Below are 57,671 nucleotides of genomic sequence, written 5' to 3' on the forward strand. Positions count from 1 at the left end.
AAAAGAAAATCAAAGTCTTGAAGATATATTTCTTGAGCTCACTGGTGGAGACGAATTTGAAGAAATCATTGATGAACTGTGAGGTGTGATTGATGTCTGATATATTATATATACTAAAATATTCATTAAAAAGTAAAATAAGACCAAGAAAAAATAAAAAAGGAGAATACAAGAAACAAGGAGTTACTGGAACATTATTGAGTTATCTTCTTCCACCGATAATATTTGGAATAATAATAGCACCTTTATTTTATATAACATTTAAAGATTTAAATATACCTTTGTCTACACTGGGAATAAATATAGATTATACATTTACGGATTTGATTTATTCTATGACTTTTATGAGTTTAAGCCTTTTATTTATAATTAATTTTGCTCCAGCTATAATTATTAATTTATTTGGAAGTGAATTTACTTCTGTATTATTAACCATGCCAATAAAAAGAACAAGTATATTTTATTCTTATGCAATAGATAGTTTATTAATGGCAGGAATGCCAATAGGACTTTTTATTCCCATGGTAATTACTTATTCGATGATATCAAAAGTAAACATCTTTATGGCCATTATTTCTATGATATTTTATATATTATTATTGTTATCTATATCTTTTTTAATAGGTATATTTATGTCAAAAATAATGGGAAAAACAACTGCAAATAGAGTATATATGATGACATATTTTTTAGGAATATTTTTATTTGTTTTTGCAAGTAATTTTTTTAGTCCTCAAAAATTTAATACAGAGAATATTCAACAAATAGCTCAAAATTTTGAAAATGCTGGCAACTTTTTTTTAAATAATTTATGGCCTCATAAATTATTTATTGATTCAATGTACGGTAATATAATACCTTTTGGAATTATTGTTTTTCTTAGCATTATATTGATATATATAAATTATAAAATTATAAATAGTTCAGAATTAATATCAAAGTCTAAAAAATCAAAAAAACAACAAAATATAAAAATAAAGAATATAAAAAACCCATTTTTAAGAAAAGATACAAAATTTTTAATGAGAGATTCACAATCATTATTTTTAATATTATATCCTATAATACTTCCAATAATATTCTTTTTTACGGGGCAGCAAATATTTGAAATAATAACAATGGTTTTTATCTTTATAGCTTCATATTATGCGGCTTTTTTAAATGTTTCTTTATTAGTTGAAGAAGGGAAAATATGGCCTTTGCCAAAATTATATCCTATTGATACTCAAAAATTAATAGAATTTAAAGCAAGAGTTCCAATAATAATATTTTCATTAGAATATATATTAGTAACGATAATGTCTTTTTTTGTATTAAAAATATCTTTGATATATTTATTTTTAATAATTCCAGTTATAATTCTTATATATTATTCTACAATACTTGGAACGAGACTTTATGTTGAGAATCCTAAAAGAGATATGAAAAATAAAAATGTTTTAACTGGAAGAGAAGTATTAAAAATAGAGACTATAACCATGACATTATCAGCAGGAATTTTCATACCTATATTCATGTATAAACTATATACTATGAATCCTTTTTGGATATTTAAAAATATGCCAGATATATTAAATAAATTTCTTTTAATAGGAATACCAATAATTATAATGATTATAAACGTATTTATGATAATTTCAGAAAAAAGGAAAATAAAAACAAATATGATAAATTGGGAGTAAAATAAATTGCAGAATTAGTCTGCAATTTATTTTTATATTCTAAAAAAATGATATAAATGTTATAATAAAAAAGAGGTGATAAAATGAAAAAACTATTAAAAAATGCAAAAATTTTAAAAAGTGCCGATGGATCAATTGAAAATAAAGATATAGTTATAAACGAAGATAAAATTGAAAATATATATTTAAATGGTGAAATAGAAGATGAAAAAAATTTTGAAGTTTTTGATTTAGAAAATAAATTAATAGTTCCTGGTTTTATAAATTCACATTCTCATACTATTATGAGTTATTTTAAAGGAAATGCAGATGATATGAGTTTTAAAGAATGGTTATTTGAAAATATGTTACCAAGAGAAGAACTGTTGACACCAGAAATGGCATATTATGGATCATATATTTCTCAATTAGAAATGATAAAAAATGGAATAACATCCTTTGCAGATATGTATATGTTTACAGATCAAATAGCTCAAGCTGCATTAAAGACTGGAATGAGGGCTTTTATAAGTAGAGGTCTTTCATATGATAATGAAAAAGGTTGGCAAAAGAGAATAGACGAAAATATAGAAACTTATAAAAAATATAATAATTATTTTGGAAGAATAAAAATAGGTTTTGGGCCACATGCTCCTTATACTGTTAACCATGAAAAACTCAAAGAAGTTTCTCAATTAGCAAAAAAATATAAAACTCATATACAAATACATTTACTCGAATCAGAATGGGAAAGAAAAGAATATAACCTTAAAAAAATAGAAGAAACAGGATTATTTGATAATCCTACTATCGCTGCACATTGTGTTTATATTGATGATGATGATATGCATGTTTTATCAAGAAATAATGTAACAGTTTCTCATAATCCATCATCTAATTTAAAACTTGGAAATGGTATATGTCCATTAACAAAATTATTTGAAAAAAATATAAATATTACTCTTGGAACAGATGGATCGGCAAGTAATAATTCTCTTGATATTATGAAAGAAGGTTATATAGCTTCACTTTTACAAAAAAGCAAATATGGACCTGAAAAAATTAAAATTAATCAAATATTAAGAATGATGTGGGAGAATTCAGCATATGCTTTTGAAGAAAAAATTGGAAGAATAGAAAGTGGTTATAAAGCTGACATAGCCGTATTAGATTTAAAGAATATAGAATTTCAACCTTTAGAAGATAAAAAAATAAAATCTCATCTTATATATTCAGCCAATAATTCTAATATATGGGGGACTATGATCAATGGTGAATGGAAATATTATAATAAAAAATTGATAAATATAAAATTAGAGGAGGAAAAAATATATGAAAATTTTGCTAAATGGCATAAAAAACTCGAAAAAGACTTTATTAATAATAATATTAGTAATGACTAATATCATCATGTTTTCAGAAAAATTTGAAGATTTAATAAAATTTTCACCATCTAAATATCAAACTAAATCAAGAGAAATAACAAAAGGTGGAAAAGTTCTTGAAACAAATATAGATGATGAACAGGATCATTTGAAAATTGAACTTTATTATAATAAAGAAATATATACAATACATATTGTTAAATTTAATACACTAACTAATTTAACGAAATTCTGGTATGATTTTGTAGAAGACTATGATGACGACGGTATAAACACTGTTATTTCAGCCGTACCATTATTATATGGAAAATATAATTCTTTATATAAAGAAGATATTTTAATGTCCTGGTTTGTTGGTGTTGATAAAATATTTTATACAGTTTATGGACCTACAAAATCAGTAGTAGATGATTTAAAATATAGAATTAATAATTTTAAATGAAATTAGGTGTAAAAATATGAAGTTATACAACAGATTAAGCCGATATTTAAAGGAAAAATATGGTGAGAGAGTTCAAAGATTACCTATTAATGGAGGTTTTACATGTCCAAATAAAACAGGTGAAAAAGGTAGAGGCGGTTGTATATATTGTGATTCTTCTGGATCAGGTTTTGCATCTTTAGTTCCAGAAAAAAGTATAGAAGAACAAATAAAAGCTATGATCAAAAGATATGATGGTAGAGCAAACAAATATATGGCTTATTTTCAATCTAATACTAATACTTATGCTTCTATTAAAGTATTGAAAAAAAAGTATGATCAAGCTTTTATAGATGACAGAATAATAATACTTGATATATCAACAAGACCAGATTGTGTGGATGAAGAAAAATTAGACTTGATAGCTTCATACAAGCAAAAAGTAGATGTAATGATAGAATACGGAGTAGAAAGTTCTAATGAAAAAACTCTTAAATTAATGAATAGAGGACATAATTTAAATGATGTTTATAAAGCAACAAATATGGCAAAAGAAAGAAAAATAGAAGTCATACATCATTATATAATGGATTTTCCCAAAGATAGTGTTGAAGATATAAAAAACATGGCAAAAATATGTAATGAATTAAAAATAGATGGTGTTAAATTACATTCTTTATATATAACAGAAAATACAAAATTAGCAGAAATGTATAAAAATGGAGATATAACTCCTTTAACTATTGAAGAATATGTTAATAGAGTTATAATATTTTTGGAAGAATTAAATCCAGAAATTGTAATTCATAGATTAGTATCAGAACCACCTATTGTTGGAACAATACATGGAAATTGGGGATTATCAAAATCAAAAGTTTTGAGTATCATAGAGAATGAAATGAAAAAAAGAGATTCATATCAAGGTAAAAATTTTAAATAAAATATTATAAATTAAGTAAAACGGATGATCGCAGATGAATAAATCATTTGAGGAAAGTCCAGACTCTAAGGGCAGGGTGCCAGTTTAAATACTGGAAGGAGAAATCCTTGGAATAGGGCCATAGAAAAGAAACCACCTTTTTTTATAAAAGGTAAGGATGGAAAGGCGAGGTAAGAGCTCACCAGTGTCAGGGTAACCTGATAGCTCGGTAACCCCCACCTTGAGCAAGATCAAACAGAAAAGTTAAAGTTGCCCGCTAAGTATTTAATTATACTGCTTTTCAGGTAGATCGCTTAGATAGATGATCATCTATTACAGAATCTGGCTTATAGTTTTACTTGAAAAAACTCCCTACGGGGAGTTTTTTAATTAAAAAACAAATGTTCGATTAAAATTTTTGAACCTATAAATATTAAAATAAATCCACCAAAAACTTCCATAATTTTTCCAAATTTTTTACCAAAAAAACAACCACATTTAATTCCAAATAAGGATAATAATGAAGTTATTATTCCTGTTGAAATTGATGTGATTATTATAGATTTTTTTAATACTGCAAAAGCAACACCAATTGCCATAGCATCTATACTTGTTGCTATTGAAAGAAGAAATATATTTTTGCCTTTAGTTGGATCTTTGAGGTTTTTATTAAAAGAATCTTTATTAAAAGATTCAACTATCATATTTACTCCCAAGTATATGAGCAAAGAAAAAGCAATCCAATGATCAAAAGCTTGAATATATTTGCTAAATAGACTCGCTAAAAGATATCCTGCAATAGGCATAATAAATTGAAAAAAACCAAACATAAAACTAACTTTTAAAGCTTGTTTTTTTGTGACATTCAAAATTGAAATGCCTAAACTAATAGAAACAGCAAAAGCATCCATTGCAAGTGCGGTTGGAATGAAAAAAAAGTCCATTAAAAAATCTCCTCCTATCTAATAAAAAAAGACTTTTGACAGGTAAAAACCTGTCAAAAGTCTCGCAATATATTAAAAAATATATGATAAAACCAGGCAATTAAGCCATTATGTTGATTTTATCTCCTTAAAAGGCAGCTACTCCCTTTCAACAAATGTATTATAACATTAAAAATCATAAAAATTAACAGATAATTTTTATCTGAATAAAAAAGACTCCTTTAAGGAGTCTTTTAATAACTTAACTTTAATTTTCTACTTTTAATTTCATCTTTTAGTGTATTTATAAAATCTTCAACTTTTATATTATCTACATTATTATTTTCTCTTGTTCTTATATTTATAAAATCACTTGAAAGTTCTTTTTCTCCAAAAACAATCATATATGGTATTTTTTTCATTTGTTCTTCTCTTATTTTATATCCAACAGTTGAATCAGATATATTAAGGCTAACCCTTATACCATGTTTTTTTAATTCTTTGGCAAATTTTGTAGCACCATCATTATATTTTTCTGATACAGAAATTATTGAAACTTGTTCAGGAGACATCCATGTAGGAAATGCACCGGCAAAACTTTCGATTAAAATACCAAAAAATCTTTCAATAGAACCAAATATAGCTCTATGCAACATAACAGGTCTAATCTCTTCATTGTCTGGATTTACATAAGTCATATTAAATCTTTCAGGCATTTGAAAATCTAATTGTAAAGTAGCACATTGCCATTTTCTTCCTAAAGAATCTGTGACATAAAAATCTATTTTAGGACCATAAAAAGCACCATCGCCTTCATTTATTTGAAATTTAGTATTAGATTTTTCAAGTGCTGTTCTAAGTGCGCTAATAGCTAAATCCCAAGTTTCAACATCACCCATATGATCTTCTGGCATGGTAGACAATTTAGCTTCATATTCAAATCCAAAAACAGAATATAATTCATCGATTAAATCCATAACACCTATTAATTCATCTTGAATTTGATCTTTAGTACAAAAGATATGAGCATCATCTTGAGTAAAAACTCTAACTCTAAAAAGTCCGTGTAAAACTCCACTTCTTTCATATCTATGAACTTTACCAAATTCAAACATTCTAATAGGAAGATCTCTATAGCTTTTTATATCTTTATTATAAATAACTATATGTCCTGGACAATTCATTGGTTTAACGGCCATTTCAGTATCTTCTTTTTCTGTAAAAAACATATTATCTTGATAATGATCCCAATGACCTGATTGATGCCAAAGATTTACATTCATTATTTGAGGAGTTTCAACTTCAAAATATCCATATTTTTCATGTATTTCTCTTGAAACTTGTTTCATTTCATTTAAAGCTATAGTTCCTCTTTCTAAGAAAAAAGGCATACCTGGTGCAACATCTGTATCTATTGTAAATAGACCTAATTGAGGTCCAAGTTTTCTATGATCTCTTTTTTTTGCTTCTTCAAGTAAATGTAAATGCTCATCCAATTCATTTTTTTTAGTAAATGCTGTTGCATAAATTCTCTGTAACATTTTATTATTTTCATCACCTTTCCAGTAAGCACCAGAAACCGATAAAAGTTTAAAATGTTTTATAAATTTTGTAGAAGGCATATGAGGGCCTCTACATAGATCTATAAAATCTCCTTGTTTATATATAGAAACATTTTCATCATTTATAGAATCTATTAATTCAAGTTTATAAGGCTGATCTTTAAAAAGTTCCTTTGCGGAGTCTTTTGAAACGATACTTCTTTTTATGGGAATATCTTCTTTAACTATTTTTTTCATTTCACTTTCAATTTTTTCAAAATCGTCTTCACTTATCTTTTCTTCAAGATCAAAGTCATAATAAAAACCATTTTCAATAGTAGGTCCAATGGCAACTTTTACATTATCATATATTCTCATAACAGCTTGTGCCATTATGTGAGCAACAGTATGTCTGTATATTTTTGGGGCATCATCATCTTTGAGCGTTATTATACTGACTTCAGAATCTTCTTCAATAGCAGTATCCAAATCTTTTAATTCACCATTTATTTTTGCACCAATAGAATTTCTAAAAAGACCTTCAGAAATCGATTTAGCTATTTCAGAAGCTTTTATTCCGATTTCAAACTCTTTAATGCTTCCATCTGGCAGTTTTATTTTAACCATATTAATCACCTCTATACTGATCTTCAGAAATTTTTTTGTTTAAAAAAATAAAAATATCCATTATAAAAAAATGATAAAAAATATTTTTATAGGGTATATATAATTCGTTTTCCAATAAAAAATTTTTCAATAAAATAGAGTTTATATAAATAAAAATTATAACAAATAATAAAAAATAAAAAATATTTATATAAATAAAACTTGCAACAAAAAGTAAAGCAATACTTATTACTGAATAAATTATTAAAAATATATTAGATTTAATATCATCATCTTTTTTTAAATTTTTTTCAAAAGAATAAATACCAAACAGAAAAATAAATTGAGTTAAGGTAAAAAGTATAATGCTTAAAATAGAAAAATTGCCACTTAAAGTACTATCAACGAACCCAGACAATAAAGCTAAAATAAAAAATGAGCTAAATAATAAATTTATTCCTTTCATACAACACCCCCATAAATTAAATAGAAAGATTTTCTAATTTAATCATTAAATCATGTTCTATAAGTTTGTCAAGTATTTCATCTATTTCTCCATCCATTATACTTTCAATTCTATAAGTAGTATAATTAATTCTATGATCAGTTACTCTATTTTGAGGAAAATTATAAGTTCTTATTTTTTCAGATCTATCGCCTGTACCTATTTGATGACGTCTTTCAGAAGAAATTTCTTTCTGTTGTTCTTCTAACTGTTTTTCAAATAATTTTGCTCTTAAAATATTCATAGCGGCTTCTTTATTTTGATGTTGAGATCTTTCACTTTGATATTGAACAACTATACCTGTTGGTTCATGTGTAATTCTAACTGCAGAATCAGTTTTATTAACATGTTGACCACCAGCACCTCCAGCTCTATAAGTATCTATTCTCAAATCATTATCATTTATATTCACATCTATACTCGTAACTTCTGGTAATACAGCTACTGTTGCCGTAGAAGTGTGAACTCTTCCAGAAGATTCTGTTTGTGGAACTCTTTGTACTCTATGAACGCCACTCTCATATTTTAGTTTCCCATATACACTTTTTCCTTTGATTTTTATTATGGCATATTTGAGTCCACCAATTCCATTATCATTTACATCCATAGTCTCATATTTCCAATTATTTCTTTCGGCATATCTTATATACAATCTCATCAACTCAGAAGCAAATAAACCTGCTTCATCTCCACCAGCACCAGCTCTAAGTTCCATTAAAATATTTCTTTCATCATATTTATCAGAAGGTACTAATAATTTAATGAGTTCTTTTTCTAAAGAATCTTTATTATATTGTAAATCTTGACTCATAGAATTATACTCTTCTTCATCGAGCTCATGAGAATTGTACATTTCAGATAAAGCAGATATATCTTCATTAACAGTTTCAAGATCATTATAAAGTTCTTTTAGCTGATTTAGTCTTGTATGTTCCATACCATATTTTTGTAAACTCTCTGGATCAGTTATTATATCTGGATCAGCGAGTTTAATTTCAAGTTCTTTAAGTTTTTCTAAAATACTATTTTTGAAGCTTAATAAGTCCAAAACACTCCCTCCAGTCTGTTTTTTATAATTATATCATATTAATTTTTAATAAAATATATTCTTTTGAAAGAATATTGTAAATATAAAAAATAAAAGGCGCTGAAGTCTATTCAGCGCCTTGATAATTATCAAATAATTTTACAATGACAGACATACAGCGTCATTGTAAGGGCGCTGAAATCTGGTAGTGGTATTAAATTTTTTTATAAACATTTTATACATAAAAACCACCTCATCATCATAATATATAGATTATAACATTCATTAATTAACATGTCAAATAGAATTCAATCCAGCACTATTCAAAAAATTCCAAGGTTTATTGAAATTGGGTTGAAAGAAAAAATCAATAAAAGCTAAGTCATCAACTTTCATTTTATTTTGTATAAAAACTGATATTGTATTAATCGATTGAGTTAAATCTTCTTTAGAAATTATTTGAGCTCCAAGAATAATTTTAGATTTTTTATCATATATCAACTTTAACAGAAGTTTAGAATAAGTTGGCATAAATTCAGGTCTGTTATTTTCTTTTATTATGGTAGTTTCAATATCAATACCTTTTATTTTTGCCATACTTTCATTTAATCCAGTTGAAGCAATTTTATTATCATAAATTTTAATACCAGAAGTACCTTGTGTTCCTTTGTAAATTATTTTATCTTCAAAAAGATTAAAAGCAACTAAAGTACCCATTCTTACAGCATTTGTTGCTAATGGAATATATTCATAAGTATTTGTAGGATTATATTTAACAGCACAAGCATCTCCTGCTGCATAAACATCTTTAACATTTGTATGCATATATTCATCTACTATTATAGCTCCATTTTCCATCATTTTTAATTTATTTTTAAAAAGGTTTGTATTAGGTTTAAACCCTATACATAAAATGACCATATCTGAGTCATAAGAATTTTTGTCTGTTATCACTTTTTTTACAGAGCCTTTATCATCCTCTTCAAATTTCATAACAGTTTCATCGAGCCTAAGATTTATACCCTTATTTATCATAGATTCTTCAGCTATACCTGTAATTTCTTCATCTAGGTATTTATTTAATATTCTTTTTTGAGTATCTATTAAAGTCACTTTTTTACCAAGTTTTTCAAAAGCTTCTGCAAGTTCAACTCCTATATATCCAGCTCCAATAACTGTAATATTTTCTGAATTTTTTGATTTATTTATGATTTCATTAGAATGATTAAAATTTTTTGATAGAAGAATATTTTTTGAATCAATACCCTCTATATCGGGTATTATTGGCCATGAGCCTGTTGAAATCAAAAGTTTATCATATGAATCTTCGAAAATTTCATTTGTTTTGAGATTTTTAACTTTTAAAACTTTTTTATCAAAATCTACATTTAATATTTCATGAAGCATTTTTGTATTAACTCCCATACTCTTTAATTCATCTGGAGAAGAATAAAAAAGACCTTGTGGATCTTCAACTGTTTTCTCAATATATAGAGCTATACCACAAGATAAAAAAGATATATTATCATTTTTTTCATATACAGTTATATCAATATCAGAATAAAGTTCCTTAGACTTTTTTATAGCCGCCGTTCCTGAATGAGTACATCCAATTACCACTAATTTCATAAAAACGCCTCCTTAAAATATAAGTGAAAAATATAACTTTTTAAATCATATAAAAGCCGATTAAAATTATCTCAATTAAATTTTACATTTTTAAATAAAAAAAGTCAATGTAATATTTTGTAAAGTTATAAAAAATTACATAAATTAAAAATACATTTAATAAAATAACTAAAATATAATATAAAAAGTATTCTAAAAAAATTGTATATATAGTATAATTAAAAGACTATATTATAAGCATTATGAGACTTTAAATGTTCTCATAAATTTTACATTATATTACTATCTTTTAAAAAAAAAACCAGTAAAATATATTGGCCGAGGTGATATAAATTGCTTAATGAAAATTTAAGTGATAAAAATTTGATAATTAATACTGAGAGATTTGAAAAAAAAATAGAAAAAAGTGTTATAATTAATGATTGGAAAACAATTCAATTATTAAATGAAGAATCAGAGATATTGTCTCCAATAAAAGTTGATTTTAAAGTAGAAAAGGTTAGCAATGGTTTCATAGCTAATGGGAGAATTAATACTGAGTTAAAATTGAGTTGTTCAAGATGTTTGAATGAATTTAAGTATAATATTGAATCTGATTTTGAAGCCTATTATATAAGCAAAGATTTTGAAAAGAGTTTGTCTAAGATAGAACATTTAAATTCATTAGATAATACTATATATTATGATGGAATTAATATAGATTTGACAGAAAGAATTATAGAGGCTATAATATTAAAGGTTCCGGAATTACCTTTGTGTAAAGAAGATTGTAAGGGATTATGCCCAAATTGTGGAATAGATTTAAATGAAAATCCAGACCATAATTGTGAAGAAGAATATGTAGATCCAAGATTTGCAAGTTTATTAAATTTATTAAAAGAAGATAAAGATTCAAAATAATAAATAATTTGATATATTTAGAGGAGGTATAAACCTATGGCTACACCTAAACAAAAACCATCAAGAACAAGAACTCACAGAAGAAAAGCAAAATTTTATTCAGCAATAAAAGTAAATGTAGTTACTTGTCCTAAATGTGGAGAACCTAAACTCCCTCATAGAGTATGTTTGAACTGTGGTACTTACGGTGACAAACAGATACTTGAAATAGGAGAATAATTCAATGTCAAAAATCCGTATTGGATTAGACTTATATGGCGGCGATAATGCGCCCGAATCTACGATTCAGGGCGCAATTTTTGCATTTGAAAATAAATTTTTGGAAGATGCAGAACTTGTTATAGTTGGAGAAACAACTGAAGAGGATAAGAAAAAACTACAAAAATATAATGTGAGTTATCTTGAAGGTAAGAATTTAGTAGATAATACTACTAAACCAACACAAATTTTAAAATTAAAAGAATCATCTATATATATTGGATGTCAGAATATGAAAAATTCCAATTTAAATGCCTTTGTTAGTGCTGGTAATACTGGAGCACTTTTAACTGCTGGAACTTTTGTAGCTGGAAGATTAAAAGGAATAAAGAGACCTGCCCTTGCATTGGCTTTACCAGGTAAAAATGGAAAACCAAGAATATTAGTAGATGCTGGTGCTAATGCGGAAGTAAAAGCAGAGCATTACTTTGATTTTGCAAGAGAAGGGATTGCATATGCAAAATTTTTGGGTATTGAAAATCCAAGAGTTGGAATAATAAATATTGGTACTGAAGAAGAAAAAGGGCCACAATTGGTGAAGGAAGCAGCTGAAGTTTTAAAAGAAAATAATATAAATTATATAGGTTTTGTTGAAGCCAGAGAAATTTTTGATGACAGATTCGATGTGCTTTTAACAGATGGTTTTACTGGAAATAACATATTAAAAACTATTGAAGGTACTGCATATTATATATTGAATGAATTAAAATCATCTATAAAGTCTGGAGGATTATTTACAAAACTTGGGGCTTTAATGATGAAAGGTTCTTTATATTCTTTGAAAGGTAAAATTGATTATAGACAGTATGGAGGAACATTTTTTCTTGGAGTGAATGGACATTTAGTTAAAGCTCATGGTTCGTCGGATTCAGAAGCTATAGCAAATGCATTATATGTTGCTTACAAAGCTTCAAAAGAAGATTTATTGTCTAATATACTTATTTGATTTCCAGGGGGTTTATAAATGTGTGGAATAGTTGGATTTATTGGAAAAAATGTTAAAATAAAACATTTAATAAACGGACTTGAAAAACTTGAATATAGGGGATATGATTCAGCTGGGTTATCTTTTATAGAAGATAATAATATAAGTATTTATAAAAAAGAAGGTAAGATAAAAAATTTAAAAGAGTATGTAGAATCTATTTTGGAAAAAGATATTCAAAATGGTATAGCTCATACCAGATGGGCTACTCATGGAGGAGTTTCTGATGAAAATTCTCATCCTCATACAGATCAAAAAAAAGATATAGCTATCGTACATAATGGTATAATAGAAAATTTTCAAATATTAAAAAAAGAATTAATAGAAAAAGGACATGAATTTTTTTCACAAACTGATACTGAAGTTATAGCACATTTGATATCTGAAAATTATTCCGGAAATTTATTTGAAGCTGTTTATGAAACTAAAAGAAGACTTGAAGGAACTTATGCTTTAGCTGTCATACATCGACTTGAACCTAATAAAATAATAGTTGCCAGAAAAGGATCTCCATTAGTTCTTGCTAATTCAAAAGACTTTACAATGCTTGCTTCTGATATAACTCCTTTAATTAAATACACTAAATATGTAAATTTTCTTGAGGATGATGAAATTGCTGAATTAAATTCAGAAGGTTATACCATATATGATGATAATAAAAAGATAATAAAAAGAAATGAAATCCATATAACGTGGGATGAAACTTTAGCAGAAAAATCAGGATATGATCATTTTATGGAAAAAGAAATAAATGAACAACCTCAATCCATAAAATCTGCTTTAAGTGGAAGAATAAAAAATAATGTACCAAATCTCGTAGAACTTGAAAATATAAAAAACTTTATAAAAAATGATCTAAAAAAAATATATATAGTTGCTTGTGGGACGAGTTATCATGCTGGACTTTCTATGGTTTATCTATTAAATGCATATTCAGATTTAGATATAAATATAGAAGTTGCTTCTGAGTTTAGATATATGAATCCTCATGTAGATAAAAATACACTTGTTATTGCTGTTAGTCAATCTGGCGAAACAATAGATACACTCGAAGGTATAAGAATAGCTAAAGAAAAAGGTGCGCATATACTTTCTATGAGTAATGTTGTTGGATCAACAATTCCAAGAGAATCTAATTCGGTTGTTTATATGAATACTGGTCCAGAAATTGGTGTTGCTGCAACTAAAACTTATACAGCACAAATAGCTATACTTTATTTGATTTCAGCACAGATACTTTTTTATAGAGAACAATATAGTACTGAGATAAAGAATATTGTGAGTAAACTTGAAAAAATAGATGAAATTTTTGAAGAGGTTCTCACTACTAAGGAACATATAAAAGAAATATCAAGACAATATGTTAATTATAAGAATATGATGTATGTTGGAAGAGGATTTGGATATACAGCGGCACTCGAAGGAGCTTTAAAATTAAAAGAAATTAGTTATATAAATGCAACAGCTTATCAAGCTGGAGAATTAAAGCATGGACCTATAGCACTTTTAGATGAAGCTTTTCCTGTGTTTGCTATTATACCATTTAATGGATTAAAAGAAAAGATGATAAGTAATATAATGGAAATAAAAGCAAGAAAAGCAAGAGTTATAGCTTTAACATCCAGTGAAGATGAAAGGATAAAAGAGATAGTAGATGATTATATATTAGTTCCTAATATAGAAGAAGCTTTACTTCCTTTGGCAGTTGCGCCTATAACTCAATTATTTTCTTATAATATCTCTATATTGAGACATCTTGATCCTGATAAGCCAAGAAATTTAGCAAAAAGCGTAACCGTTGAATAATACAGGAGGTGTATTATTTGTTAAAAGAAGAAGTTAAGAAAAATGTTGATGAAATCAAAGAAATTATGGAAAAATATGACGCCGAGGATATAAAAATATTTGATATGGAAAAATCATCATTATTGGTGGATTATTTTGTTATTGTTACAGGAAATTCAGATACACATATGAATGCGTTAAGAGACTATGTGGTAAAATACTTAAAGGAAAATGAAATAAAATTAACTTATCATGATAAAACAAGAGGATCAGATTGGTTAGTTGTTGATACAGGTAATATAATAGTTCATATATTTTCCAGAGATGGAAGAGAATTTTATGACTTAGATTCTTTATGGTCAAAATATTTATTAAAATAAATCACTCACAGAAATATTATTCTTACCTCGGTGCCATCTTAAACTATATGTTGGCCGGTAAGTTTTGATTTCTGGCGGGAAAACCAAATCGGAGGTGTTTTTTTAATGTCAGTAGTAAGCATGAAACAATTATTAGAAGCTGGTGCTCATTTTGGGCATAGAACAAGAAGATGGAATCCAAAAATGGATCCATATATATTCACAGAAAGAAAAGGAATACACATCATAGACCTTCAAAAAACATTGCAGTCTATTGAAGAAGCTTATAATTTTTTAAGAGACAAATCAACAGAAGGTGCAGAAGTTTTATTTGTTGGTACAAAGAAACAAGCACAACAAATAGTTGCTGATGAAGCAAAAAGATGTGGCGGATATTATGTAAACAACAGATGGTTGGGAGGATTATTAACAAACTTCAAAACTATTAAAAAAAGAATTACAAGACTTGAAGAATTAACAGAATATGTTGAAACAGAAGAATTTGCAAAATTACCTAAAAAAGAACAATCAAGAACGAAAAGAGTTCTTGATAAATTAGAAAAGAACCTTGGTGGATTAAGAGGTTTAAATAAAGCTCCAGATGTTATTTTCTTTGTAGATCCAAGAAAAGAAGAAATAGGTATTCAAGAAGCAAATAAATTAGGAATTCCAACAATTTCAATGGTTGATACAAATTGTGATCCTGACTTAATAGATTTTGTTATACCTGCCAATGATGATGCTATAAGAGCTATAATGTTGATCGCTTCAAAAATGGCTGATGCTGTTATAGAAGGAAGAGAAGGTAGAGTTGATACTTTACCAGAAGGAAATAAAGGATCAACAAGCGAAGAAGAAAATGAAATAATAGAAAAATTAGATGCAGAAGATAAATATTCAGATATAGCAAATGAATTGGAAGATGAAGAAGAAGAAAACTAATAATTAAAACTCCAAATTAACTCCGACCTGTAAATTCGGTCGGAGTTTTTTTGAAAAAATAAATTATATTGGGAGGAATATTTGTGAAGTTTTATATTAAAACATTTGGATGTCAGATGAATGTTAATGAATCTGAGATTATGAGTGGTCTCCTAACTCGAGAAGGTTATGAATGGACTGAAAATCCAGAAAATGCCAATCTTATAATCTTAAATACTTGTGCTGTTCGTGAAAAAGCAGAGAATAAAATGCATGGAGCCATAGGTGAATATGGTAGGTTTAAGAATAAAAATAAAGATTTAATACTTGCTGTTGGTGGATGTTCATCAGAAAAAGAAAGAGATGAAATATTAAAAAGACATAAAAAAGTCAATTTTATATTTGGAACAAGAAATGTAGTAGATATAGTTAATATGGTAAATAGAGCAAAAAGAGGAGAAAAATTTTCTGATTTTTCTGATAAATTATCAGATATGAGTCATGACTTACCAAAGATGCCAAACAGTTTACATCATGCTTGGGTTACAATCCAATATGGATGTAATAAATATTGTTCATATTGTATAGTTCCTTATACAAGAGGATTTGAGAAAAGTAGAGATTTTGAAGATATAATAAATGAAGTTAAAGATTATGCTAAAAAAGGATATAGAGAAATAACTTTCCTTGGTCAAAATGTTGATTCATATGGAAAAGACTTTGGAGATGGAAAACCAAAACTTGATAAATTAATAAAAGAAGCTGCAAAAGTTGAAGGAATAGAGAGAATATGGTTTATGACTTCTTATCCTTCTGATATTACAGATGAGCTTATTGATACAATAGCAAAAGAACCGAAAGCAGCTAATTATTTTCATTTACCCGTTCAAGCTGGTAGTAATAATATGCTTGAAGCGATGAATAGAAAATATACTAAAGAACAATTTTATAAACTTGTTCATAGAGTCAGAAGTAAGGTTAAAGGAGTTACTTTAAGTACAGATATTATAGTAGGATTTCCTGGAGAGACTCATGAAGATTATCTTGAAACTTTACAGTTGATTAAGGATATAAGGTTTGAAAAGGTAAATATTGCTGAATATTCTCCAAGAGAAGGAACAATAGCAGCAAAATTTAAAGAAGATAATGTTAGTAAAGAAGAAAAAAATAAAAGATTGATGGAAATTGTTGAGATTGAAAAAAATATAGGTAGAGAAGAAAATGAAAAATATGCTGAAAAAATTATTAGAGTTATTCAAGAAGGTAAAACTAAACATGGCATGCATTTTGGAAGAACTATTAATAATAAAGTAGTTATGTTTGACTCTATCGATGAATATAATGGAAAATATGTTGATGTTAAAATTAGAAGAGTTTCAGCAGGACCACTTTATGGTCAAAAAATAGCAGATGAAACTCAAGTCGATTTTAAAAAAGAAGATCCGACATTAAAAATTTTTGATTGATATGAAAGAACATAAATTTAATTTTTATTTGGACAATAGAATCTTAGAAGTTCAATTGTTCTCAACTAAAAGAAAAACTATTCAAATAAAAATTGAAAATCAGAAAAAAATAAAAGTAAATGCTCCTTATACATTAAAAATAGAAGAAATAATATATATATTAAATAAAAAATCTAATTGGATAAAAAATAAAATAATTTTTTTTGAAAAGAAAGGTTATGTAGAATTAAATAAAAAGTTTGAAGAAGGAGAAAGATTTTTATTTTTGGGTGATGAGTATATTTTAAAATTTTTAAATGGAAAAGGAGTAATAAATAAAAGTATATATTTAGAAAAGAATTTTTTAATATATACTTATAGGAAAAATGATCCAGATTCTATAAAGAATAATTTGAAAATTTGGTATAAAAAAGAAAGTTTAAATATCATAAATAAAAGAATTAATCATTATAAGAAATATTTTGATTATAATCCAAGAGATATAAAAGTAAAGGAACAAAACAAAAGATGGGGTAGTTGTACTTATAAAGATGATTTATTGTTTAATTGGAAAATTATTATGATGAAAATTGATGTAATAGATTATATAGTCATACATGAAATGTGTCATATGAAGTATAAGAATCACTCAAAAGATTTTTGGATTTTAGTTTCTAATATAATACCAGATTATAAGGAAAAAGAAAAATGGCTTAAAGAGAATTCATATAAAATTGTATTTTAAAAAAACACAGATATCATTTTGATATCTGTGTTTTATCTTTCTATACTATTAAAAGATTTAAGTATCTGGTCAACTAAAGGTTTTAACTCTTTTTTTGTAGCTGTTTTGGCATATTCGGCGTTTAACATTTCTCTAAACCATTTTTCTGTAGTAGATTTTTTTATTAAAGTATTATCAGAAAAGAGTTCGGAATTATACATTGAATTCAAAACATTTGAAAATAAGCTACTAACTATTTCTTCTGAAGCTTCTTTCATAGTTGTATTAGAACTATTAATACTTGTATTATAAACAGGACCAATCATAATTACATCACCACTAAATCTGCATATATGAAGTTTCCAGCAGAGAGATTTTGAATTATAGCTATTAAATCTTGAGGAACAGCACCAGCAGCTTTTAAAGCAGATATTACATTATCAATCGTTGCTGGACTTCCATTTACTTGACCATTTTTAATAGATAGCACAAAGTTTCCATAACTCGTTGTTGTATCGGCAACTTTTACATTTCCTCCAAATATTATAGAACCTGTTTTTTCATTGATAATAATTTTAGCTTTATTATCCGGCTGAACTTCTACATCTTCTATCATTGCAAGAAAAGAAATAAGGTCATCTTCGAATACGGCTGGAACATTTATTTTTATCGATGAAGCATCTATTGCTTTTGAAATTTTATTTGAAAAAGTAACATTTATAGCTCTAGAAACTCTAGATGCTGTTGAAAGATCAGGGTTTTTAAGATTTATTGTCACTGTATCTTCATTCACTAATTGTGTTGGAATTTCATTTTCCACTATAGCTCCTTGCGGGATAGAACCAGAAATTTTATATTTTTTTTGTTGATTTGAGCTTGTTTTTACATCTGTTCCTCCTGTAATAACACTACCCTGAGCTACAGCATATACCCTTTTATCAGCACCTTGAAGAGGAGTTTGTATTAAATATCCATTTTCTATAGATTTTGCATCTCCAACTGCCGTTACTGTAACATCTAATTTCATTCCAGGTTTATAAAAGGCCGGTATATTGGCAAATACCATTACAACAGCTGTATTTTTTGAATTTAATTTTGAATCTGTTTCAAGACCAAGATTAGCCATCATATTGGATAGCATTTCAGAAGAAATATTTCCTGAATCTCCAGATCCATTTAAACCAGTAACAAGACCTATACCAAATAGTTGATTATCTCTTGCACCCCTAAATTCTGATATATCTTTTATTCTAACCGCAGAAAATGAAATGGCGAATGAAAAAATTATTATTGAAACTATGAGGAGTTTTTTACTCATCTTTTACACCTCCATTAAAAGAATATATTTGCAATTCCAGATAAAAGTGAAGAAGTCCAAGAAGGTTCATTTGGATCTTGTTGGAATATTACATCACCATCATACCATATTTTAGAATTAGCAATTTTAGATGATTCTATAAGACCACTTTTACTTATAGAACTGTTATCTACATATCCTTCAACTATTATTTTTTTTCTTTGTTTTCCAACTTTTATTTCTTTTTCTCCTCTAATTTTATAAAGATTTCCATTTTTTTCACTTATTATTCCTGAAATATATACCTTAACAGAAGCTTGAGAAGATGATGAATTTTGTTTATTATTTACTTTTACATCAGCTGTATCTGTTGTATTTAAAGGTAAAAAATTTTTCAAATCAACTCCACCTATACTTTTAAAAACAGAACCTAAAGAGTCAACAGTAGCACCTTTATAGTCTGCCATATCATCAGAAAGAGAAAAAGTTGGGTTTTCTGAAACAGATATTGTTATTATATCACCAATATCATATTCCTTTTGATAGGAGTAGATAGGTGCATTATTTTCATTCCATAATGAAGTTGCAAATATAAAGGAACAAGTAAGTAATATAGAAATTATAATATAAAATTTCTTCAAGGAGTATCACCTCCATTCCCAATATATAAAATGGGACCTTCTTTTAATATTCCTGTTATTTTTTTATTTGTAACTGTATTCACAACAGTTAAAGACTCACCTATAAAACCATCATTTAAAGCTTTTCCCCAAGAATTCACAGATATACCAGAAAAATTTACTACTATTGTTACTATATCATTTCTTTTTATATCGGGAATTCTTTTTAAATAAATAGGATTCAATATTTCATCTTTTTTTACGTATTTATTTGTTATATATTTTTCAAATTCAAAATTTTCAGATGTTAAGATTTTATGGTTTAAAGTTAATATATTTGTAGTAGCTTCATAAGTATTATTTTTCATTATTTTTTCGTTTCTGTTCAAATCATCCTTATAGAATAATACTTTTTTGAAATCAGCGACTGTTAGGATATAATTTCTGAATAAATTAGCACCATCTTTAGTCTTTATATTTGCATAAATATAAAGTTTATCTTTATTTAAGAAATTACGTGTTATTTCAATACTTTCAACATTTAATTTTTCTTTTATATCAGGAAGTTCTACTAAACTCAAATTTGGAAAGTTATCATAAAAATAATTTTTTAAATATTTTTCTAGATCAAAAAAGTCTTCAACTTTATTTTTTTTATCGATTCTTATGATTATCACAGTTTCAGACTCAAATTTCAATTCAAAATCATTGTAATAACTTTTTAATATTCCATACATAGTTTTTTCGAGATTATTTGAATTAAATATAGTTTTTTCTGAATTTAAATATCCTATTACTCGATTTATATTTAATTCTGGTATTAAATCATTCAAAGATAAAATTTCATCATCTGAATAAACTTCTTTTGGAATATAAAAAGTTTTTAAAGAATAGACTTGAGATATTGAAAATAACATCAGTAATAACATTAAAACTAATTTTTTCATAAAAAAATCCTATTATCTTTTAAGATTTGATACAGTTCTTAACATCTCATCTGAGGTTGTTATTGTTTTTGAATTTATGTCATAAGCTCTTTGAGCTACTATCATGTTAACCATTTCTTTTACAACATCTACATTTGATTTTTCAAGATAACCTTGTTGTAATGGTCCAAATCCGTCTTGATTAGGAATTCCTTCAACTGGATCACCAGATGCTGGAGTTTGTGTATATAGATTATTTCCAATAGGTTTTAATCCAGCTGGATTAACAAATCTTACAAGTGTCATATTACCAAGATTTTGTATTGTATCATCTGCAAATTTAACACTTACTATACCATCAGGAGAAATAGAAATTTCTTGAGAATTTGCAGGTATAACTATATTTGGAACTACTAAAAGGCCATTAGATGTTGTTAATCTTCCTTCACCATCTCTTTTTAAAGAACCATCTCTTGTATAAGCTATTCTTCCATCTTGAAGTTGAACTTGTAAAAATCCATCCCCCATTATAGCTATATCTGTAGATCCACCTGTTTCTTCAGGATTTCCAATAGAAAATATTCTATTTGTTGCAGATAAAGTTGTTCCATGACCAACATATAGACCGGTTGGTAATGAAGAATCTTGAGCTGTAGGAGTTCCTGCTTCTCTTACAGCTTGATACAATAAGTCTTGAAATTCAGCTCTTTGTCTTTTAAAGCCAGTTGTTTCAACATTTGATAAGTTATTTGAAATTATGTCTAATTTTCTTTGTTCTGCATTCATTCCGGTTGCAGCACTGTATAAAGATACTAGCATCTCATGACCCCCTCATTATCTTGATGAGATTTCTATTAATTTTGTATTCAATGAATCATTGGTAGTTACTGCTCTTTGAAGTATATCAAATTGTCTATTTGCATTTATTAAATTTACCATTTCTTCAAGAGTATTAACATTAGATTTTTCTATAAACCCTTGTTTTATTTTGGAACTTTGTAAGTTAATTTCATCGCCTGAAAAATAATTATTTCCAACTTTGTAAATATTTTCTAATTCAGTATTATAAAAAGCAACATTGTTTTCTTGTATATTTCCATTTTCATCTACTTGAAATGAATCTTGAATAATTATAGGTTGATTGAATTCATCTAAAATATAATCTCCAGAATTATTTACAAGAAAGCCATCATTGTTTACTTTAAATTCTCCATTTCTGGTATAAAAATAATTATCACCAGAAAGTACTTTGAAAAAACCATTACCTTCAATTGCAAAATCAAGATTATTTGATGTTTCTTCTAAAACACCTTGAGTTATTATTGGATAAACTTTGTCTAAAACAACTCCTGAATAGACGTTTCCAATTAATTCGCCTTTTTTATTTTCTTTTGAATAAGCATGTATTTCTTTTTCAAGAATACTTTTGAAAGTATTTATATCTTTTTTATAACCAGTTGTATTAGCATTGGCAAGATTATTGGATATTTTATTTACTTCGGCAAAAGAGTTTAACATACCCATTGCTGAATTATAAATTCCCCTCATAAAAATCCTCCTCAGTTTATTCTACATGGACACTACTTAATAGTTCTATATCTTCTAATAAAATTCCTGTACCTTTTGCACAAGTTAAGTGAGGATCTTCTGTAACTATTGTGTTAACACCGGTCTTTTCTTTGAGTAATTTATCAAGTCCACGTATTCTTGAAACTCCACCAACTAATATTATGCCATTGTTCATTACATCAGCTGCAAGTTCAGGGGGGGTTTTTTCTAAAACATTTTTTGCTTTTATTATTATTTCATTTAAAACAGGTTTTATAGCTTCAAAAATATCATCTGAATTTATTTTTATAGATGAAGGAAGACCAGTTTTTATATCCTGCCCTTTAACTTCTATTTCTATTGTTTCTTCATCTTTATAAGCTTTTGCTATTTCTTTTTTTATTCTTTCGGCAGTAGAAGTTCCTATAGAAAATCTATAACTTTTTTTGATATATTTAACTATTTCATCATCCATCGCTTCTCCGGCTACTTTTATCGATTCACTTTCCACTGTTCCGCCTAAACTAATTACTGCAATATCCGTTGTGCCTCCGCCTATGTCTATTACCATATGTCCATTAGGTTTTGTTATATCTATTTCACTTCCTATTGCAGCTGCTAAAGGTTCAGAAACTAAAAATACTTGAGAAGCTCCAACTCTTTCAGCAGCTTCTTTTACGGCTCTTCTTTCAACATCAGTAGTTAATGCTGGTATACCAATTATCAATTTTGGTTTTGAAAATGATAACCCTTTTTTCGCATTTTTTAAAAAATATCTCAAAACTTCTTCTATAACTTCAGGATTTGTTATTACTCCATCTTGAACAGGTCTTATAATCTTTATTTGTTCTGGGGTTTTTCCTATCATTTCCTTAGCTTGAGTACCTATAGCTATTATTTTTTTCTTTTTTGCATCTATAGCAACAACAGATGGTTCTTCTATTATTATTCCTACTCCTCTTTGATAAACAACAAAAGTAGCAGTTCCAAGGTCTATTCCAAGATCATGTTTAGCCATTTTGTTACCTCCATTATAAATTAATTATAGACTTAGCTTTTAATTCATTAAGCAATTCTATATTTGAGTTTTTTACTATTGTATTGTATTCAACCTTTATATCTTCTAATTTATTTGTGCTTTTAAACCCTTTATTGAAATAATACCAAAATATCCAAGGATCATTTATGAAAAGATCGCATTCAGTTGATAAATTTTCGATTGCAATATCATATATCAATATGTTTTGATCTTTGAGTTCTATTTTATATACTTCTTTATTTATTAATTCTATTCCTGAATTTGGATTAGATAAATAAGTTGAAAGAATTAAAGAACTTGAATTTTGATCTTTTTTATTTTTTACTTTTTTACTATTCACTTTTCCTTTTACTTGATTAAATAATATCTTTGATGTAAGTCTTTCATCTACTAAGAAGACTTTACATTTTAAGATATCTTTGATTTTTAAAGCTTCATTTATAACATTGTACGTTTGGGTAGAGTATCTACCAGACATAGATAAAGGCATACCAAAAACTAAAGTATCTGAAGAGTTTATTTTTTCATTTTGTAAATAATTTAATAAATTTTCTTTTTCTACAGTATCTTTAGGAACTGATATTCTTAAAATTTCATTTGCACTTGATATACCACATCTTTTGTCTCCATGATCTATTCCATAAATTTTCATCTTTTTAATAGCTCCCATATAATATCTTTATTTAGTTTTTTAATTTCAAATATAATACCATTTTCTTCCAAAATATTTTTTATTATTTTTTCATCTTTACTGCTTGCGGTTAAAACTGGTGCACAAACTTCAAGAACTGTTTTTGGAGCAGGAAATATTTTAGAAAATATATTATTATTTTTTAAAAGATCCTTGACATAAATTATTTCATAATTTTTTATTAAAATCACCATATTTATATCGAGAGTAGTTCTTAATTCTGTCATTTTAAACTCCTTTAAACTTAAAATCTGTTATATTTGTTTTGAAAAGTTCCATAAATTTTTTACTATCAATATCTTCAAAAAAATGTATACTATCTTTTATAAGCCAACCATCTAATATACTTTCTTTATTTTTCACTGAGTTATGAAGTAATTTTAAGTTAAAATCTTCAAAAATTTCATATTTGTTTGATAAGTTAATAATTAATCCTGTATCAGTTAATTCATCTAAGACAACTTTACCAAATTCAATATCACCTTTAAACATTTTATTTATTATTTCATTTTCTTTTTGTGAAGGATTATTTTTTATAAAATCATATGTTTGTTTTAATACATTACTCGATGGATACATACGTGCAAAATCATATGATAATCTTGCTCTAAACTTTTCATCATAAGCAAGAACAAACTTTATAACTCCTTTTTTTGATGACCAAGAAGCTACGATATCTATTAATTCAAGTCTTGTTTTTGGAACATCTAATATTATAAATATAGGATTCTTGCCTTTTAATTCCATCGATAATCCATTATTTGAATATGAAGATATTAGTATGTTTGAATTATTTTTTTTGAAATTTTCTTTTACTAATAATTTATATGTAAATTCCATCGAATTGTTAAAAACTTTTATAGAGTCTTCTAAAATATTGAATTGATCTGATATTATTTTAGAAAGTTTTGTTTGTTTTGTTTCATCATTTAGCATTATTACTTTATTTATATTTTCATTTATATAATCATTTAATATTTCAGATAATTTTTTCTTTTCTCTTATAATTTCATAGTTTGATGGGCTTACATTTGATACCAAAACTTTAAATCCAGCTCTTTTAAAATATTCTTTTAAGCTTGTATGAAATAATGTTCCAAAAGAAGATATATTATTTTTTTTGAAAATTATATATTTTCTGAATTCTGTATATTCTTTTATGTTTTTTATAGCTGGATGTGCCATAGAATAAAATGGTTCATCAATTATAATTTCAAATATATCAGAACTAAACATTTTTAAATTATGAAAAAATGCTGGTACTGTTATAAATATAATTTTTTGATTTAATATAGTTTTATTATTTATTCTTGATTTTTTATTAAAATACATATTAGATGAAGATATATAAGATGAAATTATATTATAAGTATGTTTTAAAACTATATTAGAAGCACCTATTATAACAACTTTTTTATTATTGTTAATAGAATCAAATATTTTTTTTAACATTGCGGCATATTTAATTCTACTTGGCAAAAACATGGCAATTTTGTTTTCTGAAATATTATCTTTTATAACATCTATTTTTGATACTTTATAAGTTTCTTCTTTTAAGATGCTATTTATGTCTAAAGAACTTATATCTTTATTTAACTGCTCATTGCTTTTTAAATTTAAATCTTTCAAATAAAATTTTAAAAATTTATGTTTTAAATTATATGAATTTTCTTGTCTAAAATTACCAACTATATCTAAATATATGCTTGTTGGATTATTATATCTCGCTTCTTTTAAATTTGGAGCTAATCCATATCCAATTATGTCCATTATTAAATCTTTTTTATTTCTTATTTTACCTGCAAAACTTTCTACTGCATTACCAAAGAATTTCATGTTTTCCGCTTTAACATTTTTCATTAAGAATACAGGCTCTGGATTTTTATAACCATATGGTTCTAATTTTTCTATTTCATCGAAGAATGTAGGCCAAATTTTTTCTATTTCCATATCTATTGAAACTTCTGAAATAGGCTTTTTTTCTCCATATAAATCAAAATATGATTCATTTACCTTAGTTCTTAATAAATCTAAATTATCATTTGGGACGGAAAATCCAGCTGCTAATTCATGGCCTCCAAATTCTTGAAATAAATCTTCTTTAGAAGAATTTTTAAACAAATCCATTAAGTTAATTCCTTGAGGACTTCTTGCCGAACCTTTTCCAAAAGTTTCTTCTTTTGAAATCATCAGTACGGGTTTATTGAATTGAGAAGAAAGTTTTGAAGCAACTATGCCAAGAACACCAAGATGCCAGTTATCTCCACTCAATACTATTACTTTATCTTTTTTATATTCTGGGTTTACATCCATTTGACTTAAAGCAAAGAGATAAATCTCTTTTTCTTTTGCTTGTCTTTTACTGTTGAGTTTTATTAAAGCACTTACATTTTTTTGTATTTCTGAATCATTTTTTGATGTCAAAAGTTTAAACGCTGTAAAAGCATCGGCCATTCTTCCGGCAGCATTAATTTTAGGTGCAACTTTATAAGCTATTATATGTGATTTTATTTCTGAAGGAACTATTTTCAATTCTTTTAGAAGAGCTTCTACGCCTTTTAAAGGATTTTTTCTTATTTTATCTAAACCTCTTTTTACAAAATATCTGTTTTCTGATAAAAGAGGTACTATGTCAGCAATAGTTCCTATAGCTACTAAGTCTATATAATTATATGGATCAAAAGAAGGATTTATTTCTTTAGATAAAGCCAATAAAACTTTAAAAGCAACTCCAACTCCAGCAAGTCCCTTAAAAGGATAATTATTATCTTTTCTCTTTGGGTTTACAACGGCATCAGCTGGTGGAAGGTTTTCTTGCTGTTCATGATGATCTGTTACTATTACTTTCATCCCAAGTTTTTTTGCAAAGCTTATTTCTTCAATTGAAGTTATTCCACAATCTACGGTTATTATGTTTTTGAATCCATTTTTATTAAAATCAGATATTGCATCCATATTCAGACTATAACCTTCATCCATTCTCGAAGGAATATAAGCATCAACATTAAAACCAAGATCTTTCAAACCCATATATAATGTTGCAGCTGCAGTTACTCCATCAACATCATAATCTCCAAATACGACGATTTTTTCTTCTTTTTGTTTTATTTCTTTGAGTAAAGATACAGCTTTATCCATATCTTTTAAGTAAAAAGGATCTATTACTTGATTTTTAGAGGGATTTAAAAATTCAACAGCTTCATTTTTATCTTTTAGACCCCTACTTACTAGAAGTTTTCCAAGGAATTCAGAAATTCCTATATCATTAGAAAGACCACGGGCAATTTTTATATTTGCCTCATAGTCAGGGTCATTGGGGTCCCAAAAGACTCTCCAATTATTATTCATTTTTTGTTCCCCTTTCTTATTTATTTTTATTTCTTCTTTTCTTATATTATACAAAAATTATCTGTAAATAACAATAAGAAATGATGTAGGACAAATTTAAAATACTGTTAATTCATTATTTTTTGTTTTTTTATTATAGTTATGATTTAAAGTGTTAAATATACATGGTATAATTTAAATGAAAAAATTAATAAGCTTGGGGGTTCTTAAATAATGAAAAAAATAGCTATAATAACTACTGGTGGAACTATTGCAATGAGACATGATCCAATTCTCGGAGTTATTCCATCTGATGAACTAAACAAATCTTTGAATGATATTCCTTATTTGAGAGATATGGCAGAAACAGAACTTTTTGAATTTTCAAATATACCAAGTCCACACATGACTCCTGATAAAATGTTTGATCTTTCTAAATTTGTGAGAAAAATATTGAATAGGAAAGATATAGATGGTATAGTTATAACCCATGGAACGGATACACTTGAAGAAACGGCATATTTTTTAGATTTATTGCTTGATACTGTAAAACCTGTAGTTATGACAGCGGCGATGAGAGATTGGAATGAACCAGCTACAGATGGACCAAGAAATTTAATAGCTTCAGTAAGAGTAGCTTGTGCATTACATTCAATAGAAGAAGGAGTTTTAGTTTGTTTAAATGATGAGATACATGCTGCGAGAGAAGTTACAAAAACTTATACAAGTAATGTAGCGACTTTTGATTCACTTGGATATGGTCCACTTGGTATGGTTGATGAAGATACTGTTATTTTTTTTAGAAGATCTTTATTAAGAATGCATATAAATACCGATAAAATAGAAGATAAAGTGGCTTTAATAAAAACTTATACTGGAGATGATGGAAGAATAATAAAAGAACTTCCAGATCTTGGATATAAAGGTGTTGTTATCGAGGGATTTGGAAGAGGAAATGTTCCAGAACCCGTAGCTGATGCTATTGAAGAATTAATAAATAAAAAAATACCAGTGGTATTAGTATCGAGATGCTTTAAAGGGAGAGTTCTTGGAGTGTATGGATATAAGGGAGGAGGAGCAGACCTCAAAAATAGAGGAATTATAATGGGTCAAGAAGTTTCTGGTCCTAAAGCAAGAATAAAATTGATGGTAGTTCTTGGAAAAACTAATGATATGGAGATTATAAGATCTTATTTTGAATATCAAAATAAATGAGGTGGAATTTTGTGACTAAAAACCAAAAAGCGGCTATATTTAATTCAATATATTTAATAATATTTTTTTCTATAGCAGCGCTTTCTATGCAGGTTTTTTCTATTCTGGTTTTTTCTCTTGGGGTTATATTTGTTGTAGAATTATTTTCTAAATTTTTTATGAAATTTTTAAAAATGCCTAAAAAATTTGCAATTTTAATATCTATATTAATAATATTTATAAGTCTTATATTTTTATTGGTTTTTTTAATACCTACCGTGATTGGTGAGGTTTCTAATTTTATAAATTTTTTAAATGGAATCTTTGAAAAGCAAGAATGGAGAGAATTATTCCCAGAAAAATTTGATGATATAGAAAAAAATGTAACTGAATTTTTGATAACTTTGAGACCTAAAATAATATCCTTCATAAACGATGCTTTAATACAAATGCCTAATTTAGGTGGGAAAATAGGTTCTTTTATCTTTTACTTAGTTTTAATAACTATATATGGAAGTTTTTACTTTGATTCTTTTAAATTAAAAGCAGGAAATTTATTTCCTAAATCTATAAGAAACACATCTATATCATTTCTAAAAGATTTATATGTTAACTTAAAAAGTTTTGTTATCTCTACTTTATTTGCGGCTCTTTTTGTTGGGATTGGAGCTTTTATAATAATGAATATATTAGGAGTTAAATATTCTTTATTGATGAGTTTTTGGGCGGCATTAACAAATTTTATTCCCATCGTTGGAGTTATTTTTGAGTTTATTCCTTTAATATTAGTTGGTATATCAAGTGGATTGACTAAAATGCTAATATTGCTTTTAATAATGATCATATTACATACATCTGCTTTTATATTCTTCTTGTATGTCATGAAAGGTAGTGCCAGAATAAATCCAGTGGCAGTAATAATTTCAATTTTGATATTTGGATATATATTTGGATTTGTAGGTCCTATAATAGCTGTTCCAATAGGAATATCGATTAAAGTTTTTTGGAAACATTTTGTATCTCCTACTTTTGAAAGGAGCTGAAATATTTTTGAAAAGATATATAATAATATTAATGATTTTGCTATCATTTTTAACTTCTTTTGCTATTAGTGTAGAAGATATACTAAATTTATCTAAGAATGAAAATACTTTAGAACTTTCATGGGATGAATTTTTAAAATATTTAAGTGAGTTTGGATATAGTGAAGAAATAGAAAATGCAGGAAGAATAATATCTGCAAAACGTTTTTTATATGAAAAATATTCAAAATATAATTTTGTTAAAAGTATAATTACAGAAGATTTTAGAGCATTTGCAACTAATTTGAGTTTAATACCTCCAAATTTCAATTTTTCTGAAGATGATATTGAAAAATTAATAATAGTTTTTCCAAACATGGTTGAAAGGGTTGAAGATTATTTGATAAATCCAGATGAATCTAAAAATTATGTCAAATATCTATATAGAATTGAAAAATTTGAAAAAAGAATAAATATAACCCAGTATGATATATATATTAATTATTTAATAAAAAAATCTATAAATAATTCTACATTTTTAGATGAAAGTCAAAAAGCATTCATAGTAAAGTATGTTCCTGTTGTGTATTTGAAAAAAATTGATGATATAATTTCAAATGAATCTTTTTCTATTGAAGAAAAGGATTATATAGGGGCATATAAATTATTGGGATTTATGAAAGATATTAATTCTATAAATGAAAAAAATCTTGAAACTTATATACTCTTAAATTCTTATTTTGATATAAAACAAAAACTTACATCTTTAAATAATAGTGTTTATTTTGTAGAAAAAACAGATTTAAATGATTTTATAGAAGATTCTTTGAGTTATATATATAAATCTCAAGGTTTAAATATAAAACACGATTTGATAGATGATTTAATTTTAAATTTATTAAAAACTTTAAATATAAAAGTTGGAAATTTAAAAGAAAAAATGGTATTAGATTTTTCAAGAGATAAATTGAATATAAATGCTGAAATAAATAAAGAAATAGATATTTTATATGATCAAATTGAAAGTATAAATAAAATGAAAATTTTAGATATTGATAAAAAAACAAATTCTAGCACTGAGACGATAAAAAATTTAGAACAAAATAAAAATGAATCATCAGACAAAGATAAAAAATATAATTATTTATTCATAATAATTCCAATATTAATTATTTTTATACTTTTTGTAATGATAATAGAGGTATTTCCAAATATACGTATAGCAGAATTCTTTGTTAAAATGGGATTACCCATTTTCTCTTTTAGGATAATTAATAAACTTCTTTTAAAAGAGCCAAACAATTTTAAATATTATATATTTCTTGCTAAAGTTTATGAAAAAATGGATAAATATAATGAATCTATAAGTACTTATAAACATGCTATGAAAATTAAAGAAAGAGGAGATTTTAATGAATAATTCTTTGATAATATCATCATCTTCGAAAGAAGTTTATATTGGTCTCAAAAATGAAAATGATATTTTGATAAAAACAGCAACTGGTAGAAATTCTGGATCTCAAATAATAATAAAAATAGATCAACTTTTAAAAGAAAATAAACTCAAATTAAAAGATATAAAAAATTATTTTATAGATATAGGCCCTGGTTCTTTTACAGGGATTAGAATATCAATTGTTACCTTGCAAGGTTTATTAATGCCTTTTGAAGATTTTTCAATTAGAAAATTTTATTTTACTGATATTGTTAATCTCTGTTTAAAAGATAAAAAAGTTGTTAAAAGAGCTGTATTGAAAAGGGCGAGAGAAGATGCTGCTTATATAGCTTTATATGAAAATGAAATGCGCATAAATGAACCTGAAATGGTTAATTTTTCAGATTTTAAAAGTTATTTGAATGGATATACTCTTTTAGGTGAAGAGGCTTTGTATTTTAAGAATAAATATGATTTAAAAAATGATCATAGAGAAATATTTTTTGATAAGGATGTTTTTATTGATATAGAAAAAATCTCTAAAAGTGTTGATATTAACAATCTAAAACCTTTATATCTTCAAAAACCTTTAGCTGTGGAAAATTTTGAAAAGATTACAGGTAAAACATTAGATAAAAAAAATTGGGATTAAATAAATTTTCAAAGGAGTTTAAACATGTCAAAAAAAATTTCATTAATAGGTATTTTTACTGCTTTAGCTTTTATATTATCATTTTTAAAATTTCCATCACCAGTTGGAAGTATAGCACTTGATTCTATGCCAGGATTTTTGTTGAGTATTATAAATCCTTTATACGGAGGAATTGCATCTTTACTGGGACATTTTTTTACATCATGGAATTCTGGTTTTTATTTTCAACTTTATCATATACCTCTTGCTTTAGCAATGTTTGCGATAACTTATATTTTTGGTAAATTATATCAAAAAAATAAGATTATATCTATTTTAATAGGTGTAATTTTAAATGGTATTGTATCTCCTTTTATAGTTGTAAAAATTATTACTTTTAAAGGAGTTTTGGGAATAATGCCTATGTTGATAGTAGCAAGTATTGTGAATATTTTATTAGCAGTTATTATATACTCAATGCTAAAAAAATATAATATAATAAAAAAATAAAAAACTTCATCGAAGTTTTTTATTTTTTATTTTTTATTTTGATTCTTTTCTTTTTTTTAAGATTTGTGTTTATTGTATCTAAAGATAAATGAGTTATATAACCTATGAATAAACTAAAACTATAAAAAAATTTTATTAATATGTAATATTTAGTATTTAGTAAAAATAGTATTACAGATAATAGAACAGCTGTTAAAATAGAATGCCATGCACCTCTATGTTTAGTAGTATTATTGAAAATTATGCCAAACAAAGTTCCAACAGATATTCCTACAAAAATTATCAAAAGATAATAAAAAGGTCCTTTAAATGGGATATAATGCTTAAAAATATAGTCATATTCAAAAAAATAATATACAGAAACAAGTATTAATAATATTCTGAAAAATCTATTTATTAAAGATTTTTGATGATCTACATCTGGAAAATCACTCCCAAGTATAAAAAGAGCATAAGATATTGTTATTTCAGAAGCTGAAAAAGAATAAAAATTTTTAGTAAATAAATAACTTATTATATTGAATACAAAGAAAAAAATAGGAAATCCTATTATTCCTGAGATTATATGAGTTCTAAAATTTGGCATTTAATCACCTTATTATATATTTTTTGTAAAAGAAAGTGGGGATTTTCCCCACTAATGTTATAATTCATTTTCGGCCGAAGCTATTTCAAAGGTTAATGATTTTAAAGATATTACAAAGTCTACATCTTCTACAGATATATTTTCTGGAACAGATAAAGATGTAGGAGTGAAATTTAGAATACCTTTAATTCCTGCTTCAAGAAGTATATCTACAACTTCTTGAGCTGCATTTACAGGAACGGAAAGAACTGCTATTTCCACATTATATGTTTTTATTATTTTTTCGATATCCTGTATTCTTTCTATTTTTACACCAGGGACTATCATATTACCAATCTTTTTTTCATCATTATCAAAAGCGGTAACAACTTTGAACCCATTTTTTTCTAAACCTGAATAATTAGCTATAGCATAACCAAGATTACCTGCACCAACTATTGCAACATTCCAGTTTTTCTTCAATCCAAGGATTTCTTTTAATTTAAAAGAAAGTTTGTCAACATTATAACCTACTCCTCTTTTTCCAAATTCACCGAAATAAGATAGATCTTTCCTAACTTGAGAAGCCTTTATTCCCAATAAATCGGCCATTTCTTTGGAAGAGGTTTTTTCGATACCATTTTCTTTCAATTTATTAAGACATCTATAATAGATTGCCAGTCTCCTTACCGTTGGTTTTGGTATTTTAGGAGCTCTCATTTTCTCACCCCTTCACAACAATATTAACTAATTTTTTCGGTACATATATGACTTTTACAATACTTTTACCTTCTATATGTTTTAATATTTTTTCATCTTCTAAAGCTAATTTTTTAATTATTTCAGAATCTTCTTCTACTGATACATTTAATTGAGATCTTAATTTACCATTTACTTGAATAACTATTGTTAATTCATCTACTTTCAATGCTTCTTCGTCTACAGTTGGCCAATTAGAATCAATTACTAATGATTCATGATTTAAAAGATGCCATAACTCTTCAGATATATGAGGTGCAATTGGTGATAACATCAAAGCAAAATTATCAGCAATTTCTCTTAAAAGCATGTAATTTAAATTATTTTCATTATTTTTTAAATAATTATTTAATTCATTAGAAAGTTCCATCATAGCACTTATAGCGGTATTAAATTGAAAATTACCTTCTATATCGTTAGTGGCTTTTTTAATTATTTGATGTAATTTTCTTCTCAATGCTTTTTCTTCTTTGTTTTTTAAATTTAATTTAGATTTATCAAATTTTATATCTTTTACTTCATCAATAAATTTCATATATGAGTTCCAAACTTTATTTAAAAATCTATAAACACCTTCCACACCAGAATCATTCCATTCCGTATCTTTTTCTGGTGGTCCCATAAATAATATATAAGTTCTCAACGAATCAGTTCCAAACTTATTTATAATATCTTCTGGAGATACTACATTTCCTTTTGATTTAGACATTTTAGCTCCATCTTTATAGATCATTCCTTGAGTATAAAGATTTTTAAAAGGTTCTTCAAAATTTATTAAATTCATATCATGAAGTACTTTGGTTATAAATCTTGAATATAAAAGATGAAGTATAGCATGTTCTACTCCGCCTATATATTGATCTACAGGTAACCAATTGTTTACATCTTCTGAGTCAAATATCATATCATTTTTATGTGGGTTTACATATCTCAAATAATACCATGATGAATCAACAAAGGTATCCATAGTATCAACTTCTCTATGAGCTGTTCCACCACATATTGGACATTTAGTTTCTTTGAAATCGTTATTATCAACAAGAGGGCTCTTTCCAGTTGTTTCGAATTTTACATCTCTTGGTAATTTTACTGGTAGATCTTTTTCTGGTACAGGAACTGTACCACATTTATCACAATAAATTATAGGAATAGGTGCGCCCCAATATCTTTGCCTTGATATTAACCAATCTCTTAATTTATATTGTGTTTTTTGTTTTCCAATTTTTTCTTCTTCAAGCCAATTTAAAATTTCTTTTAAAGCTATTCTATTTTTCTTACCATTAAAATTTTCTGAATTTATCATAACTCCGTCTTCTGTAAAAGCCTTTTCAGATATATCAGCATTTTCACCATCTATTACTTGTCTGATATTTAAATCGAAAACCTTTGCAAATTCATAATCTCTTTGATCATGAGCTGGAACAGCCATGATAGCACCAGTTCCATATTCATAAAGAATATAATTTGCAACATATATTGGGATCTTTTCATTGTTTACAGGATTAATAGCATAACTTCCAGTGAAAGCCCCATCTTTCTTTGCTCCTTCTGCTGTTCTTTTAAATCTATCTTCTAATCCAACCTTTTTTAGAAAATCAGATACATCTTTTTTATTTTCATCAGTAGTCAAAATGTCAACTAATGGAGATTCTGGAGCTAAAGCCATAAAAGTTACTCCCCATAATGTATCAGGTCTTGTAGTAAAAACATTTATAGTTTCATCTTTACCTTCAATTTTAAATTCAACTTCAGCACCAACACTTTTACCTATCCAATTTTTTTGCATTATTTTAACATTTTCAGGCCATTCATCAAGTTTGTCTATATCATTTAAAAGTCTTTCTGCATAATCAGTTATTTTGAAATACCATTGTTCTAAATGTTTTATTTCAACTTCATGACCACATCTTTCACAAGAGCCATTTACAACTTGTTCATTTGCAAGAACTGTTTTACAATCATCACACCAATTAACTGCTGCTTTTTTCTTATAAACAAGTCCTTTTTCATACATTTTTATAAATATCCATTGAGTCCATTTATAGTATTCTTCTGAAGAAGTCATTATTTCTCTACTCCAATCATAAGAAATACCCATTTTTTTTATTTGATTTCTTATTATATCTATATTTTTTAAAGTCCATTTTTCCGGATGTATGTTACCTTGTTTTATTGCCGCATTTTCAGCAGGTAAACCAAAAGAATCATATCCAAATGGATGTAAAACATTATAACCTGTCATTTTTCTATATCTTGCTACAACATCTCCAATAGTATAATTTTTAACATGTCCTACATGGAGAGTTCCTGAGGGATATGGAAACATTATTAGATTATAGAATTTTGGTTTTTCTGAATTCTGAGGAGTTTGAAAAGCTTTTTTTTCTTCCCAAACTTTTTGCCATTTTTTTTCAAATTCAACAGGATTATACTCTCTTTCCATTTATATAACCTCCATTTATTTTTATATTGTTAATTATACCACATATAAGCACTTTTTCACAATTACTAATTACCTGTTATTGTGGGTATATATAAGTTAAGATCTTTAGATATGTTTTGAATATTTATATCTGGATGTTTTAAAAGTCTTGATTGTCCAGGTTCTTGTATTAAAAAAAATACTTTTGATGGGTCTCCGCTTTTAAATGAGCTATTATAAGGGATTATATAGGTATAATCTGTTTTTATATTTGGAGATTTAAAAAAATAAAATTTATAAGGGTTTAAACCTGGTGTTAAATTACCTTGAAACAAATATTTTCCATTATTATCTTTGAAAGAACTCCAAACATCTTTTGAACCTATTATATATATTTGAATATATCCAGTTCTATCTTCTGATTGCAATTGAGTCAATATTTTATCTAAATCATCCATTTGTTTTTTTAAAAGACTATTAGAAACTATATATTTTTCTACTAAACCATTGGGTTTAAAATAAGAGTTCATTTGATTTATATCTTTTTCTAATTGAGAATTTTTTTGATTTAATTCATTTGATAATCTGTTTATTTGTTTTTGAGAGTAATTTTTAAAATTAACCATTCTTATTTCCGTAATTATAGACAAGATTAATGCTAAAACACTTATAAAAATAAGAATTATTTTTGATTTCATTCTTCACCTCCAATAAAAAACATCAAATTTTGATACAAATCTTTTTTTGTTTGCAAAATTTTTTTTAATTTTTGTATAGTATTATCAACTTTTTTTTGTTTTACAATTAATTTTTTTGAAATTTCTTTATAAGAAAAACCATCAAACCATAAATTTACTATATCTGTTTCATCTTCATTTAATTCTATTAAAGCACTGTCTATTACATAATTTAATAAGAGATTTTTAGTTTGATTCTCTGGATCTTTTAAATAATATTCAAATCCTTCATTAAAATCATCATAAGTATTTTCTATGCTTATAGCTTCTGTAAGCACTTTGTTTTTTTGTCTATTTAAATAAGTAACAAAAGATTTAACTTCAGAGGATATATTTAAATAAGCAAAAGTTGAAAATTTAGAATTTGAATTTTCATCATAATTAAATACAGCTTGCATTAATCCTACAAAACCAATTTGTACAAAATCTTCAAAATCAGCCCATGCGCCATAATACTTAGAAACAACAGATTTAATCATTGGTTCGAATTTTTCCAAAATTATCCCCATCGCTTCTTTATCTCCTACTTGAGATAATTTCACAAGACGATTAGTATTCAATCTTCTGAGAATATAAATATTTCTATTCATGATTTTCAAGCCCCTAATAATAATTTAATTTAAATTAATAATATTTTATCATTTTTTTATTATAAAATTAAATATTAAAACATAAATATAAGAAAAAATCCCCTATAAAAGGGGATTATGGAGCGGAAAACGGGATTTGAACCCGCGACCCCTTGCTTGGCAAGCAAGTGCTCTACCGCTGAGCTATTTCCGCATATGGAGCAGGAGATGAGACTTGAACTCACGACCTCCGCCTTACCAAGGCGGCGCTCTACCGACTGTAGCTACTCCTGCTTAAACCAAAGATATTATACTATAAGTTTTATCTTTAGTCAAGATTTTAAATAAAGTATCATAAAATTTTAAAATGTGAGTCTATCGACTCACATTAAAATTCTTCAATAATATATATTAAATCATTATTTCTTAACAATGCGGCATTTGCTTCATCGGTGTCGACATGAAATTCTAAAGCATATTTATCACTTACTCTGATTAAAACATCTTGAAATATTAAATTTCTTCCATCTGTTTTTGATAAAACAGATACAATATCTTTATCTTTTAAGTTATAGAAAGCTGCATCATCAGTATGCATATGTATATGTCTTTTTGCTAATATTACACCTTCTTTAATTTCTACTTCGCCTTTAGGTCCTACTATTTTTATACCTTCAGATCCAGAAATATCTCCTGAATCTCTTACTGGAGGATTAACACCCAATTTAAACGCATCTGTTTTTGATACTTCTAATTGAGTATCTTTTCTAACAGGTCCTAAAACTCTCACTCTTGGAATAGTTCCTTTTGGACCTACTATATCTACTACTTCATCTGCGGCATATTGTCCAGGTTGACCTAAGTCTTTAATTGGGGTTAATTCATAACCATCACCAAATAAAATATCTAAGTCTTTTCTTGACAAATGAATATGTTTATTTGATACTCCAACTTTTATACCTTTTTCTTTTAATTTCAATTTTTACACCTCCGTAAAAAAATTATATTTTTGGTTTTATCATAGATTTTCTTATAATATAGCTCATTTTTTCTGGTATAAATAGTTTAATATTTAATGGCCCTCTTTTTACAGAAACCCATCCCAATCCGGGTAATGAAAGATCATAACCTTCTTTTATATTTAATTCATATTCATTAAATTTGAGTTTTTTATAATCAAATTCTTCATTATATGGTGGGAAGGCGACTTTCCTATTTTTTAAAATATCTTCAACTTTTTCTTCTTTTGTTATATGAATACCTATATTTTGAGACATAAATATAGAAAATATAGGTCTTAAATCATAATCTCCATGTTCAAGTATTTTAAAATAAGCCAATCCACTTAAAAAAACATATTTATCAGGATCTGCTTTTAATGTTTGTATAGTTATTTCTTTATTTGGAATCATTTTAACTTGTGAATGTATATCTAAAATATCACAAAATCTATCATTTGGTTCAATTCCAGGAGTATCATATATTTCAATGTTACTTTGATCTAATTTAGTTTTAATTACATTTAATGTTGTTCCAGGATAAGAACTTACAGTTATATCTTTATTTATAAGTTTATTCAATAAAGAAGATTTTCCAACATTAGTGACACCCATAATTAAAACTTTTTCTTTTTCTGTCATAGTTATTAATTTTCTAACACGTTGTAAACCAAAACCTTTTTTAGAAGAAACCATTCTGATATTATCTTTTTTAATATTTAGATATTTTCTAACTTTTTTAAATAACCATTCTTTAATTTCTGAAAGTGCAGAACTTTTTGGAAGTAAATCTATTTTATTTACAATTAAAATAACATTTTTATTTTTTAACTTTTCAGCTAAATCTTTTCTAAAAGTACCATCAAAATCTATTATATCAATTACCCATATAACAGTTTTGAAGTCTTTTAAAACTTTGTCGAGTTGTGGATAGAAATCAGAATTTATATCTAAAGGCATTAATTGATTATAATTTTTTAATTTGAAACATCTTTGACATAGTATTTTTTCATTATTTATTATTTTTTCGTCTAGTACATTTTGTGGCAAATAACCACTTTTATTTTCATCTATAGATTGAATTTTTATGCCACAACCTTCACATTTCATATTTCATCCTCTCCTTTAAAAAGAGTTGGTTTTTTTCGCATCATTTTTATGCTCAATTTTTCAAAATTTCTTATAAATTTTGTCCATTTACCTTCTTTTTTACTTATTGGATTTACTTTTATGGTATAAAATCCTGATGAATTACCTGCTGTAATATCAGTAAAAAGTTGGTCTCCAATCAAAACACATTCTCTTGGTTTATATCCAAGTAATTTGACCTTTTTTTTGAGTTTAAAATTAAAAGGCTTTAAAGAAAGAGTTTGAATTTTTATATCAAATTCAGATATTTCAGATTTAACAGAATCAAATCTACTATCCCTTCCATTTGTAGCTATAAGGATTTCAAACCCCATTCCTTTTAGTTTAGCAAATAAATCTTTTGATTTTGAATTTAAGTTTTTTGAATGCCAAGCAACTAAAGTGTTATCAAAATCAAAAATTATAAGTTTATGATTTGTCTTTTTTAAATGATCATAATCGATTCCAAAAATATTATCTTTAAATTCATTAGGTACAGCTAAATCCATCAATCTAAAAAACCACCCTATCGTATAAAAGAATATGAAATATACAAATTTTGAAAAATTTGCCATGAATTTTTTAAATTTACTGTCTATCTGGTAAGTATATGGATTTATAAGAATAGTATATAAACCAAGTTTATTACCAGCGAAGACATCAGTTATAAATAGATCTCCGATCATCATTGTTTTGGAGTTTTGTGAATTTAAAATATTTAGAACATCTTTGAGTTTTTTTATGCCGGGTTTTTTCATATTTGAAAAAACTCTAACTTTGCCTTTTGTTCTTTCTTCAATATGTATAGCCCGTTCTTTTTTTGCATTTGTAACAATTGCTACTTTAAAACCATCATCTAAAAGACGCTCGAAAAGTTCGAGCGTCTTATTCGTGATTTTTTTTTCTTTCCATACAGTTACTGTAAAATCATAATCGAATAAAATAGTAGTTATACCCCATTTTTTCATTTTTTTATAATCTATTGAATATATATCTGGTTTATGCTCTCGAGGTATTGGTATATATTTAAACAACCCCGTTGTGTGGCTCAACTTTAACAACCTCCATGTGAAAGGCTTGAGTTTTAAGAGAGTCTATAAGGGTTAAAGAATCGTTCAAAAAATATGAAGGAACTATTATTTTTAAATATCCATTTTCTTGCCTATTCCTTATATTCATCATATGTGGTTCCGCTTCAAGAAGATAAGTTATTAAATGGATATCATTTTTATCCACATCTATAAATATATCATATTCTTGAAAATTATCATCTTCATTAATATTTTTATGCATTATTTCCTCCCAATTACATTACTTTATTTAATTATAAATGAAAAACTTTAAAATACTTAAAATAAAGATTTACAATATCAAGTTAATAATTATAAAATTTTTGCAGAATAAGAAGCTAATTTAGATCTTTCTCCTTTTTTCATTATTATATTACTTGAAATATCTATATATTTAAATTTAGAAGCTGCATAAACTAATCCATTAGAAGATTCATCAAGATAAGGATTATCTATTTGATAAGGGTCTCCTGTAAGAACTATTTTTGTATTTTCGCCGACTCTCGTTAAAATGGTTTTTACTTCTGCTGGAGTTAAATTTTGAGCTTCGTCTATTATGATATATTGATTTGGTATAGAACGACCTCTTATATATGACAAAACTTCTATTTCTATTAGCTGTTTTTTTGTTAAATATTCTTCTGGAGATTTTCCTTTTCCAGAAAAAAGATAATCCATATTATCATAAATTGGTTGTAACCAAGGTTTCATTTTTTCTTCTATGCTTCCAGGTAAATAACCTATATCTTTCCCCATGGGTATTACAGGTTTTGAGATCAATAATTTGCTATATTTTTTTAATTCTAAAGTCATAAAGATTCCTGCAGCAAGTGCCAGAAGTGTTTTTCCAGTACCAGCCATGCCTATTAATGTTACAAAAGGAATAGAATCATCTAATAAAGCATCTAAAGCAAATAACTGTTCTATATTTCTTGGTTTAATGTTTAAAATTTCGGTATTAAAAGTTATATTTATTTTTTCAAAATTACTTTTTTCAGCATTTAATTTGTAATTATTATTTTGAGTTTCTAAATAAATATTGGGATATATTTCATCTTTGTTCAAAGATGCTTGAGATAAATTAAATGTATCAGAATTTAAATCCAAATCTTTCTTAGAAATATATCCATCATACATAAATTTCATATCAATTTTATCATTTAAATAATCTTCGCTTTTTATTCCAATGGATTCTGATTTAATTCTTAAATTTAAATCTTTACTCACAAAAATAGTTTCAATATCTTTAATAGAATTTTTTAAATTTAAAGCATAATATATTATAAAATCATCTTTTGAATTTCCTAAAAAATCAGGTATACTTGCTTTTAAATCTTTAGAAGTGAGAGCCAGAATCTTTAAAATTCCACCATTTTTTAGTTTAATACCTTTTTGTAAATTGCCTTCTTTTCTAATATTATCTAAGATTCTATTAACCTCTCTTGCAGATTTTGCTACTTTATCATTTCGATTTTTTAATCCATCGATTTCTTCGAGTACAGGAAAAGGAATTATAACATTATTATCTTCAAACTTGTAAATAGATTCTGGATCATGAATTAAAACATTAGTATCTAATACATAGTTCTTTTTCATATTATTCCCTCCATCCATAATGTGATTTTATAGTATTTGATTAGAAATACAATATTTAATAATTGTAAAATTATTATAATATAAAAAAATATAAATTATAAAAAAATATAATTAATTTGGATAATGTTGTTTTAATGTTTCAAACAATAATTTGAATTTAAGTTTTTAAAAATTATTTATTAATAAAGTGATATTTGATTTTATTTGTTGTTTAATTTATGATAAGGGTTTATAAAATTATATCATATATATAATCAAATGAAGATTAAAAGTATTTTTGTCAATATTAATACAAATAGTAATTAGTAATTATGAATGTGCAAATATTAACAATATTATTTATTATTAATTATGTAAAAGAAGATAATTTTTCAACTTAATCAAAAATTATCTTCAATTTTTGATAATATTAGTTTAATTCACACAATTGAAATTAAAGTTTTTTTGTTGTAATATTTATATGAAAAAAATTTCACAGTTTGAGGAGTGGTTTTATGAATTTTTCAAAGAGAGTATTAAATATGCAGGAATCTCCAATTAGAAAATTAATACCGTATTCAGATGAAGCAAAACAAAAAGGAAAAAAAGTTTATCATCTCAATATAGGTCAACCTGATTTAAAAACACCTGAGGCTTTTTTTGATGCAATAAAAGATAAAACTGAAAAAAATGATATTGTTTCATATTCTCATTCAGCAGGTTTAATGGAGCTAAGAGAAGCTTTTTCTGATTATTACAAGAAATGGAATATACCTTTAGAAAAAGAAGAAATAATAATAACTACGGGTGGAAGTGAAGCAATAATTTTTGCACTTGGAAGTGTTGCAGACCCTGGAGATGAAATAATAGTAATAGAACCTTTTTATGCAAATTATAGAGGTTTTTCAGAAATGTTAAATCTTAAACTTGTGCCAGTAAGGGCAACTCCAGAAACGGGATATGCTGTTCCTAATAAAGAAATGTTTGAAAATGTAATAACTAAAAATACTAAAGCTATAATATTTTCAAATCCATCAAATCCAACTGGAGCTGTTTATACTAAAGAAGAGATTTCTATTATTAATGAAATTGCAAAGGAACATGATTTATATATAATATCTGATGAAGTTTATAAAGAATTTACATTTGATGGAAAAAAACATATTTCTATAATGAATTTTGATGATTATGACAAATATATAATTGTAGATAGCATATCAAAAAGATATTCTGCTTGTGGAGCAAGAATAGGTGTTTTTGCAACTAAAAATAAAAAACTTTATTCACAAGCTATGAAATTTGCACAATCTAGGTTATGTTCACCTTTAATTGCTCAGTATGGTACAATAGGATTATTAAAAAATGTAAATGATAAATATATGGAAGATATGATAAATGAATATACGCAAAGAAGAGATATAGTTTATGAAGAACTCTCAAAAATAGAAGGTGCAGTTTTTAAGAAACCTCATGGTTCTTTTTATGTATCAGTTGAATTACCTATAGACGATTCTGAAAAATTTATAAAATGGATGTTAAAAGATTTTGATATAGATGGAGAAACTGTTATGGTTGCTCCTTTAGATGGATTTTATAATACTGAAGGAGCAGGAAAAAAAGAAATAAGAATAGCATATGTTCTTGAAAAAGAAAAGTTAAAAAAAGCATGTTATATATTAAAAGAAGGAGTAAATGAATATAATAAAATATATGTAAAATAAAAAATTGGAGTTTAACTCCAATTTTTTATTTATATGATTCTTCTTTTATTAATACTCTTATATAATTTTTACCATCTTTATGTTCATATTCAAAATTATCCACTAAATTTTTTATTATAAATAACCCTAAACCATTACCATTTTTTAAACAATTGTTTATTTGAAAATCGCCATCTTCAAATTTTAAAAAATTATCTGGAATTTTTTCTCCAACATTTTCAAACTCAAGCAAATATCTATTTCCCTCACATACTAATCGTGCTTTACCATCAAAACCATGTTTGAAGGTATTACTTCCGAGTTCATTAAGAGTTAAATCTAATATAAAATAAACATTATGAGAAATATTTGATATGTTTTTTTTTAATTTTTTCAAATTAATATTGATATCTTGCTTTGATTTAAAATCTAATGATAAATCCATAATATTATCCCCCGCTAAATTTTCTTTTTAGCCTGGTTTAATGCATTGAATATGGTTAAGATTAATACAGAAATAAAAAAACCATTAAAAGTTCTTATTATTCCTAGATATACTGGAGTATGAATATGCAAAAAAGTGTCTATGACAGAAACAATCAATAAAGATCTTGATAGTTCCCAGACTATTTCTCTTCCTTTTATTGAAGGAGCAAAAAAGAAAAAATAAGATATGAACTCTTTAGTTCTTGGCCTTGCAATCAACGTTTTTTCTAAAAAATCTCTTATCTTTCTTTCAGTATTCATCACAAAACCAAAATTAGAACTTCTTAATAAATATATTATTCCAGAAAAAAATATTAATAACAATAAAATTATATCACTTTTTTTTAATTTATCAAATGAAATATTTTTTATATTTTTTATAAAAATTAGAAAAGGTAGTGTTAACAATAATAATTTAATGCCTCTTATATTATTCAATTTAAAAATAAAGTAAGGATCATAGCCACTCATATAGATCAATATTCCCCAAACAACAGAATAAGGTAGGATTTTTATTAAATTTTTATTAGATATTTTGTAATATATGATTATAGAAAATATAATTCCAGCAAATGCAAAAGACCAATTATGAAAAAAAATGTACAATATAATATATATAGGTGTTGATAATGGTAAATAAAGGCTCATTATGATTATGATAGTTCCAAAAGATAAAAATTTAAAATATTTATTAGGTGTATAAGTTTTAATAGAGGTGATATTCGATGGCTCGCCTAATTTGCTTATTAATTCTTTTTTTATAGTTTCTGTTCGAGGATGATTTGGAAAAATAAAATAATTAATTTTTCTTTCTTTTAAAGCTCTTATAAATCTTTGAATAATTATTCCATCATCATATTTTTCTATTTCATCATATTTTATAAAATGAGAATAATTAATTTTATCTAAATTTGTTTTTTTTATATCATCTTTTATATTTGTAAATTGTTTATCAAAATCAGAAAATTCTATTATAAGAATTTTTTGAAATGAATTTGAAATTTTTTCTAGTGTTTTTATAGGATTTTTAGACGCATTTTTGAGAATAGCGGTATTTTTGAACTCATAAAAATTATAATCTTCTATTGTAATTTGTTTAAGTTCGTTTAGATTGGGCAAAAAAGTATATTTTGATATATTTTTCATATCAAAATAAGTAGAATAAATTACAAACCATGAAACAATAAAAGATGTAAATATAAAAACATAGCGTTTAAATTTTTTATTCATAAAATCACCTTTATAAATCTACAAAATTATTTTATAGAATTTTCTTCGATTCTGGATAAAACCTTTTTTAAATCTTTATCGAGTTCTGCTGTTAAATCATAATCTTTATTTTTAAAATTGAATTTTAAATTATAGGCATGTAAAAAAAACCTTCTTAATCCATAATTGTTTTTAACTTCTCTATTTAAAGCTCTATCTCCATAATGATCATCTCCAAGTACTGGATTACCTATTTCAGAAAATTGAACTCTTATTTGATGCTTTCGACCCGTATGTATTAAAACTTTTACAAGAGAAAAAAATCCTAAATTTGTTTCATATTCTTTTAAAACAGAGTATTCTGAATGAGCTTCTTTGGAATCAACTAAACTTTTTAATTCTCCTGATTTATTTTTTAAAGTGCCTTTTAAAAGAGTTAAATAATATTTTTTAGCTTTCCTTGATTGAATTATTTCAGATAATAATCTTGAAGTATTTTTATTTTTAGCTATTATTAAGACTCCAGAAGTTAATTTATCTAATCTATGAACTAAATGAGGATCATAAGAATCGTTTGCATGATATTTGACTCCTTCTATTATTGTAACCATTTGTTCTCCTTGTCCAGGATGCATTGAAACTTTAGAAGGTTTATTTATAACTAAAAAATCGTCATTTTCATATATTATTTCAAAATCTAAAGGTCTTGCTTTCATTGAAGGTTTTAAAGGCCTGATCATATTTTTATCATCAATAATTTCTATTTCAACAGAATCTCCTATGGAAATGTTAAAATCATTTTTTTTAATTTTCTTACCATTTACATAAACATGACCTTTTCTTATAGACTTGAAAATTGAACCTAATTTTATTTTTGGAAAATTAAACCTTAACAGCTTATCTAATCTCTTATAGTAATTATTTTCATCGACAATAATTTGTTTTTTCATTCGAATTCCTCCATATGATGTTATAATTGTATATATTCTTGTACAATTATACCAGAACAAATTATACAGGAGGAAAATTTTATGATAAAAAAAACGCTTGAAACTCTTTTGAGTTTTATAGGACAAGATATATTAACTCAAGAAAATAAAGATAAACTTAATGAGTTAGTTATAAAAGGCATAAAAACTAAAGATGAATTCAGAGAACTTAATAATTATGTAATAACTTTAAAAGAAATAGAAATAAAAGAATATATTTTTGAAAAAATGCTTCAAAGATACTTTTTTTTGTTCAGTCTTTCTTATAAAGATGGAATTTTAAAGTATGCAGAAGAAAAAACAAAACTAAATATAGGTTATGAAGATTTCGATGAAATGATAGATTTTATAGAAAATTCTAATATAAATTCTAAAATATTATTTTATATTTTGAATGAAAATATAAAAAAGAGAATAAAAGTAATTAAAGATCTTATGAAAGATAATTCAAGAGAAATATGGAAAGAACATGAAATAAGGGCATATTTAAAAAGATTAAAACCTTTGACTATAGAATTTATGAAACTTTTATCAAAAAAAGGGAGTATGGAAAGCAAAGAAATTATAAAAGAATTGAAATTAAAAGGTCCTAAATCTGTTTCAGCGTTGGTTAGTGCCTGCATAAGAAATTCGCCGTTAAGCAAAGAAAAGATAATATTTAAAGATGAAAAATATATCAAAATAAATGAAAAATATAGAGATATTATATTTAATATTTTAAAAAATAATACACAAAAATGATTATATTTTTAATATAATCATTTTTTTTATTCTTTTATTCATAAGTGTATCAACATACTATTTAATTTATTATTAAAAAACATAATTAAAAATGAATTATTTTTCATTAACGTTTATATCATTGAATTTTTTTGCAATGTTCATATTTTCATATTTTTGTACATCGAAAAGAAATAATGTTCTATTATTTTTAACATATTTGCATTTTAAGAAATAGTATGGTAAAATAAATATGAGCAAAGTTTAAATATATTTAATAATTAAATGTATAAAATTAATAAAGAAGAATATAATATTAACTTATAGCCAATTCAAGGGGGGAAAAGAATGAGAAAAACATTTTTGGTTTTTTTAATGCTAACAGCTCTTGTGTTATCTTTTGCAGCTGTTAAAAATCCTAATGTTATAGTAAAGAGTGTTATTGGAGAACCTGAAACATTAGATCCAGCATATGCATATGATAATGCAAGTGGAGAAGTTATAAATAATATAAGTGAAAATCTAATAGCTTATGATGGTGAACATTTAACTAAATTTATTCCTATGTTGTCAACTGTTGTTCCTTCAGTTGAAAATGGATTAATGAGTGAAGATGGATTAACTTATTCTTTCAAAATTAGAAAAGGAGTAAAGTTCCACAATGGTGAAACTTTAACTCCAGAAGATGTTGAATATTCTTTTGAAAGAAATCTTTTAGCTTCTCAATTTGGAGGACCAATGTGGATGTTACTTGAACCATTAACAGGAGTTCAATACTTAGAAGATTTAGTTCCTTCATATGTTGGTGCAGCTGATTGGGCAGATATTTTTGATGAAAATAATGAACCAAAAGCTATGTACAAAGATAAGCTCATAAAATTTTATGAAGAAGTCATAGATCCAGTAGTAGAAGTTAATGGAGATATGATTACATTTAAATTAGCTATGCCTTATGGTCCTTTTTTAAATGTTTTAGCTCAGAATTCAAATTGGAGTACTATAACCAATGCAAAATGGGCTAAAGAACAAGGTGCATGGGATGGTAAAGCTGATGGATGGTGGAAATGGCATAATTTAAGAACAGAAGATGCTACTTTCTATGCAAATTATATGGGAACAGGACCATTCAAACTCGTTGAATGGGATAGAACACAAAGAAAAGTTGTTTTAGAAAGATTTAATGATTATTGGAGAGAACCTGCAAAGGTTGAAAAAGTTATCATTCAAGTTATGGAAGAATGGTCAACTTCAAAAGCAGCACTTGAAGCAGGAGATGTTGATATATTAACTCCAGATCAACAGTATATGTCTCAATTAAGAGGAAGAGAAAAAGAGGGTATAACTACAGTAGAAGGTTTAACTACAATTTCGAGTGATGTAATAGGTGTTTTATGGACCATAAATCCAGATTCTAAATATATAGGATCAGGAAAACTCGATGGACAAGGAATACCTATAAATTTCTTTGCTGAACCTAATGTAAGAAAGGGATTTCAAGCATCATTTGATTATTTGAACTTTATAAAAATGACTCTTGAAGGACAGGGTTTACAAATACCATCTGCATTACCTAAAGGGTTATTAGGATATTCAGAAAATTCCGATAAACCTGAATTTAACCTTGATAAAGCAACATCTTATTTTAAGAGAGCTTATAGAGGTCAGTTATGGAACAGAGGATTTAAAATGACTCTTACATATAATTCAGGTAATGATACAAGAAAAACAGCAATGGAAATTTTAAGAGATAACTTAGCTAAAATAAATCCAAAATTCCAAGTAGAAGTTAGAGCTGTACAATGGGCGGATTATGTTGCTCAAAGAAGATCAAAAACAGCGCCAATAAACTTCTTCTCATGGCAAGCAGATTATCCAGATCCACATAATTTTATTGCAACATATTATAATTCTGATGCTGGATATTATGGAGCATTTATGGGCGAAGATTATGCCAAATTTGCAAAAACACCACAGGCAGCATTTGGAGGAATATCTCTTAATGACTATATAGATATGGCTTTAAAAGAAGCAAATACAGAAAAGAGACAGGCTATGTATGAAAAAATAACAGACTTTGTTGTAGACAATGCTATAAATATTCCAACTTATCAAGTATATTCCAGAAAAGCTATGAGAACATGGCTTAAGGGATGGTCAAGAAATCCAATGCAAGGAAATAATGAATACTTCTACCCAATGTACAAAGCTGAATAATTAAAAATTAAATAAAAAGAGGGGAGGGCGCATTGGCGTTTCTCCCCTCAATCTATTTTTGGAGGTGAATTTTTTGACATCCTATATCATAAGAAGAATTTTGATGCTTCCTATAATAATGTTGGGGGTAACTTTGATTGTTTTTTCTATGATGCAATTATTGGGAGAGGATAAATTAGTTGCAGCATATATACCTCAATCCCAACTTGATAGATTAAATGATGAACAAATTGATAATATAAAAGAAAAATATGGTCTAAATGATCCTTTAGCAATAAGATATGTAAAATGGCTTGGAAATACTTTAAAAGGAGATCTTGGATGGTCTATTGTTGGTAAACAACCAACTAGAAGTGCTATATTATCAAGAATTCCTTATACAATTGAATTAGCTTTATATGCAATTATACCTATAATTTTTGTAGGAATATGGCTTGGAGTTAAAGCTGCTGTAAAACATAATTCTTTTACAGATAATTTTATAAGAATATTTGCATTAGTTGGATGGTCATTACCAGATTTTGTATTTGGACTCATAATATTGATGGTATTTTATGGGGTATTGGGTTGGTTTCCACCAGGAAATCTAAGTCAATGGGCTGATGAAGTTATAAAATCAGACTCATTTAAAAATGTAACAAATTTAATATCTATAGATGCATTAATAAATGGAAGATTTGATATATTTGTTGATGCTTTAAGACATATAATTGCTCCTGTTATAACTCTTGCATATCTTTGGTGGGCATTTTTACTTAGAATAACTAGATCTGCTATGCTTGAAGTTCTAAAAAAAGATTATATAAGAACTGCAAGGGCAAAAGGGTTATCTGAGAAGGTTGTTATAAACAAACATGCTAAAAGAAATGCATTAATTCCAGTTACAACAGTAGCTGGGTCGATGGTAATAGGATTATTTATAGGTACAGTGTTTGTTGAAACCATTTTTAACAGAACAGGTCTTGGAAAGTTTGTTGCCGATGCGGCTACCCAATTAGATTATTCATCTATAATGGGAAGTCTATTATTTTATTCTTTAATTCTTGTAGTTGGAAATCTTATAATAGATATATTATATGCCGTTATAGATCCAAGAATTAGACTCGAGTGAGGTGAAGATGGTGAATAAAGAAGAAGTTAAGAGAACATTAAAAAAACTATTTAGCAATACAGGTGCAATAGTTGGATTTATATTAGTATCATTTTTTATTGTTATTGCTATATTAGCTCCAATAATACAGCCACCTGATATCCCTCAGGATTCAGATCTAAGCAATATAAAACAATTAATAGATGAAGGGGATTTAAATAATAGAGAAACTATAATAGGAAATTTTAAGGGATTTCAAGATCTTTATTTTGGATTTTATATGATGGATTTCGATACTATAAAATCATTAAAAAATGATATGGATTCATATAAAAAAGGTGATCTTTCTTTTGAAGAATTGAAAGGTACAATAAATGATTTAACAGATTTGTATATAATAGATATTTCTTATTCAACTTTAATAGAAGAAAATACTGAACAAGCTATTAAAAATCTTGAAGAAGAGTATAAAAGGTATGAAAGAAACTATAATATGGGAGTTGAATATCAAGAAAAAATAGAAAAACTTGAAAAATTAGAAGATAATAAATTTCTATCTCAAAGCAAAAAATTATATGATGAATTTCAAAGTTTTTATATAAATAATATACAATTTGACCCTTATATAATGCCATTAAAAACTTTACAGAATGAACCACAGCCACCTTCTAAAGAACATCCTTTTGGAATATCTAATGGAAGAGATATATTTTATGGTGTTGTATGGGGAACGAGAACGGCTTTCAAAATAGGTTTATCAGTGGTTACAGTGGCTACTTTAGTTGGTTTATTTATTGGATCAGTTTCAGCTTATTTTGGTGGATGGGTAGATGAAGTTCTTATGAGAATTACAGATATATTTTTAAGTATACCTTTCATCTTATCGGCGATGGTTTTAACTTCCATACTTGGAACTGGAATTGACAAAGTAATGATAGCCATGATGGTTTTTACTTGGATGGCTACAGCAAGGCTTATAAGAGGTAATATATTACAAGAAAAAAATGAACAGTATGTTTCAGCGGCAAGAGCTTTGGGAGTACCAAATTGGAAAATAATAATAAAGCATATATTACCCAATACAATATTTCCTGTAGTTATACAGGCCACTATGAGAATAGGAAGTATGGTAATAACAGCTTCAGGATTAAGCTTCCTTGGATTAGGAGCACCTCAAGGATATGCTGATTGGGGTTCTATACTCTCTTATGCAAGAAACTGGATGCTTGGAGGAGGTTCTAATGCTTTACAGTATTGGTATACCGTAGTTTTTCCAGGTGTTGCAATGATACTATTTGTTTTAGGGTGGAATCTTGTTGGAGATGCCTTAAGAGATATATTTGACCCTAAGAATAGAATGTAAAGAGAGGTGTATATATGATAGATAATAAAGAACCTTTATTGAGTATAAAAGGTTTAAAAACATATTTCAAGACAGAAGATGGTGTAGTTAAAGCAGTTAATGGAATGGATTTTGATTTATTTCCAGGTGAAACATTGGCAATTGTTGGTGAATCTGGATCTGGTAAATCTGTTACTTCATTATCTTTAATGGATCTTCTCGATGAAAATGGATTTATACCAGAAGGAGAAATGATTTTTAAAGGTAAAAATTTAAAAGATCTTTCTAAAAGTGAATACAGGAAAATAAAAGGAAATGAAATAGCGATGATATTTCAAGAACCTATGACAGCTTTAAATCCAGTTTTTACAATTGGAGAACAAATAGGTGAAATGATAAGATTACACATGAATTTATCTGAAAAAGACGCAAAAAAAAGATCTATAGAATTATTACAAAAAGTAGGAATACCTGAACCTTCTAAAAGAATAGATCAATATCCTCATGAATTATCTGGAGGAATGAGGCAAAGAGCTATGATAGCAATGGCTTTATCTTGTGACCCTGATATATTGATAGCTGATGAACCAACTACTGCTTTAGATGTTACTATACAAGCACAGATATTAGAGTTGATGAAGCAGTTACAAAAAGATTATGGAATGGCTATTATATTTATCACTCATGATTTAGGGGTAGTAGCTGAAATGGCCGATAGAGCAATAGTCATGTATGGTGGAGAAGTATTTGAAAAAGGTGATATTGTAAGTATATTTAAACATCCTAAAAATCCATATACTTGGGGTCTTATGAATTCAATACCAAGAATTGATTTAGATAAAGAAAGACTTTGGGCAATACCTGGAGCTGTTCCAAATCCATTGAATTTTCCTAAAGGATGTAAATTTTCCAATAGATGTTTTTTAGCTAATGAAAAATGTGTTAATGAACATCCAGAACTTGCAAAAATAGAAGGTGAACATCTTTCAAGATGTTGGAGAATAGAAGAATTAGAAAAAGAAATATCTAAAGTAAAGGGTGGTGAAAACAATGGATAAAAAACAGCCCTTATTAGAAGTTAATGATTTAAAAAAATACTTTCCTGTTAGAGCAGGTGTATTTAAAAGAGTTGTAAACAATGTTAAAGCTGTTGATGATGTTAGCTTTAATGTATATCCCGGAGAAACTTTGGGTTTAGTTGGTGAATCTGGTTGTGGTAAGAGTACCACTGGAATGTCTATTTTAAGACTATATGATCCCACAGAAGGAAGAATAAGTCTTGAAGGACAAGATACAACAACATGGTTCATGAAAAATAATCAAGCAAATAAGTATATTAACGAATATTATGTAAAAAGATTTGAAAAATTAAAAATGGAATTAAAAACAGAGGATGAAGTTATAAAAAAATTAGAATCGAAAGTTGATATTAATAATGCAGAGATATATTTCAAAGAAGGGTTTCATGGATTAAAAAAATTACATAGAGATAATTTAAAAGAAAAAAGAAAAATATTCAGAAAAGATACACAAATCATATTTCAAGATCCTTATTCTTCATTAAATCCAAGGATGAGAATAAAAAATATAATAAGTGAAGGTGTTACAACACATAATCTTGCGAAAGGTAAAGATGTATCAAATATAGTAACAGATCTTCTTGAGAAAGTAGGTTTATCCAAAGATTATATATATAGATATCCACATCAATTTTCTGGTGGACAAAGGCAAAGAATAGGAATAGCAAGAGCTTTAGCATTGAATCCTAAGATAATAGTAGCCGATGAATCGGTTTCCGCTTTAGATGTTTCTGTTCAATCTCAAGTAATAAATCTTATGGATGATTTAAGAAAAGAATTTGATTTAACTTATATATTTATAGCTCATGATTTAGCGGTAGTAAAACATATATCAGATAGAATTGCTGTAATGTACCTTGGAAAAATAGCAGAGTTGACAACTAAAAAAGAACTATTTTCTAAGCCATTACATCCATATACGGTATCTTTAATGTCAGCTATTCCAGTACCTGATCCAGAACATAAAAAGAAAAGAATAATTTTACAAGGTGATGTACCGAGTCCTCTAAATCCACCTTCTGGATGTAGATTTCATACCAGATGTCCTATAGCAAAAGACATATGTAAAAAAGAAGAACCAAAATTAATAGAAAAAGAACCAGGACATTTTGTTTCATGTCATTTTTCTGGAGAATTCAATGGCTAAAATAAAACTCTTCTAATGTATACTATTTACATTAGAAGAGTTTTTATAATTAATTTATAAAATGATATAATGAAGTATGAAAATATTATTAATTGAACAAAAATCGTTCAGGAGTGGTCTAAATGAATGAAAATAAATTTATACAACTTTTAAAAAAAGGCGATGAAAAAGCATTTGAGACATTGTATAATGAATATGCATCTAAAATATATGGTCTTTTAAGAAGTTATTTAAAAGAAGATGAAATTGAAGATGCACTTCAAGATGTTTATGTTAGAATATATAGAGGTATAAAAGGATTTAAACAAAGATCTAAACTTTCAACTTGGATATACAAAATAACAGTTAATACGGCTAAAAATTATTTAAAAAAACAAAAAAAGAATTATTTGTCACTTGATTTTAATTTAGAAAAAAATAAATTTACTTCTAAAGAAAATGTTGAAAAAGATGTTTTTGATGAAATTGATTATGAATTTATATTAAATTCTATAGAAAAATTACCACCTTTGGATAAAACTATAATAAAACTTAGAGATATAGAGGGATTATCATATTATGAAATATCAAAAATAATTGATAAACCTGTTGGTACTGTTAAAAGTAGACTTCATTATTCAAGAAAAAAACTCCAAAAAATAATAGAGGAGGATCAAAATGAAGGAAATGGATAATTATCTTAATGATTATTTGGATGGTAAAATAAATATAAAAGATTTAAATAATAGATGTCAAAAAACTATAATAGTTTATAAAAAAGCTCTTGAAAAATATTTTGAATGTCAAAATATTGATACAATAAGTAGAGTTAGACAAAAAATGCATTTAAAAAAATATGAGGAGTGAAAAAAATGACTGAAATGATGACTGTTATAGATATGGATTCAAATTATGTTTATTTAAATACCAATAGAGCAGGCGAATGTTCTGAATGTTCTTTGCACGGAGCTTGTAATATAACTGGAACTCCAGATTTGAAATTAAGAGCATTAAAAAACAAATCTGTGAATTTAAAAGAAGGAGATATTGTTTTAGTTGAACTACCAAAAGTTTCTGTTTCAAAATTATCTTTTTTGGTATATGGAATACCTTTGATAATATTTATGGCAATATCTATAATATTAAATATTATAGGTTTTTCAGATATATTGTCTTTCTTGATAGGGTTTTCTACAATGCTCTTGACTTATGTGATAATAGGAATATATGATAAGAAAAAATTAAAGGATAAATATTTACCTAAAATAATTGAAAAAAAAGACATAATATTACCTGAAAAATAATTCATAATCTAAAAATACCTGTAAAACACTTATTTTTTAACAAAAAATATTTACAGGTATTTTTTTTAAACTAATTTTTAAAAAATGAAATATTTTTCTTGAAAAAAATTTCATGCGGTTGAATATTATTCATATATTAAACAATAATTACCTCTAATTCTTCTTATTTTCTTCACATAATAGTAAACAAGACTTTTATTTTTAAGTTAAAAGTTCTAAAATAGTTGTGTAAAGAATTTATCCCAACAACGATAATAATTCTCAGGGAGGTTATTAGTATGAGCCTTTATGAAAATGCTGTAAGACAATTTAATAAAGCAGCGGACATCATGGATTTAAATCAGGATATGAGAGATGTTTTAATTCATCCAAAGAGAGAATTAACAGTTAATTTCCCAGTTAGAATGGATGATGGATCTGTAAAAGTATTTACAGGTCATAGAGTACAGCACAATGTTGCAAGAGGACCAGCAAAAGGTGGTATAAGATTCCATCCAAATGTTGATCTTGATGAAGTAAAAGCACTTGCTTTTTGGATGACTTGGAAAGCAGCCGTAGTTGATATACCATATGGTGGAGGAAAAGGTGGAATTACAGTAGATCCAAGAAATTTATCAGATGGTGAACTTGAAAGATTATCAAGAAGATTCTTTTCCGAAATTCAGATAATAATAGGGGAAGATAAGGATATTCCAGCACCAGATGTTAATACAAATGGTCAGGTAATGGCATGGTTTATGGATACATATTCTATGAATGTAGGACATACTGCTTTAGGAATAGTTACAGGTAAACCTTTAGAAATTGGAGGTTCACTCGGAAGAACTGAAGCAACTGGAAGAGGTGTTAGAATATGTATTGAAGAAGGAGCAAATTATTTAAGAAAAAATGGAAAATGTAATAAAGAAAACAAAGATATAAAAGTAGCAATTCATGGTTATGGAAATGTTGCATCATACGCAGCCATTTTAACTGTAGAAGAAGTTGGAATGAAAGTTGTTGCAATATGTGATATAACAGGTGGTTTATATAAAGAAGAAGGATTCTCAGCAGAAGAATTAAAAGATTTACAAGAAAAAGTTCTTTCAAGAAAAGCAGGAATATGTGATGTACATGATGGAAAATATAAAGTAATAACTAATGAAGAATTAATTTCTTTAGACGTAGATATATTGGCTCCAGCTGCTATGGAAAATACCATTACAGCTGCAAATGCAGATAATGTTAAAGCTAAATTAATAGTTGAAGGAGCTAATGGACCAATAACTCCAGAAGCTGATGAAATATTGTTAGAAAAAGGTGTATTTATAGTACCAGATTTCCTTGCGAATGCAGGAGGAGTTACAGTATCTTACTTTGAATGGGTTCAGGGATTACAATGGAATTTCTGGGAATTAGAAGATGTTAGAAAAGCTTTACATAGAAAAATGAAAAAGGCTTTTTATGATGTCATAGATACAATGGAAAAATATAAAATAGATATGAGATCTGCAGCTTATGTTATAGCAATTGAGAGAGTTGCTACAGCGACAAAATTGAGAGGAATATATCCTTGATGAAAATAAAAAAAGGTTCCGAGTAATCGGAACCTTTTTTTATTGAAAAAATAATAATTTTATGATAAAATAACTTGTTGCATTTTTTTACAAAAAATTAATGAGTAAACTTAAAATTAAATTATAATTATAAAGGAGAATCAAAAATGGCTTATACTTTAATCTCTGTTTTGGCTAATCTCATTATAGGATTTTTTTTAACTAATATTTATTATTGGTTACCATCGGTTTTAATTGGTTCTTTAGTACTTTTGATGGCATATAAATTTGATATTAAAGATAAAATGATAAATATGCTTTTATTTGTGTCAGTTATGTTTAGTTTTTTTGGCTATATACAATCAGTAGATGTATCTATGTTTTTTTTATTGATGAATATATCAGCTTTAATATATTCTATAAGTATTAAAATAGAAAAAAGATTTATACTAATAATTTCTTGGGGATTAAATGCTTATGGAATGGGAAGTCTTGTGGCTTCTTTAAGAAATAATAATATTGGTATTATAATAGGTGTAATTATATTTATAATAGGAATAAGAGATTTATTTTCAACAAAAAAGGTGGGTTAAATATGATTGAAAGATATGCGCTATCTCCAATAAAAGATATTTGGGGATTAAAGCAGCAATATGAAAGATGGTTAGAAGTTGAACTTGCAGTTATTGAAGCATTTGAAGATTTTAATCAAGCACCAAAAGGAACTTCAGAAAAAATAAGAAAAAAAGCTTCGATAGATGTAGAAAAAATTCTTGAGATTGAAAAAGTAGTAGATCATGATGTAATTGCTTTTATAAAA

Annotated in this window: 57 protein-coding genes, 2 tRNA genes, 1 other RNA gene and 2 pseudogenes (1 of these 62 running past the window's edge); 32 read left to right on the plus strand and 30 right to left on the minus strand. The window is 26.4% G+C overall.

Annotated elements, in window-relative coordinates:
* Nucleotides 1–92 precede the first annotated feature (92 nt).
* From C7380_RS01500 to rnpB, 5 genes are all read left to right on the plus strand, one after another.
* A complete protein-coding gene (locus tag C7380_RS01500) occupies nucleotides 93–1,682 on the plus strand; it encodes a permease-like membrane multi-spanning protein (RefSeq protein ID WP_109603720.1) in 1,590 nt (529 codons plus the stop codon).
* An 83-nt stretch (nucleotides 1,683–1,765) separates the two neighbouring features.
* Complete coding sequence (locus tag C7380_RS01505) at nucleotides 1,766–3,064, plus strand: amidohydrolase (protein ID WP_109603721.1); 1,299 nt, start codon at nucleotides 1,766–1,768, stop codon at nucleotides 3,062–3,064.
* A complete protein-coding gene (locus tag C7380_RS01510) occupies nucleotides 2,994–3,488 on the plus strand; it encodes a hypothetical protein (RefSeq protein ID WP_109603722.1) in 495 nt (164 codons plus the stop codon). Before C7380_RS01505 ends, C7380_RS01510 begins: the two co-directional genes overlap by 71 nt.
* Before the next feature lie 16 nt (nucleotides 3,489–3,504).
* Nucleotides 3,505–4,407 (plus strand): tRNA modification radical SAM protein MnmL/YtqA, encoded by a 903-nt coding sequence (mnmL, locus tag C7380_RS01515; RefSeq protein ID WP_109603723.1) that lies wholly within the window; start codon nucleotides 3,505–3,507, stop codon nucleotides 4,405–4,407.
* A gap of 12 nt (nucleotides 4,408–4,419) precedes the next feature.
* Nucleotides 4,420–4,752, plus strand: an RNA gene (gene rnpB, locus C7380_RS01520) — RNase P RNA component class A.
* Between the two features lie 20 nt (nucleotides 4,753–4,772).
* Here the strand turns inward: rnpB and C7380_RS01525 are convergent.
* The 5 genes from C7380_RS01525 to C7380_RS01545 all read right to left on the minus strand — a co-directional run bounded on the left by C7380_RS01525 (nucleotide 4,773) and on the right by C7380_RS01545 (nucleotide 10,617).
* A complete protein-coding gene (locus tag C7380_RS01525) occupies nucleotides 4,773–5,330 on the minus strand; it encodes a manganese efflux pump MntP (RefSeq protein WP_109603724.1) in 558 nt (185 codons plus the stop codon).
* 233 nt (nucleotides 5,331–5,563) lie between these two features.
* A complete protein-coding gene (gene thrS / locus C7380_RS01530; RefSeq protein WP_109603725.1) occupies nucleotides 5,564–7,477 on the minus strand; it encodes a threonine--tRNA ligase in 1,914 nt (637 codons plus the stop codon).
* A gap of 1 nt (nucleotide 7,478) precedes the next feature.
* Nucleotides 7,479–7,922, minus strand: a complete 444-nt coding sequence (locus C7380_RS01535) for a hypothetical protein (RefSeq protein WP_109603726.1) — start codon at nucleotides 7,920–7,922, stop codon at nucleotides 7,479–7,481.
* A gap of 16 nt (nucleotides 7,923–7,938) precedes the next feature.
* Nucleotides 7,939–9,009 (minus strand): peptide chain release factor 1, encoded by a 1,071-nt coding sequence (gene prfA / locus C7380_RS01540; RefSeq protein WP_109603727.1) that lies wholly within the window; start codon nucleotides 9,007–9,009, stop codon nucleotides 7,939–7,941.
* Nucleotides 9,010–9,285: 276 nt separating this feature from the next.
* Nucleotides 9,286–10,617 (minus strand): FAD-dependent oxidoreductase, encoded by a 1,332-nt coding sequence (locus tag C7380_RS01545; RefSeq protein WP_109603728.1) that lies wholly within the window; start codon nucleotides 10,615–10,617, stop codon nucleotides 9,286–9,288.
* Nucleotides 10,618–10,950: 333 nt separating this feature from the next.
* Between C7380_RS01545 and C7380_RS01550 the strand changes: the two genes are divergently transcribed.
* From C7380_RS01550 to C7380_RS01585, 8 genes are all read left to right on the plus strand, one after another.
* Nucleotides 10,951–11,517, plus strand: coding sequence for a YceD family protein (locus C7380_RS01550; RefSeq protein WP_206050489.1), 567 nt, complete (start codon nucleotides 10,951–10,953; stop codon nucleotides 11,515–11,517).
* Between the two features lie 36 nt (nucleotides 11,518–11,553).
* The gene (gene rpmF / locus C7380_RS01555) at nucleotides 11,554–11,736 is read left to right on the plus strand and encodes a 50S ribosomal protein L32 (RefSeq protein WP_109603729.1); all 183 of its coding nucleotides are present in this window, start codon (nucleotides 11,554–11,556) and stop codon (nucleotides 11,734–11,736) included.
* Nucleotides 11,737–11,740: 4 nt separating this feature from the next.
* On the plus strand, nucleotides 11,741–12,721 hold the full coding sequence (gene plsX, locus C7380_RS01560) for a phosphate acyltransferase PlsX (RefSeq protein WP_109603730.1): 981 nt from the start codon (nucleotides 11,741–11,743) through the stop codon (nucleotides 12,719–12,721).
* An 18-nt stretch (nucleotides 12,722–12,739) separates the two neighbouring features.
* Complete coding sequence (gene glmS / locus C7380_RS01565) at nucleotides 12,740–14,566, plus strand: glutamine--fructose-6-phosphate transaminase (isomerizing) (RefSeq protein ID WP_109603731.1); 1,827 nt, start codon at nucleotides 12,740–12,742, stop codon at nucleotides 14,564–14,566.
* A 17-nt stretch (nucleotides 14,567–14,583) separates the two neighbouring features.
* Entirely contained in the window at nucleotides 14,584–14,925 is a 342-nt protein-coding gene (rsfS, locus tag C7380_RS01570; protein ID WP_109603732.1) for a ribosome silencing factor, read from the plus strand.
* 105 nt (nucleotides 14,926–15,030) lie between these two features.
* Entirely contained in the window at nucleotides 15,031–15,846 is an 816-nt protein-coding gene (gene rpsB / locus C7380_RS01575) for a 30S ribosomal protein S2 (RefSeq protein WP_109603733.1), read from the plus strand.
* A gap of 83 nt (nucleotides 15,847–15,929) precedes the next feature.
* Nucleotides 15,930–17,291 carry a tRNA (N6-isopentenyl adenosine(37)-C2)-methylthiotransferase MiaB gene (gene miaB / locus C7380_RS01580; RefSeq protein WP_109603734.1) on the plus strand — a complete coding sequence of 454 codons (1,362 nt, stop codon included), beginning with the start codon at nucleotides 15,930–15,932 and terminating at the stop codon, nucleotides 17,289–17,291.
* 1 nt (nucleotide 17,292) lies between these two features.
* The gene (locus C7380_RS01585; protein ID WP_109603735.1) at nucleotides 17,293–18,015 is read left to right on the plus strand and encodes a M48 family metallopeptidase; all 723 of its coding nucleotides are present in this window, start codon (nucleotides 17,293–17,295) and stop codon (nucleotides 18,013–18,015) included.
* A gap of 32 nt (nucleotides 18,016–18,047) precedes the next feature.
* Here C7380_RS01585 and C7380_RS01590 read toward each other — a convergent pair whose 3' ends face one another.
* From C7380_RS01590 to recJ, 10 genes are read right to left on the minus strand one after another with little or no spacing between them, the layout of a single operon-like run.
* Entirely contained in the window at nucleotides 18,048–18,320 is a 273-nt protein-coding gene (locus tag C7380_RS01590) for a rod-binding protein (protein WP_109603736.1), read from the minus strand.
* 2 nt (nucleotides 18,321–18,322) lie between these two features.
* Complete coding sequence (locus C7380_RS01595; RefSeq protein WP_109603737.1) at nucleotides 18,323–19,312, minus strand: flagellar basal body P-ring protein FlgI; 990 nt, start codon at nucleotides 19,310–19,312, stop codon at nucleotides 18,323–18,325.
* A 14-nt stretch (nucleotides 19,313–19,326) separates the two neighbouring features.
* Nucleotides 19,327–19,932, minus strand: coding sequence for a flagellar basal body L-ring protein FlgH (locus C7380_RS01600; RefSeq protein ID WP_109603738.1), 606 nt, complete (start codon nucleotides 19,930–19,932; stop codon nucleotides 19,327–19,329).
* Complete coding sequence (flgA, locus tag C7380_RS01605; protein WP_109603739.1) at nucleotides 19,929–20,858, minus strand: flagellar basal body P-ring formation chaperone FlgA; 930 nt, start codon at nucleotides 20,856–20,858, stop codon at nucleotides 19,929–19,931. Before flgA ends, C7380_RS01600 begins: the two co-directional genes overlap by 4 nt.
* A gap of 12 nt (nucleotides 20,859–20,870) precedes the next feature.
* Nucleotides 20,871–21,656: a flagellar basal-body rod protein FlgG gene (gene flgG, locus C7380_RS01610; RefSeq protein WP_109603740.1), complete on the minus strand. Its 786-nt coding sequence runs from the start codon at nucleotides 21,654–21,656 to the stop codon at nucleotides 20,871–20,873.
* A gap of 15 nt (nucleotides 21,657–21,671) precedes the next feature.
* Nucleotides 21,672–22,385, minus strand: coding sequence for a flagellar hook-basal body protein (locus tag C7380_RS01615; RefSeq protein WP_109603741.1), 714 nt, complete (start codon nucleotides 22,383–22,385; stop codon nucleotides 21,672–21,674).
* Nucleotides 22,386–22,401: 16 nt separating this feature from the next.
* Nucleotides 22,402–23,403, minus strand: coding sequence for a rod shape-determining protein (locus C7380_RS01620; protein ID WP_109603742.1), 1,002 nt, complete (start codon nucleotides 23,401–23,403; stop codon nucleotides 22,402–22,404).
* Nucleotides 23,404–23,416: 13 nt separating this feature from the next.
* The gene (locus tag C7380_RS01625; protein ID WP_158274742.1) at nucleotides 23,417–24,076 is read right to left on the minus strand and encodes a RuvX/YqgF family protein; all 660 of its coding nucleotides are present in this window, start codon (nucleotides 24,074–24,076) and stop codon (nucleotides 23,417–23,419) included.
* Nucleotides 24,073–24,342 carry a putative Se/S carrier-like protein gene (locus C7380_RS01630; protein ID WP_109603744.1) on the minus strand — a complete coding sequence of 90 codons (270 nt, stop codon included), beginning with the start codon at nucleotides 24,340–24,342 and terminating at the stop codon, nucleotides 24,073–24,075. Before C7380_RS01630 ends, C7380_RS01625 begins: the two co-directional genes overlap by 4 nt.
* Nucleotide 24,343: 1 nt before the next feature.
* On the minus strand, nucleotides 24,344–27,463 hold the full coding sequence (recJ, locus tag C7380_RS01635; protein WP_109603745.1) for a single-stranded-DNA-specific exonuclease RecJ: 3,120 nt from the start codon (nucleotides 27,461–27,463) through the stop codon (nucleotides 24,344–24,346).
* Between the two features lie 213 nt (nucleotides 27,464–27,676).
* Between recJ and C7380_RS01640 the strand changes: the two genes are divergently transcribed.
* The 5 genes from C7380_RS01640 to C7380_RS01660 are packed head-to-tail and all read left to right on the plus strand — an operon-like array spanning nucleotide 27,677 to nucleotide 32,234.
* A complete protein-coding gene (locus C7380_RS01640; RefSeq protein WP_109603746.1) occupies nucleotides 27,677–28,657 on the plus strand; it encodes an asparaginase in 981 nt (326 codons plus the stop codon).
* 11 nt (nucleotides 28,658–28,668) lie between these two features.
* Nucleotides 28,669–29,679, plus strand: coding sequence for an AI-2E family transporter (locus tag C7380_RS01645; RefSeq protein WP_158274743.1), 1,011 nt, complete (start codon nucleotides 28,669–28,671; stop codon nucleotides 29,677–29,679).
* 7 nt (nucleotides 29,680–29,686) lie between these two features.
* The gene (locus C7380_RS01650; protein ID WP_109603748.1) at nucleotides 29,687–31,078 is read left to right on the plus strand and encodes a tetratricopeptide repeat protein; all 1,392 of its coding nucleotides are present in this window, start codon (nucleotides 29,687–29,689) and stop codon (nucleotides 31,076–31,078) included.
* Nucleotides 31,071–31,745, plus strand: coding sequence for a hypothetical protein (locus C7380_RS01655; RefSeq protein ID WP_109603749.1), 675 nt, complete (start codon nucleotides 31,071–31,073; stop codon nucleotides 31,743–31,745). Before C7380_RS01650 ends, C7380_RS01655 begins: the two co-directional genes overlap by 8 nt.
* Nucleotides 31,746–31,769: 24 nt before the next feature.
* A complete protein-coding gene (locus C7380_RS01660) occupies nucleotides 31,770–32,234 on the plus strand; it encodes an ECF transporter S component (protein WP_109603750.1) in 465 nt (154 codons plus the stop codon).
* A 19-nt stretch (nucleotides 32,235–32,253) separates the two neighbouring features.
* Here the strand turns inward: C7380_RS01660 and C7380_RS01665 are convergent, their stop codons facing one another.
* The 12 genes from C7380_RS01665 to C7380_RS01720 form a co-directional block, all read right to left on the minus strand.
* Nucleotides 32,254–32,820 carry a metal-dependent hydrolase gene (locus C7380_RS01665; protein ID WP_109603751.1) on the minus strand — a complete coding sequence of 189 codons (567 nt, stop codon included), beginning with the start codon at nucleotides 32,818–32,820 and terminating at the stop codon, nucleotides 32,254–32,256.
* A gap of 57 nt (nucleotides 32,821–32,877) precedes the next feature.
* On the minus strand, nucleotides 32,878–33,519 hold the full coding sequence (locus C7380_RS01670; RefSeq protein WP_109603752.1) for a redox-sensing transcriptional repressor Rex: 642 nt from the start codon (nucleotides 33,517–33,519) through the stop codon (nucleotides 32,878–32,880).
* A gap of 4 nt (nucleotides 33,520–33,523) precedes the next feature.
* Nucleotides 33,524–36,001: a leucine--tRNA ligase gene (leuS, locus tag C7380_RS01675; RefSeq protein ID WP_109603753.1), complete on the minus strand. Its 2,478-nt coding sequence runs from the start codon at nucleotides 35,999–36,001 to the stop codon at nucleotides 33,524–33,526.
* A 65-nt stretch (nucleotides 36,002–36,066) separates the two neighbouring features.
* The gene (locus tag C7380_RS01680) at nucleotides 36,067–36,678 is read right to left on the minus strand and encodes a hypothetical protein (protein WP_109603754.1); all 612 of its coding nucleotides are present in this window, start codon (nucleotides 36,676–36,678) and stop codon (nucleotides 36,067–36,069) included.
* Nucleotides 36,675–37,307, minus strand: a complete 633-nt coding sequence (locus C7380_RS01685; protein ID WP_109603755.1) for a sigma-70 family RNA polymerase sigma factor — start codon at nucleotides 37,305–37,307, stop codon at nucleotides 36,675–36,677. Before C7380_RS01685 ends, C7380_RS01680 begins: the two co-directional genes overlap by 4 nt.
* Before the next feature lie 118 nt (nucleotides 37,308–37,425).
* A tRNA-Gly gene (locus C7380_RS01690) sits at nucleotides 37,426–37,500 on the minus strand.
* Nucleotides 37,501–37,503: 3 nt separating this feature from the next.
* Nucleotides 37,504–37,580: transfer RNA gene (locus C7380_RS01695), tRNA-Thr, on the minus strand.
* A gap of 94 nt (nucleotides 37,581–37,674) precedes the next feature.
* A complete protein-coding gene (pduL, locus tag C7380_RS01700) occupies nucleotides 37,675–38,265 on the minus strand; it encodes a phosphate propanoyltransferase (RefSeq protein WP_109603756.1) in 591 nt (196 codons plus the stop codon).
* A gap of 22 nt (nucleotides 38,266–38,287) precedes the next feature.
* A complete protein-coding gene (yqeH, locus tag C7380_RS01705; protein ID WP_109603757.1) occupies nucleotides 38,288–39,394 on the minus strand; it encodes a ribosome biogenesis GTPase YqeH in 1,107 nt (368 codons plus the stop codon).
* Complete coding sequence (locus tag C7380_RS01710; RefSeq protein WP_109603758.1) at nucleotides 39,391–40,464, minus strand: YqeG family HAD IIIA-type phosphatase; 1,074 nt, start codon at nucleotides 40,462–40,464, stop codon at nucleotides 39,391–39,393. Before C7380_RS01710 ends, yqeH begins: the two co-directional genes overlap by 4 nt.
* Nucleotides 40,439–40,705, minus strand: coding sequence for a DUF4911 domain-containing protein (locus C7380_RS01715; protein WP_109603759.1), 267 nt, complete (start codon nucleotides 40,703–40,705; stop codon nucleotides 40,439–40,441). The genes C7380_RS01710 and C7380_RS01715 overlap by 26 nt, the downstream gene beginning before the upstream one ends.
* Nucleotides 40,706–40,794: 89 nt before the next feature.
* On the minus strand, nucleotides 40,795–42,078 hold the full coding sequence (locus C7380_RS01720) for a PhoH family protein (protein ID WP_109603760.1): 1,284 nt from the start codon (nucleotides 42,076–42,078) through the stop codon (nucleotides 40,795–40,797).
* Nucleotides 42,079–42,572: 494 nt separating this feature from the next.
* Here C7380_RS01720 and C7380_RS01725 point away from each other — a divergent pair, with 494 nt between their 5' ends.
* The gene (locus tag C7380_RS01725) at nucleotides 42,573–43,778 is read left to right on the plus strand and encodes a pyridoxal phosphate-dependent aminotransferase (protein ID WP_109603761.1); all 1,206 of its coding nucleotides are present in this window, start codon (nucleotides 42,573–42,575) and stop codon (nucleotides 43,776–43,778) included.
* 25 nt (nucleotides 43,779–43,803) lie between these two features.
* Here C7380_RS01725 and C7380_RS01730 read toward each other — a convergent pair whose 3' ends face one another.
* The 3 genes from C7380_RS01730 to C7380_RS01740 are packed head-to-tail and all read right to left on the minus strand — an operon-like array spanning nucleotide 43,804 to nucleotide 46,402.
* On the minus strand, nucleotides 43,804–44,202 hold the full coding sequence (locus C7380_RS01730) for an ATP-binding protein (RefSeq protein WP_109603762.1): 399 nt from the start codon (nucleotides 44,200–44,202) through the stop codon (nucleotides 43,804–43,806).
* Nucleotides 44,203–44,216: 14 nt separating this feature from the next.
* Nucleotides 44,217–45,473, minus strand: coding sequence for a DUF5693 family protein (locus C7380_RS01735; protein WP_109603763.1), 1,257 nt, complete (start codon nucleotides 45,471–45,473; stop codon nucleotides 44,217–44,219).
* 26 nt (nucleotides 45,474–45,499) lie between these two features.
* Complete coding sequence (locus C7380_RS01740) at nucleotides 45,500–46,402, minus strand: RluA family pseudouridine synthase (protein WP_109603764.1); 903 nt, start codon at nucleotides 46,400–46,402, stop codon at nucleotides 45,500–45,502.
* Nucleotides 46,403–46,483: 81 nt separating this feature from the next.
* On the opposite strand from C7380_RS01740, the gene C7380_RS01745 reads away from it, so the two are divergent.
* The 13 genes and pseudogenes from C7380_RS01745 to purB all read left to right on the plus strand — a co-directional run.
* Nucleotides 46,484–47,182 carry a hypothetical protein gene (locus C7380_RS01745; protein ID WP_109603765.1) on the plus strand — a complete coding sequence of 233 codons (699 nt, stop codon included), beginning with the start codon at nucleotides 46,484–46,486 and terminating at the stop codon, nucleotides 47,180–47,182.
* A 327-nt stretch (nucleotides 47,183–47,509) separates the two neighbouring features.
* Nucleotides 47,510–49,375 carry an ABC transporter substrate-binding protein gene (locus C7380_RS01750; RefSeq protein ID WP_109603766.1) on the plus strand — a complete coding sequence of 622 codons (1,866 nt, stop codon included), beginning with the start codon at nucleotides 47,510–47,512 and terminating at the stop codon, nucleotides 49,373–49,375.
* Between the two features lie 73 nt (nucleotides 49,376–49,448).
* Entirely contained in the window at nucleotides 49,449–50,486 is a 1,038-nt protein-coding gene (locus C7380_RS01755) for an ABC transporter permease (protein ID WP_109603767.1), read from the plus strand.
* Nucleotides 50,487–50,493: 7 nt separating this feature from the next.
* A pseudogene (locus tag C7380_RS13815) lies at nucleotides 50,494–50,625 on the plus strand (ABC transporter permease); the annotation flags it as partial.
* 456 nt (nucleotides 50,626–51,081) lie between these two features.
* Nucleotides 51,082–51,828, plus strand: a pseudogene (locus tag C7380_RS13820) (ABC transporter permease); the annotation flags it as partial.
* 14 nt (nucleotides 51,829–51,842) lie between these two features.
* The gene (locus C7380_RS01765; RefSeq protein WP_109603769.1) at nucleotides 51,843–52,865 is read left to right on the plus strand and encodes an ABC transporter ATP-binding protein; all 1,023 of its coding nucleotides are present in this window, start codon (nucleotides 51,843–51,845) and stop codon (nucleotides 52,863–52,865) included.
* Nucleotides 52,858–54,033 (plus strand): ABC transporter ATP-binding protein, encoded by a 1,176-nt coding sequence (locus C7380_RS01770; RefSeq protein ID WP_109603770.1) that lies wholly within the window; start codon nucleotides 52,858–52,860, stop codon nucleotides 54,031–54,033. Before C7380_RS01765 ends, C7380_RS01770 begins: the two co-directional genes overlap by 8 nt.
* Nucleotides 54,034–54,155: 122 nt before the next feature.
* Complete coding sequence (locus C7380_RS01775; RefSeq protein WP_109603771.1) at nucleotides 54,156–54,707, plus strand: RNA polymerase sigma factor; 552 nt, start codon at nucleotides 54,156–54,158, stop codon at nucleotides 54,705–54,707.
* Nucleotides 54,691–54,879 carry a hypothetical protein gene (locus C7380_RS01780; RefSeq protein WP_109603772.1) on the plus strand — a complete coding sequence of 63 codons (189 nt, stop codon included), beginning with the start codon at nucleotides 54,691–54,693 and terminating at the stop codon, nucleotides 54,877–54,879. The genes C7380_RS01775 and C7380_RS01780 overlap by 17 nt, the downstream gene beginning before the upstream one ends.
* A gap of 5 nt (nucleotides 54,880–54,884) precedes the next feature.
* Nucleotides 54,885–55,316 carry a SoxR reducing system RseC family protein gene (locus C7380_RS01785; RefSeq protein WP_109603773.1) on the plus strand — a complete coding sequence of 144 codons (432 nt, stop codon included), beginning with the start codon at nucleotides 54,885–54,887 and terminating at the stop codon, nucleotides 55,314–55,316.
* 278 nt (nucleotides 55,317–55,594) lie between these two features.
* Entirely contained in the window at nucleotides 55,595–56,872 is a 1,278-nt protein-coding gene (locus C7380_RS01790; protein WP_109603774.1) for a Glu/Leu/Phe/Val family dehydrogenase, read from the plus strand.
* Between the two features lie 146 nt (nucleotides 56,873–57,018).
* A complete protein-coding gene (locus C7380_RS01795) occupies nucleotides 57,019–57,444 on the plus strand; it encodes a hypothetical protein (protein WP_109603775.1) in 426 nt (141 codons plus the stop codon).
* A 2-nt stretch (nucleotides 57,445–57,446) separates the two neighbouring features.
* Nucleotides 57,447–57,671 carry the beginning of an adenylosuccinate lyase gene (gene purB / locus C7380_RS01800; RefSeq protein WP_109603776.1) on the plus strand. The gene runs 1,068 nt beyond the window's last position, so 225 of the gene's 1,293 nt are visible here — the first part of the coding sequence; the start codon lies at nucleotides 57,447–57,449; its stop codon lies off the right edge, out of view.

Source organism: Oceanotoga teriensis (assembly GCF_003148465.1).
Lineage (GTDB): Bacteria > Thermotogota > Thermotogae > Petrotogales > Petrotogaceae > Oceanotoga > Oceanotoga teriensis.

What these genes read in the sequence shown, in the direction of transcription:
- C7380_RS01765 (WP_109603769.1), top strand. Translation starts at nt 51,843, where the DNA reads ATGATAGATAATAAAGAACCTTTATTGAGTATAAAAGGTTTAAAAACA.
- C7380_RS01790 (WP_109603774.1), top strand. Translation starts at nt 55,595, where the DNA reads ATGAGCCTTTATGAAAATGCTGTAAGACAATTTAATAAAGCAGCGGAC.
- C7380_RS01720 (WP_109603760.1), bottom strand. Translation starts at nt 42,078, where the DNA reads ATGAAAAAGAACTATGTATTAGATACTAATGTTTTAATTCATGATCCA.
- C7380_RS01500 (WP_109603720.1), top strand. Translation starts at nt 93, where the DNA reads ATGTCTGATATATTATATATACTAAAATATTCATTAAAAAGTAAAATA.
- C7380_RS01730 (WP_109603762.1), bottom strand. Translation starts at nt 44,202, where the DNA reads ATGGATTTATCATTAGATTTTAAATCAAAGCAAGATATCAATATTAAT.
- C7380_RS01620 (WP_109603742.1), bottom strand. Translation starts at nt 23,403, where the DNA reads ATGGCTAAACATGATCTTGGAATAGACCTTGGAACTGCTACTTTTGTT.
- C7380_RS01680 (WP_109603754.1), bottom strand. Translation starts at nt 36,678, where the DNA reads ATGAAATCAAAAATAATTCTTATTTTTATAAGTGTTTTAGCATTAATC.
- C7380_RS01585 (WP_109603735.1), top strand. Translation starts at nt 17,293, where the DNA reads ATGAAAGAACATAAATTTAATTTTTATTTGGACAATAGAATCTTAGAA.
- plsX (WP_109603730.1), top strand. Translation starts at nt 11,741, where the DNA reads ATGTCAAAAATCCGTATTGGATTAGACTTATATGGCGGCGATAATGCG.
- recJ (WP_109603745.1), bottom strand. Translation starts at nt 27,463, where the DNA reads ATGAATAATAATTGGAGAGTCTTTTGGGACCCCAATGACCCTGACTAT.
- C7380_RS01725 (WP_109603761.1), top strand. Translation starts at nt 42,573, where the DNA reads ATGAATTTTTCAAAGAGAGTATTAAATATGCAGGAATCTCCAATTAGA.
- C7380_RS01785 (WP_109603773.1), top strand. Translation starts at nt 54,885, where the DNA reads ATGACTGAAATGATGACTGTTATAGATATGGATTCAAATTATGTTTAT.
- C7380_RS01775 (WP_109603771.1), top strand. Translation starts at nt 54,156, where the DNA reads ATGAATGAAAATAAATTTATACAACTTTTAAAAAAAGGCGATGAAAAA.
- C7380_RS01655 (WP_109603749.1), top strand. Translation starts at nt 31,071, where the DNA reads ATGAATAATTCTTTGATAATATCATCATCTTCGAAAGAAGTTTATATT.
- C7380_RS01630 (WP_109603744.1), bottom strand. Translation starts at nt 24,342, where the DNA reads ATGACAGAATTAAGAACTACTCTCGATATAAATATGGTGATTTTAATA.
- C7380_RS01740 (WP_109603764.1), bottom strand. Translation starts at nt 46,402, where the DNA reads ATGAAAAAACAAATTATTGTCGATGAAAATAATTACTATAAGAGATTA.
- C7380_RS01535 (WP_109603726.1), bottom strand. Translation starts at nt 7,922, where the DNA reads ATGAAAGGAATAAATTTATTATTTAGCTCATTTTTTATTTTAGCTTTA.
- mnmL (WP_109603723.1), top strand. Translation starts at nt 3,505, where the DNA reads ATGAAGTTATACAACAGATTAAGCCGATATTTAAAGGAAAAATATGGT.
- yqeH (WP_109603757.1), bottom strand. Translation starts at nt 39,394, where the DNA reads ATGAAATGTGAAGGTTGTGGCATAAAAATTCAATCTATAGATGAAAAT.
- C7380_RS01505 (WP_109603721.1), top strand. Translation starts at nt 1,766, where the DNA reads ATGAAAAAACTATTAAAAAATGCAAAAATTTTAAAAAGTGCCGATGGA.
- rpmF (WP_109603729.1), top strand. Translation starts at nt 11,554, where the DNA reads ATGGCTACACCTAAACAAAAACCATCAAGAACAAGAACTCACAGAAGA.
- C7380_RS01590 (WP_109603736.1), bottom strand. Translation starts at nt 18,320, where the DNA reads ATGATTGGTCCTGTTTATAATACAAGTATTAATAGTTCTAATACAACT.
- C7380_RS01660 (WP_109603750.1), top strand. Translation starts at nt 31,770, where the DNA reads ATGTCAAAAAAAATTTCATTAATAGGTATTTTTACTGCTTTAGCTTTT.
- C7380_RS01735 (WP_109603763.1), bottom strand. Translation starts at nt 45,473, where the DNA reads ATGAATAAAAAATTTAAACGCTATGTTTTTATATTTACATCTTTTATT.
- C7380_RS01510 (WP_109603722.1), top strand. Translation starts at nt 2,994, where the DNA reads ATGAAAATTTTGCTAAATGGCATAAAAAACTCGAAAAAGACTTTATTA.
- C7380_RS01595 (WP_109603737.1), bottom strand. Translation starts at nt 19,312, where the DNA reads ATGAGTAAAAAACTCCTCATAGTTTCAATAATAATTTTTTCATTCGCC.
- C7380_RS01715 (WP_109603759.1), bottom strand. Translation starts at nt 40,705, where the DNA reads ATGCATAAAAATATTAATGAAGATGATAATTTTCAAGAATATGATATA.
- C7380_RS01545 (WP_109603728.1), bottom strand. Translation starts at nt 10,617, where the DNA reads ATGAAATTAGTGGTAATTGGATGTACTCATTCAGGAACGGCGGCTATA.
- C7380_RS01780 (WP_109603772.1), top strand. Translation starts at nt 54,691, where the DNA reads ATGAAGGAAATGGATAATTATCTTAATGATTATTTGGATGGTAAAATA.
- thrS (WP_109603725.1), bottom strand. Translation starts at nt 7,477, where the DNA reads ATGGTTAAAATAAAACTGCCAGATGGAAGCATTAAAGAGTTTGAAATC.
- rpsB (WP_109603733.1), top strand. Translation starts at nt 15,031, where the DNA reads ATGTCAGTAGTAAGCATGAAACAATTATTAGAAGCTGGTGCTCATTTT.
- C7380_RS01665 (WP_109603751.1), bottom strand. Translation starts at nt 32,820, where the DNA reads ATGCCAAATTTTAGAACTCATATAATCTCAGGAATAATAGGATTTCCT.
- C7380_RS01615 (WP_109603741.1), bottom strand. Translation starts at nt 22,385, where the DNA reads ATGAGGGGAATTTATAATTCAGCAATGGGTATGTTAAACTCTTTTGCC.
- C7380_RS01525 (WP_109603724.1), bottom strand. Translation starts at nt 5,330, where the DNA reads ATGGACTTTTTTTTCATTCCAACCGCACTTGCAATGGATGCTTTTGCT.
- flgA (WP_109603739.1), bottom strand. Translation starts at nt 20,858, where the DNA reads ATGAAAAAATTAGTTTTAATGTTATTACTGATGTTATTTTCAATATCT.
- C7380_RS01685 (WP_109603755.1), bottom strand. Translation starts at nt 37,307, where the DNA reads ATGAATAGAAATATTTATATTCTCAGAAGATTGAATACTAATCGTCTT.
- glmS (WP_109603731.1), top strand. Translation starts at nt 12,740, where the DNA reads ATGTGTGGAATAGTTGGATTTATTGGAAAAAATGTTAAAATAAAACAT.
- flgG (WP_109603740.1), bottom strand. Translation starts at nt 21,656, where the DNA reads ATGCTAGTATCTTTATACAGTGCTGCAACCGGAATGAATGCAGAACAA.
- C7380_RS01795 (WP_109603775.1), top strand. Translation starts at nt 57,019, where the DNA reads ATGGCTTATACTTTAATCTCTGTTTTGGCTAATCTCATTATAGGATTT.
- C7380_RS01745 (WP_109603765.1), top strand. Translation starts at nt 46,484, where the DNA reads ATGATAAAAAAAACGCTTGAAACTCTTTTGAGTTTTATAGGACAAGAT.
- leuS (WP_109603753.1), bottom strand. Translation starts at nt 36,001, where the DNA reads ATGGAAAGAGAGTATAATCCTGTTGAATTTGAAAAAAAATGGCAAAAA.
- C7380_RS01750 (WP_109603766.1), top strand. Translation starts at nt 47,510, where the DNA reads ATGAGAAAAACATTTTTGGTTTTTTTAATGCTAACAGCTCTTGTGTTA.
- C7380_RS01670 (WP_109603752.1), bottom strand. Translation starts at nt 33,519, where the DNA reads ATGAGAGCTCCTAAAATACCAAAACCAACGGTAAGGAGACTGGCAATC.
- C7380_RS01640 (WP_109603746.1), top strand. Translation starts at nt 27,677, where the DNA reads ATGAAAAAAATAGCTATAATAACTACTGGTGGAACTATTGCAATGAGA.
- C7380_RS01625 (WP_158274742.1), bottom strand. Translation starts at nt 24,076, where the DNA reads ATGAAAATTTATGGAATAGATCATGGAGACAAAAGATGTGGTATATCA.
- C7380_RS01770 (WP_109603770.1), top strand. Translation starts at nt 52,858, where the DNA reads ATGGATAAAAAACAGCCCTTATTAGAAGTTAATGATTTAAAAAAATAC.